The organism is Enterovibrio baiacu (genome assembly GCF_004120195.1).
In the GTDB taxonomy this organism is placed as follows: domain Bacteria; phylum Pseudomonadota; class Gammaproteobacteria; order Enterobacterales; family Vibrionaceae; genus Enterovibrio; species Enterovibrio baiacui.
The window spans coordinates 230,686-288,356 of sequence record NZ_SCHN01000006.1 but is presented as its reverse complement, the minus strand read 5'-3'; the positions used below and the strand labels follow the sequence as shown (position 1 = coordinate 288,356).

The 57,671-nt window shown below is 49.2% G+C and carries 49 protein-coding genes and 1 tRNA gene (2 of these 50 only partly in view); 25 read left to right on the top strand and 25 right to left on the bottom strand.

The genetic code is table 11. The features are described 5' to 3' along the window. A protein-coding gene (locus EQP46_RS03895; protein ID WP_129492391.1) for a diaminopropionate ammonia-lyase crosses the window boundary here: on the top strand, nucleotides 1–211 show its end. 980 nt of this gene lie to the left of the window's left edge; only the last 211 of its 1,191 coding nucleotides appear in the window; the start codon falls outside the window, past its left edge; the stop codon is at nucleotides 209–211. Between the two features lie 91 nt (nucleotides 212–302). Here the strand turns inward: EQP46_RS03895 and EQP46_RS03890 are convergent, their stop codons facing one another. After that, on the bottom strand, nucleotides 303–794 hold the full coding sequence (locus EQP46_RS03890; RefSeq protein WP_129492390.1) for an Lrp/AsnC family transcriptional regulator: 492 nt from the start codon (nucleotides 792–794) through the stop codon (nucleotides 303–305). 262 nt (nucleotides 795–1,056) lie between these two features. Here EQP46_RS03890 and EQP46_RS03885 point away from each other — a divergent pair, with 262 nt between their 5' ends. From EQP46_RS03885 to EQP46_RS03860, 6 genes are all read left to right on the top strand, one after another. After that, nucleotides 1,057–1,818: a maleate cis-trans isomerase family protein gene (locus EQP46_RS03885; RefSeq protein ID WP_129492389.1), complete on the top strand. Its 762-nt coding sequence runs from the start codon at nucleotides 1,057–1,059 to the stop codon at nucleotides 1,816–1,818. A 64-nt stretch (nucleotides 1,819–1,882) separates the two neighbouring features. After that, nucleotides 1,883–3,118 (top strand): M20 aminoacylase family protein, encoded by a 1,236-nt coding sequence (locus tag EQP46_RS03880; protein ID WP_192545476.1) that lies wholly within the window; start codon nucleotides 1,883–1,885, stop codon nucleotides 3,116–3,118. A gap of 161 nt (nucleotides 3,119–3,279) precedes the next feature. Next, nucleotides 3,280–4,323: a TRAP transporter substrate-binding protein gene (locus EQP46_RS03875; protein WP_129492387.1), complete on the top strand. Its 1,044-nt coding sequence runs from the start codon at nucleotides 3,280–3,282 to the stop codon at nucleotides 4,321–4,323. Between the two features lie 158 nt (nucleotides 4,324–4,481). Further along, nucleotides 4,482–5,021, top strand: a complete 540-nt coding sequence (locus EQP46_RS03870) for a TRAP transporter small permease (RefSeq protein WP_129492386.1) — start codon at nucleotides 4,482–4,484, stop codon at nucleotides 5,019–5,021. Then, nucleotides 5,021–6,364 carry a TRAP transporter large permease gene (locus EQP46_RS03865; protein ID WP_129492385.1) on the top strand — a complete coding sequence of 448 codons (1,344 nt, stop codon included), beginning with the start codon at nucleotides 5,021–5,023 and terminating at the stop codon, nucleotides 6,362–6,364. The genes EQP46_RS03870 and EQP46_RS03865 overlap by 1 nt, the downstream gene beginning before the upstream one ends. Nucleotides 6,365–6,401: 37 nt before the next feature. Beyond that, nucleotides 6,402–7,580, top strand: coding sequence for a M24 family metallopeptidase (locus EQP46_RS03860; RefSeq protein ID WP_129492384.1), 1,179 nt, complete (start codon nucleotides 6,402–6,404; stop codon nucleotides 7,578–7,580). Between the two features lie 166 nt (nucleotides 7,581–7,746). Here EQP46_RS03860 and EQP46_RS03855 read toward each other — a convergent pair whose 3' ends face one another. Beyond that, nucleotides 7,747–10,386, bottom strand: a complete 2,640-nt coding sequence (locus EQP46_RS03855) for a calcium-binding protein (protein WP_129492383.1) — start codon at nucleotides 10,384–10,386, stop codon at nucleotides 7,747–7,749. A 522-nt stretch (nucleotides 10,387–10,908) separates the two neighbouring features. Between EQP46_RS03855 and kch the strand changes: the two genes are divergently transcribed. Next, nucleotides 10,909–12,105: a voltage-gated potassium channel protein gene (kch, locus tag EQP46_RS03850; protein ID WP_129492565.1), complete on the top strand. Its 1,197-nt coding sequence runs from the start codon at nucleotides 10,909–10,911 to the stop codon at nucleotides 12,103–12,105. A 46-nt stretch (nucleotides 12,106–12,151) separates the two neighbouring features. On the opposite strand, the gene EQP46_RS03845 is transcribed toward kch, so the two are convergent. Together EQP46_RS03845 and EQP46_RS03840 are read right to left on the bottom strand one after the other, a co-directional pair. Beyond that, nucleotides 12,152–12,763 carry a response regulator transcription factor gene (locus tag EQP46_RS03845; protein WP_129492382.1) on the bottom strand — a complete coding sequence of 204 codons (612 nt, stop codon included), beginning with the start codon at nucleotides 12,761–12,763 and terminating at the stop codon, nucleotides 12,152–12,154. Further along, a complete protein-coding gene (locus tag EQP46_RS03840) occupies nucleotides 12,764–14,518 on the bottom strand; it encodes a sensor histidine kinase (protein WP_420841365.1) in 1,755 nt (584 codons plus the stop codon). 408 nt (nucleotides 14,519–14,926) lie between these two features. On the opposite strand from EQP46_RS03840, the gene EQP46_RS03835 reads away from it, so the two are divergent. The 8 genes from EQP46_RS03835 (at nucleotide 14,927) to EQP46_RS03800 (ending at nucleotide 23,590) form a co-directional block, all read left to right on the top strand. After that, nucleotides 14,927–15,913 (top strand): sulfurtransferase, encoded by a 987-nt coding sequence (locus tag EQP46_RS03835; protein WP_129492381.1) that lies wholly within the window; start codon nucleotides 14,927–14,929, stop codon nucleotides 15,911–15,913. A gap of 49 nt (nucleotides 15,914–15,962) precedes the next feature. Then, on the top strand, nucleotides 15,963–17,759 hold the full coding sequence (locus tag EQP46_RS03830; RefSeq protein WP_129492380.1) for an FAD-dependent oxidoreductase: 1,797 nt from the start codon (nucleotides 15,963–15,965) through the stop codon (nucleotides 17,757–17,759). After that, nucleotides 17,756–18,526, top strand: coding sequence for a heterodisulfide reductase-related iron-sulfur binding cluster (locus EQP46_RS03825; protein WP_129492379.1), 771 nt, complete (start codon nucleotides 17,756–17,758; stop codon nucleotides 18,524–18,526). The genes EQP46_RS03830 and EQP46_RS03825 overlap by 4 nt, the downstream gene beginning before the upstream one ends. 156 nt (nucleotides 18,527–18,682) lie before the next feature. Continuing rightward, on the top strand, nucleotides 18,683–19,360 hold the full coding sequence (locus EQP46_RS03820; RefSeq protein ID WP_129492378.1) for a TVP38/TMEM64 family protein: 678 nt from the start codon (nucleotides 18,683–18,685) through the stop codon (nucleotides 19,358–19,360). Between the two features lie 140 nt (nucleotides 19,361–19,500). Then, on the top strand, nucleotides 19,501–20,655 hold the full coding sequence (locus EQP46_RS03815) for an ABC transporter substrate-binding protein (protein WP_129492377.1): 1,155 nt from the start codon (nucleotides 19,501–19,503) through the stop codon (nucleotides 20,653–20,655). A gap of 5 nt (nucleotides 20,656–20,660) precedes the next feature. Beyond that, entirely contained in the window at nucleotides 20,661–22,367 is a 1,707-nt protein-coding gene (locus tag EQP46_RS03810; RefSeq protein ID WP_129492376.1) for an ABC transporter permease, read from the top strand. Further along, a complete protein-coding gene (locus EQP46_RS03805; RefSeq protein WP_129492375.1) occupies nucleotides 22,333–22,977 on the top strand; it encodes an ATP-binding cassette domain-containing protein in 645 nt (214 codons plus the stop codon). The genes EQP46_RS03810 and EQP46_RS03805 overlap by 35 nt, the downstream gene beginning before the upstream one ends. Then, nucleotides 22,970–23,590 (top strand): CDP-alcohol phosphatidyltransferase family protein, encoded by a 621-nt coding sequence (locus tag EQP46_RS03800; RefSeq protein ID WP_129492374.1) that lies wholly within the window; start codon nucleotides 22,970–22,972, stop codon nucleotides 23,588–23,590. Before EQP46_RS03805 ends, EQP46_RS03800 begins: the two co-directional genes overlap by 8 nt. 94 nt (nucleotides 23,591–23,684) lie before the next feature. Here the strand turns inward: EQP46_RS03800 and EQP46_RS03795 are convergent, their stop codons facing one another. The 10 genes from EQP46_RS03795 to EQP46_RS03750 all read right to left on the bottom strand — a co-directional run bounded on the left by EQP46_RS03795 (nucleotide 23,685) and on the right by EQP46_RS03750 (nucleotide 34,234). After that, nucleotides 23,685–24,692, bottom strand: a complete 1,008-nt coding sequence (locus EQP46_RS03795) for a substrate-binding domain-containing protein (RefSeq protein ID WP_129492373.1) — start codon at nucleotides 24,690–24,692, stop codon at nucleotides 23,685–23,687. A gap of 12 nt (nucleotides 24,693–24,704) precedes the next feature. Then, nucleotides 24,705–25,631 carry a ribokinase gene (gene rbsK / locus EQP46_RS03790; RefSeq protein ID WP_129492372.1) on the bottom strand — a complete coding sequence of 309 codons (927 nt, stop codon included), beginning with the start codon at nucleotides 25,629–25,631 and terminating at the stop codon, nucleotides 24,705–24,707. Nucleotides 25,632–25,943: 312 nt separating this feature from the next. Then, the gene (gene rbsB, locus EQP46_RS03785) at nucleotides 25,944–26,825 is read right to left on the bottom strand and encodes a ribose ABC transporter substrate-binding protein RbsB (protein WP_129492371.1); all 882 of its coding nucleotides are present in this window, start codon (nucleotides 26,823–26,825) and stop codon (nucleotides 25,944–25,946) included. Between the two features lie 110 nt (nucleotides 26,826–26,935). Then, the gene (rbsC, locus tag EQP46_RS03780; RefSeq protein ID WP_129492370.1) at nucleotides 26,936–27,922 is read right to left on the bottom strand and encodes a ribose ABC transporter permease; all 987 of its coding nucleotides are present in this window, start codon (nucleotides 27,920–27,922) and stop codon (nucleotides 26,936–26,938) included. After that, nucleotides 27,919–29,424, bottom strand: a complete 1,506-nt coding sequence (gene rbsA, locus EQP46_RS03775) for a ribose ABC transporter ATP-binding protein RbsA (RefSeq protein WP_129492369.1) — start codon at nucleotides 29,422–29,424, stop codon at nucleotides 27,919–27,921. Before rbsA ends, rbsC begins: the two co-directional genes overlap by 4 nt. 22 nt (nucleotides 29,425–29,446) lie before the next feature. Then, nucleotides 29,447–29,866: a D-ribose pyranase gene (gene rbsD, locus EQP46_RS03770; protein ID WP_129492368.1), complete on the bottom strand. Its 420-nt coding sequence runs from the start codon at nucleotides 29,864–29,866 to the stop codon at nucleotides 29,447–29,449. A gap of 331 nt (nucleotides 29,867–30,197) precedes the next feature. Further along, entirely contained in the window at nucleotides 30,198–31,820 is a 1,623-nt protein-coding gene (locus EQP46_RS03765; RefSeq protein WP_129492367.1) for a hypothetical protein, read from the bottom strand. 297 nt (nucleotides 31,821–32,117) lie between these two features. Continuing rightward, nucleotides 32,118–32,552: a flagellar protein FlgN gene (locus EQP46_RS03760; RefSeq protein ID WP_129492366.1), complete on the bottom strand. Its 435-nt coding sequence runs from the start codon at nucleotides 32,550–32,552 to the stop codon at nucleotides 32,118–32,120. 340 nt (nucleotides 32,553–32,892) lie between these two features. Next, complete coding sequence (locus EQP46_RS03755; RefSeq protein WP_129492365.1) at nucleotides 32,893–33,663, bottom strand: helix-turn-helix transcriptional regulator; 771 nt, start codon at nucleotides 33,661–33,663, stop codon at nucleotides 32,893–32,895. Between the two features lie 40 nt (nucleotides 33,664–33,703). After that, on the bottom strand, nucleotides 33,704–34,234 hold the full coding sequence (locus EQP46_RS03750; protein ID WP_129492563.1) for a YbhB/YbcL family Raf kinase inhibitor-like protein: 531 nt from the start codon (nucleotides 34,232–34,234) through the stop codon (nucleotides 33,704–33,706). 322 nt (nucleotides 34,235–34,556) lie between these two features. Here EQP46_RS03750 and EQP46_RS03745 point away from each other — a divergent pair, with 322 nt between their 5' ends. The 5 genes from EQP46_RS03745 to EQP46_RS03725 all read left to right on the top strand — a co-directional run bounded on the left by EQP46_RS03745 (nucleotide 34,557) and on the right by EQP46_RS03725 (nucleotide 39,302). Then, entirely contained in the window at nucleotides 34,557–34,964 is a 408-nt protein-coding gene (locus EQP46_RS03745; protein ID WP_129492364.1) for a GNAT family N-acetyltransferase, read from the top strand. Between the two features lie 26 nt (nucleotides 34,965–34,990). Beyond that, nucleotides 34,991–35,530 carry an isochorismatase family protein gene (locus EQP46_RS03740; protein ID WP_129492363.1) on the top strand — a complete coding sequence of 180 codons (540 nt, stop codon included), beginning with the start codon at nucleotides 34,991–34,993 and terminating at the stop codon, nucleotides 35,528–35,530. A gap of 170 nt (nucleotides 35,531–35,700) precedes the next feature. Further along, the gene (locus tag EQP46_RS03735; RefSeq protein WP_129492362.1) at nucleotides 35,701–36,180 is read left to right on the top strand and encodes an Sbal_3080 family lipoprotein; all 480 of its coding nucleotides are present in this window, start codon (nucleotides 35,701–35,703) and stop codon (nucleotides 36,178–36,180) included. Nucleotides 36,181–36,391: 211 nt separating this feature from the next. Continuing rightward, nucleotides 36,392–37,489 (top strand): redoxin domain-containing protein, encoded by a 1,098-nt coding sequence (locus EQP46_RS03730; protein WP_129492361.1) that lies wholly within the window; start codon nucleotides 36,392–36,394, stop codon nucleotides 37,487–37,489. Next, nucleotides 37,470–39,302, top strand: a complete 1,833-nt coding sequence (locus EQP46_RS03725) for a hypothetical protein (RefSeq protein WP_161972837.1) — start codon at nucleotides 37,470–37,472, stop codon at nucleotides 39,300–39,302. The genes EQP46_RS03730 and EQP46_RS03725 overlap by 20 nt, the downstream gene beginning before the upstream one ends. A gap of 31 nt (nucleotides 39,303–39,333) precedes the next feature. Here the strand turns inward: EQP46_RS03725 and corA are convergent, their stop codons facing one another. Both corA and EQP46_RS03715 read right to left on the bottom strand, forming a co-directional pair. Next, the gene (gene corA, locus EQP46_RS03720; protein ID WP_129492359.1) at nucleotides 39,334–40,290 is read right to left on the bottom strand and encodes a magnesium/cobalt transporter CorA; all 957 of its coding nucleotides are present in this window, start codon (nucleotides 40,288–40,290) and stop codon (nucleotides 39,334–39,336) included. Between the two features lie 240 nt (nucleotides 40,291–40,530). After that, the gene (locus EQP46_RS03715; protein WP_129492358.1) at nucleotides 40,531–41,301 is read right to left on the bottom strand and encodes a transporter substrate-binding domain-containing protein; all 771 of its coding nucleotides are present in this window, start codon (nucleotides 41,299–41,301) and stop codon (nucleotides 40,531–40,533) included. A 235-nt stretch (nucleotides 41,302–41,536) separates the two neighbouring features. Between EQP46_RS03715 and EQP46_RS03710 the strand changes: the two genes are divergently transcribed. Beyond that, nucleotides 41,537–42,424 carry a DMT family transporter gene (locus EQP46_RS03710; RefSeq protein ID WP_129492357.1) on the top strand — a complete coding sequence of 296 codons (888 nt, stop codon included), beginning with the start codon at nucleotides 41,537–41,539 and terminating at the stop codon, nucleotides 42,422–42,424. Here the strand turns inward: EQP46_RS03710 and EQP46_RS03705 are convergent. Next, complete coding sequence (locus tag EQP46_RS03705) at nucleotides 42,421–43,299, bottom strand: LysR substrate-binding domain-containing protein (RefSeq protein WP_129492356.1); 879 nt, start codon at nucleotides 43,297–43,299, stop codon at nucleotides 42,421–42,423. The two genes, EQP46_RS03710 and EQP46_RS03705, sit on opposite strands and share 4 nt — an antisense overlap. Nucleotides 43,300–43,475: 176 nt before the next feature. Between EQP46_RS03705 and nagE the strand changes: the two genes are divergently transcribed. Further along, complete coding sequence (gene nagE / locus EQP46_RS03700; protein ID WP_129492355.1) at nucleotides 43,476–44,933, top strand: N-acetylglucosamine-specific PTS transporter subunit IIBC; 1,458 nt, start codon at nucleotides 43,476–43,478, stop codon at nucleotides 44,931–44,933. 148 nt (nucleotides 44,934–45,081) lie between these two features. On the opposite strand, the gene EQP46_RS03695 is transcribed toward nagE, so the two are convergent. After that, nucleotides 45,082–45,990: a LysR family transcriptional regulator gene (locus tag EQP46_RS03695; protein ID WP_129492354.1), complete on the bottom strand. Its 909-nt coding sequence runs from the start codon at nucleotides 45,988–45,990 to the stop codon at nucleotides 45,082–45,084. A 110-nt stretch (nucleotides 45,991–46,100) separates the two neighbouring features. Between EQP46_RS03695 and EQP46_RS03690 the strand changes: the two genes are divergently transcribed. After that, nucleotides 46,101–46,427 (top strand): hypothetical protein, encoded by a 327-nt coding sequence (locus tag EQP46_RS03690; RefSeq protein ID WP_129492353.1) that lies wholly within the window; start codon nucleotides 46,101–46,103, stop codon nucleotides 46,425–46,427. 38 nt (nucleotides 46,428–46,465) lie between these two features. Here EQP46_RS03690 and EQP46_RS03685 read toward each other — a convergent pair. The 5 genes from EQP46_RS03685 to EQP46_RS03665 all read right to left on the bottom strand — a co-directional run bounded on the left by EQP46_RS03685 (nucleotide 46,466) and on the right by EQP46_RS03665 (nucleotide 54,187). Further along, nucleotides 46,466–46,540, bottom strand: a tRNA-Gly gene (locus EQP46_RS03685). Between the two features lie 115 nt (nucleotides 46,541–46,655). Next, entirely contained in the window at nucleotides 46,656–47,384 is a 729-nt protein-coding gene (btsR, locus tag EQP46_RS03680) for a two-component system response regulator BtsR (protein WP_129492352.1), read from the bottom strand. A 22-nt stretch (nucleotides 47,385–47,406) separates the two neighbouring features. Beyond that, a complete protein-coding gene (locus EQP46_RS03675) occupies nucleotides 47,407–49,074 on the bottom strand; it encodes a sensor histidine kinase (protein ID WP_129492351.1) in 1,668 nt (555 codons plus the stop codon). A 151-nt stretch (nucleotides 49,075–49,225) separates the two neighbouring features. Beyond that, on the bottom strand, nucleotides 49,226–50,710 hold the full coding sequence (locus tag EQP46_RS03670; protein WP_129492350.1) for a carbon starvation CstA family protein: 1,485 nt from the start codon (nucleotides 50,708–50,710) through the stop codon (nucleotides 49,226–49,228). Between the two features lie 273 nt (nucleotides 50,711–50,983). After that, nucleotides 50,984–54,187, bottom strand: coding sequence for a glycoside hydrolase family 3 protein (locus EQP46_RS03665; protein WP_129492562.1), 3,204 nt, complete (start codon nucleotides 54,185–54,187; stop codon nucleotides 50,984–50,986). A gap of 409 nt (nucleotides 54,188–54,596) precedes the next feature. On the opposite strand from EQP46_RS03665, the gene EQP46_RS03660 reads away from it, so the two are divergent. After that, entirely contained in the window at nucleotides 54,597–54,881 is a 285-nt protein-coding gene (locus EQP46_RS03660; RefSeq protein WP_017012928.1) for a Bor family protein, read from the top strand. Nucleotides 54,882–55,050: 169 nt separating this feature from the next. On the opposite strand, the gene manA is transcribed toward EQP46_RS03660, so the two are convergent. Beyond that, on the bottom strand, nucleotides 55,051–56,247 hold the full coding sequence (manA, locus tag EQP46_RS03655; RefSeq protein ID WP_129492349.1) for a mannose-6-phosphate isomerase, class I: 1,197 nt from the start codon (nucleotides 56,245–56,247) through the stop codon (nucleotides 55,051–55,053). Nucleotides 56,248–56,457: 210 nt separating this feature from the next. After that, a protein-coding gene (locus EQP46_RS03650; protein WP_129492348.1) for a PTS fructose transporter subunit IIABC crosses the window boundary here: on the bottom strand, nucleotides 56,458–57,671 show its 3' portion. Its footprint extends 697 nt past the window's final position; the window shows 1,214 of its 1,911 coding nt (coding positions 698–1,911); its start codon lies beyond the right edge, outside the window — the gene reads right to left on this strand; it ends in the stop codon at nucleotides 56,458–56,460.

The following is a 57,671-nucleotide window of genomic DNA, read 5'->3' as shown; positions in this document are numbered from 1 at the left end:
GCAAGCAATGAGATTGCTGGCAAAGGGCAGAGAAACCGAGGCAGCCATTGAGGCGGGTGAATCTGCGGTGCCGGGATACGCCGCCGCGATCATTGCGAACCGAAAGCCTGAATTGGCAACCCAGTTGGGTTTGGACAACACCAGCCGTGTGCTGGTACTTGGCACCGAAGGGGCAACGGACCCTGAGCTTTACCGGGAGCTTGTTGGCTAAGTATTGGCCATCAGCAGTGTGAGAGGCTGTTGTCACACAATAAGCGGCGTATTTTGCGCCGCTTTTTTTTGCTATCACGTTAGGTGGATATTCAATCTGCTTGTTCATCAATCGGCACGGACAGGCCGACTTTGACAGGGTCCATCACCACATTGGTTTGAAAGCTTTTTATGTTCGCGTTATCGAAGAAGGCTTCTCTGGTGAAGGTGTCGTATCCTGCCATGTCTGCCGCGGTCACAATCAGAATAAAATCCGAACTTCCCGTCACGTAATAGCATTGCTGCACGGAACGATTGGCTTTCATTTCCTTTTTAAAATTGTGCATCAAATCTACACGCTCTCTTTCCAGCGTGACTTGCACAACAAAGGTCATGGCATAACCCAAGGCTTTAGGGTCAACCACCGACACATCCGCTTGAATGATCTTTTGCTCTCGTAGGCGCTTTAAGCGGCGTTGTACTGCGGCGGGTGAAAGTCCCACTTGGTCGGCTATGTAGTCAGATGTTGCGCGATTCGACACTTGAACAATGTTAAGTATCTTTCGATCAAAGCTGTCTATCGCAGTGGTGGAAGAGTGCGCCATACCCGTTCGTCCTTTGAAAGTAGGTGTTAATTATGGAAGCGTTTTATGCCCGTTTTTGAGACGAAAAGTGGTTGCTAACCCCTTATTAACGCCTTTATTTCTTATTGGTACTAAAAAACCACTATAGCGCATAAAAAATGCGGATTTTCTTCATTCAATGACATCTTTATTAGGAAATTCTTCAAACTCTTCGGGAGATTATTGCACTTGTGAAGAAAATGTAACCAAAGCACTGGCGTGCAGATGAAAAGAAGTGGACGAGATGAAGGTTGAAACTTTAGTACCTGAGTATGCACTGGATCACCTTGCTCCTTTAGGGAGAATCGGCATCATCGCGCTCGCGACAGATTTTAATATTGAGCATGATCTCAATGCGATGTACCCCCGTGACGTTCGTGCTTTCACTAGCCGAGTGAGAAACGTTAACCCGCTCACGGTTGAAAACCTTCGCACGATGGCGCCAGGCATTAGTGCGGCGGCAGACGCGATTCTTCCTAATACTGATTTGGACGTCATCATCTATGCCTGCACGTCAGGCACGGTTGCCATTGGCAATGAACGTGTCACGGCGCTTGTGCATCAAACGCGCCCTGACGTTGCGGTTACTAACCCTGTGACTGCCGCATTGAATGCATTTGATGTCTTGGGGGCGAAAAAGTTATCCATATTGACGCCCTACACTGACGCCGTTAACCGCGAGATGGCTGCTCTATTTTCAGCGCAGGGGTATGAGGTGCTCAATATTGCCGGATTTGGCTTTGAAGATGACACTGCCATGACCTACATCTCGCCGGAAGACATTGCGCAGGCGGCCATTTCACGCTGCGACCCCGAGGCGGATTTACTCTTTATCTCATGCACCGCTTTACGTGCTACTTCGGTGTTAGCGCGTGTTGAAGCGGCACTCGAAAAGCCCGTGGTGAGCAGTAATCAAGCGTTGGTATGGGATTCATTGCGTTTACTGAAATACCCAAAGCCGATTGAAGGTTTTGGCGTGTTGCTTGAACAGCATCTCGCGCAATAGCGCATCTGTTTCTATTGTCTGAAATAAGGATGTTTTTTTAATGACGGCTAACGGAGCGCACACCATGTCATCGTCTTCTTCTGAATCACCTTCTTTGAGTACAGCGTCGCCTTTGTCGCGGCAGTTGATTGCGGACATGACCACATGGCGTCAGCACCTTCATCAATTTCCTGAGTGTGGGTTTGATGTGAACCTTACGGCGGATTTCATTGCTGAAAAACTCGAAAGCTTTGGCATTCAGGTTGAGCGAAATATCGGCAAAACTGGGCTGGTGGGTATCCTTCGCAGCGGTGACAGTAGTGACAGCGGTGAAAAAGCTGCGAGCATCGGTTTGCGTGCAGACATGGATGCACTGCACATTCATGAGCAAAACACCTTCGCACACTGCTCAAAACATGATGGAAAAATGCATGCCTGTGGGCATGACGGGCATTCTGCGATGTTACTTGGCGCAGCGTGTTATCTGGCACAACATCCACATTTCAATGGCACGGTGTATTTCATTTTTCAACCGGACGAAGAGCACGGTTGTGGTGCGCAAGCCATGATTGATGATGGCCTTTTTGAGCGTTTTTCGATTGATGAAGTCTACGGTATTCATAACTTCCCCGGTCTTGCGGAAGGTGAACTCATGGTGCGCCCGGGGTCACTCATGGCAAGTGAAAGCGGTTTTGAAATCACCATTAAAGGTATTGGCGGCCACGCTGCACTGCCGCATCAAGGCATCGACCCAATGGTTGTCGGTGCGCAAGTTATCCTCGGCCTGCAAACCATTGTGTCTCGAAACCTCAGTGCCATTAGCGACACCGCTGTGGTGTCGGCGACCGAATTTATTACGGATGGCACCGTCAATGTCATTCCCACCCAAGTGACCATCAAGGGCGATTGCCGATGCTTCACAGAAGCAACCTTGGCCCGCATTGAAGAAAGCATGGCGCGGATCGTGGCGGGCATTTGTCAGGCGGCAGGGGCGAGCCATTCGTTCACGTTTACCAATACGTTTTACCCCACAGTGAATGCCAAAGCGCAGACTGCATACGCCGTCGACGCGGCGCGCAAAGTCTTAGGCACTGACAAGGTGAATGCGGAGTGTGAGCCCCTGACCATCTCAGAGGATTTTTCTAGCATGTTACGCGTTAAACCTGGCTGCTATGTGTTGTTGGGCAATGGCGTGGACTCTGTTGGTGGCTGTGCACTGCATAACCCTGAGTATGATTTCAACGACCGTATCCTTCCCCTAGGTGCGCGTTATTGGATCCAACTGGTCAACGATCGTTTGAGTACTGCCATGGTCGATTGAATCAGTCCCATGCTGCGATAAAACGCAGCCATTAGCTAACCACCTACATCACGATGTCTTCAAGTGACATGTCTCCAAGTGGACGCTTCCACTTGGGTGCATCAGTGCGGCGAAAATTCGGTGAAGGTGACGCTTGGATAGCGAAAAGAAGGAAGTAAAGGATGAAGCGATTTGGCATAGCACTACTGAGTTTAGGCATGATATTCGGTGCCCACGCTGAAACATGGAAGTTTGCCTCAGAGGAAGACAAAACCGATGTGCAGGACATTTATGCACAGAAGTTTGCAGAGGTGATCAAGAAGGAATCGGACGGCGATATTCGTGTTCGTATTTATTACTACGGTCAACTGGGCACTGAAAATGACATCGTTGAGCTTGCAGCGAAAGGCACCATTCAGTTTGTGTCCGTCGGCTCGGGACACTTGGGTTCATACGTGCCAGAAGTGCAAGCGGTAAGCTTGCCTTACGTGTTGGGTACGGATGAAGAAGTGACGCACAAGGTACTGACAACCAGCCCGACAATTTACAACAAACTCGCACCGAAATTTGAGAGTGTGAACCTGAAACTGCTTTCCATGATGTCTGAAGGTGAAATGGTATGGGGCGCAAATAAAGCGGTGCGTTCGCCAGAAGATTTTGCTGACCAGAAGATCCGAACGTTCACGTCAACCATCCCTGTCGAAACCTACAAAACGTTTGGCGCCACACCAACACCTTTGTCATGGGGTGAGGTTTACGGCTCGCTGCAGCTAAAAACCATTGATGGCATGGTGAACCCGATTTACTTCATCTACAACGCCAAGTGGCATGAGGTGCAGGACTTTTTGATGTTCCCTGGTCAGCAACCTTATGTGAGCACCGTATCAACGAACAGCAAGTGGTTCAGCGGTTTGTCTGAAGAGAAACAAGCCATGATCCGAAAAGCGATCAAGGCAGCAGACAAAGCGGCGTACGACTACCAAATCCGCATTAACAGCGAAAACATGGAGAAGATCCTGAAAGAGCGCCCTGAAATGCAAGTGGTGGTGTTAACGGAAGAAGAGCGCAATCGCTTCAAAGCGTTGAGCGAAAACCTCCACGGCACCTACTACGATGTGGTCGCGAACGCGTATCCGGATGATCAAAAAGCGGCAGCACGTGAAGGCGCTCAAAACATCCTTCAAAGTCTACTGAGTGAAGTTGACGCGGCGTCAGGCGGGCAATAACCGCAGGCCTTTGTCTTCGTTAATGCGTCGGACATTCCAGTGTGGAGGTTCGCGCATTTACCTGTTAAGTCAATAACATCAAACGCGGTCGGCAATCGGCCAAACACAGCTTTTTGATAATGGCTGGAAGTATCGCCGATACGCGTGTAGGACGTGTTATGAAAAACTTGTTGAAGAAGATCAGCATCATGACGGAGAAGCTAGAACGCTTTCTGATCATGGCAGGCATTCTCGTGATGATGGTAAATTCGACGGCGAATGCCATTGGTCGCTATGCGTTTAACAAAAGCATCTTCTTCTCTGAAGAGCTAAATCAGTTCCTCATCGTTGGCGTCACCTTTGTTGGGTTTGCGTATGCGGTGCGAAAAGGACGAAATATTCGTATGACCGCGGTTTACGATTCGTTAAGTCTGCGCGTCAAGAAAGTCCTGACCACGGTGATTGCACTTACTACCTCACTGCTGTTGTTTTATCTCGCCTATTTGTCGGTGTTCTATGTGTTAGAGCTCAAGAACATCAATCGCCTAAGTCCGGCTTTACAGATGCCCGTTTATTACGTCTACGCGATTATTCCTGTTGGCTTTGCTATGGCGGGATTTCAGTACGCAATGAGTTTTGTGATGAACCTGCTCCACAAGGAAATCTATGTGTCGTTTGATGTCACGGAAGATAAAACTGACAAAGGGAGCGCATTGTAATGAGCGATGTAATGCAGTTTTTTGGTGACATTATTTCGGGTGAGCTCGATATTTACGTGATCACGTTTACCCTGGTTTCAGTGATGATTGTCCTGCTCTTTCTGAGCTTTCCCATGGTTGTGCCCCTTGCGGTTGGTGCATTGATTGGCTTGATTCATTTCTCACAAGTTGACCCTGAAGTGCTGATTCAGCAAATGGTCACGGGCATTTCACCTAATGCATTGATTGCGGTGCCCATGTTTATTTTGGCCGCAGACATCATGACACGCGGTCATACCGCCCATAATCTATTAGGTTTGATCCAAGCGTTTGTCGGGCACCTGCGCGGCGGTTTACCGATCACGACGTGTATCAGTTGCACCTTGTTTGGTTCGGTTTCTGGCTCCACGCAAGCAACCGTGGTGTCTGTGGGGCAGATCATGCGCCCTAAGCTGCTGCAAGCGGGGTATAAAGACAGCTTTGTGATGGCGCTAATTATCAATGCCAGTGACATTGCGTTTCTTATTCCGCCAAGCATTGGCTTGATTTTGTATGGCACGTTAGCCAATGCCAGTGTGGGTGAGCTGTTCATTGCAGGCATAGGCCCGGGCATCGTGTTAACGGGCTTCTTCGCGATTTATAGCTATCTCTACAGCGCCAAGCATGCAGATTCCATCAGCTTGGTGGAAGAAACCAATACGGCTGAAAAGATAGCTGCCATCAAAAAAGCCATTTTACCTTTGGGCTTTCCGGCGCTCATCATCGGTGGCATTTATTCGGGTATCGTGACGCCCACCGAAGCGGCATCTTTTGCGGTGCTTTACGCCATTATCGTCGAATGTGTTTTCTATCGAACCTTGGGTGTGAAAGACATCTGCGACGCGGCACTGAGCACAGGTTTGATCACTGCGGTGGTATTTGTGTTGGTGGGTGTAGGACAGGCGTTTTCTTGGTACATCTCGTTCGAACAAATCCCTCAAGAATTGCTCGCGCCGCTGGATTTAAGCAGTGCGTCGCCTGAGTACATTTTATTTGTTATCGCATTGGCGTTTTTCGTCGGCTGTATGTTTGTCGATTCGCTGGTCGTGCTGTTGATCCTGACGCCTATCTTTATGCCGATCGTCAATGCGGCGGGGCTGGATCCTATCCTTGTAGGAGTGTTGATCACTCTGCAAATGGCGATCGGTTCGGCGACGCCACCGTTTGGTTGTGACATTTTCACGGCAATCGCAATCTTTGAGCGTCCATATTTGGAGGTGATTCGCGGGACATTGCCGTTCTTTTTCATTCTTTTACTCATGTCAGCATTGTTGATTTTCTTCCCGAGTATCGCGTTGTTGCCAAGAGACATATTGTTCAGTTAGACCAAACTTAATGACGTATCAACAGAAGGATAGGGACATGCCAACAACGCCGTTAGTGGCGCCGCTGCGCGGCTTCGCATTGGTTGAATTTGAACATAGAACACTGCAATTGCAGAAACACATGCGTGAACAGCAAGTCGACGCCGTGTTCTTTACCACAGAACCCGAGTTTCGCTATTTTAGTGGCTTCAAATCCCAGTTTTGGGAGAGCCCAACGCGACCCTGGTTTTTGGTGGTGCCCGCAGAAGGGAAGCCGATTGCGGTTGTGCCAGAGATCGGCGTGTCGGGCTTCGATCAAACGTGGATTGATGATGTGAGAAGTTGGCCTTCGCCAAAGCCGGAAGATGACGGTGTCTCTTTGTTGGCGACAACCTTGGGCGAGGTCAGTAGTCGCTTTCGTCGCGTGGGCGCCATGTTAGGGCCTGAAACCCATCTCCGTATGCCTGCGCAGAACTTCGCTGCGTTGCAGCAGATTTTGATGCACCATGAACTTGTCGATGTGTCCACCTATATACGAGACATTCGCAGCGTTAAGTCTTTGGCTGAAATCGAGAAAATTCGTTTTGCGAGTGTTGTGGCTGCGTCGGGTTTTGAGTTCCTTCGTGGGCATCTTGCTGTTGGCATGACAGAACGTGAAGCCTGTAAAGCCATGCACCTAGAAATGCTGCGTTTGGGGGCTGACAGTTGCCCGTATTTGATCTCTGCGTCGGGGCAGAATGGGTATGACAACATCATCATGGGCCCGACGGATCGTGAACTGAATGACGGTGATGTATTGATCATCGACACGGGCGCTAACTTTGACGGCTATTTCTGCGACTTTGACCGGAACTTTGGCTTTGGAGAGATAAATCCTGAGACCCTCCGCGCATATGACACCGTCTATGCCGCCACAGAAGCAGGGCTAAACATTGCAGCGCCGGGACGCACCACGGGGGATGTGTGGCAAGCCATGTGGACAGAGCTCGAAAGGGGAGGCGCACTGAGCAACAACGTTGGCCGAATGGGGCATGGGCTGGGTATGCAGCTCACCGAGTGGCCGTCGCATGTGCCGAATGGCAATGTAGAACTGAAACCCGGTATGGTGCTGACGCTGGAGCCAGGAATGGCGTTTGCGCCCAACAAAATGATGGTGCATGAAGACAACATTGTGATCACCGAAACGGGCTGTGAGCTTTTGCATGACAGAACTTGGCAAAGTATGCCGATTATTTGAAGCATTACGCAGATAACGACGGGATTTTTGCTCGCCGCGCGAAACGTTCAGTGTGGGCCGAGCATGTCAAAACACGTTACCAGGGGTCTGAAAAGAAAAAAGCAACAGGTGCAAGCCTGTTGCTTTTTCTCTTTGAGCGTTTTTACAAAGTGTTTACTGACGAATATTAGTTCACGAAGAATGAATCTTTCTGTGTGTTGACATCGATGCCGTGCTCGGTGACATGCTCGGCATCTGTCCAGACAGTGATGTGCGCATTACTGTTGTAATCATGTGTGAATACATAGGCTTGAAGTGAGTCAACTTGTTCGCCAGTAAGTGCAAGTTGTTGAATCATTTCAGGAGAGATGTTCGCATTAATCTCACCATCTGCATCAAAGGTCCAATCGTCACCATTGAAATTCAATGTGTCGTCACCGTCGCCGAAGTAGGCAATAAAGCCATCCCAGTTGCCAAGATTCATGTCATCCGACTGGGCATAAATAGCGTTCTCGTTAATGGTCGCTGATTGGTCGCCTTCATCGCCGAGTATTGCTTCTACACCTGAAATGACATTGCCCGTCACGCCAGAAATGTCTTGATAGGCATCGCCCATAAAGTCAGCTTCTACATCACCTGATATTTCGAGTACGTCAAAGCCTGAGGCGCCATTGTAAACATTGGCATTGATGACACGGCCATTTGCGAGTTCGCGCGTTGCGCCAATGAAATCATCTTGATCAAAGATCAGTGTTTCAGTGCCATTGCCGCCAATGTATATGTCTGCGCCTGTTTGACCATCTAAAAGGTTTTGGTCGCCGTGGCCCGAGCTCAAAATATCGCTACCTGAGCCGCCCAATAAGGTGTTATTGCCAAAACTTCCGTACAGTAAATCGTTGCCTGCAGCGCCATCTAAGAGGTCATTACCTGCTTTACCGTGGAGAATGTCGTTACCGTCTTCTCCATACAGTGCGTCATCACCCTCTCCACCACGAATGTCATCATTGCCTTGACCGCCATGCAGTGTGTCGTTACCGCCACCGCCGAAGAGTCGGTCATTGCCTTGTTCACCTTCAAGGGTGTCATCGCCATTGTCGCCAAAAAGAAGGTCTGCTCCGTTGCCACCAAGCAAGGTGTCGTTGCCTGCACCGCCACGTAGTTCGTCATCGCCATCTACTCCCAGTAAGTTGTCATCACCCGCTTGGCCATAGAGCTTGTCGTCTTCCTCTCCGCCGTCGAGGTGGTCATTGCCGTGACCACCCATTAGTTCATCACTGCCAGACCCACCGTAGAGACGGTCATTACCATTTTCTCCGAACAGTTTATCGTTGTCTTGCTGACCGAGGAGTAGATCATCGCCCTCACCGCCGTATAGCGTATCGTTACCCGACCAGCCATGGAGTTCATCATTACCGTCCACACCAAGCAAGGTATCGTCGCCCCACTGACCATAGAGCTTATCGTCGTCTTCACCACCGTCGAGGTGATCGTTACCGTGACCACCCGTTAGCTCATCACTGCCAGACCCACCGTAGAGACGGTCATTGCCATTTTCCCCGAACAGTTCATCGTTGTCTTGTTGGCCAAGGAGAAGGTCATCGCCTTCGCCACCGTATAATGTATCGTTACCCGACCAGCCGTGGAGTTCATCATTACCGTCTACACCAAGCAAGGTATCGTTGCCCCACTGACCATAGAGCTTATCGTCGTCTTCACCACCGTCGAGGTGATCGTCACCGTGACCACCAACGAGCTCGTCGACGCCGGTTCCTCCGTAGAGGCGATCATTGCCATTGCCACCATTGAGGTAATCATCATCCTGTTGACCAAGCAAGAGATCATTGCCATCGCCACCTTGCAAGGTATCAGTACCTGTCCAGCCATGCAGTTCATCGTCGCCAGCATCACCATTTATGGTGTCATTCCCAGCTTGTCCATAAAGCTTGTCGTTTCCTTCTTCGCCTGACAATACGTCGTCACCATCGCCGCCTTTTACATTATCGGCGCCAGCATCACCATGGAGTTCATCGTTGCCACTACCACCTTTAATGATATCGGCGTCGTCGCCACCAAAAATGGTGTCATTACCATTCCCACCATTGATGGTATCGCTATCGGTCATCGGAATTTCTTGTTCAAAGGAAACAGAGGTTTCAATAATAAGGTCGTTCCAATCGTGACTGATAGGCGAAGATGCTGCGGTTGAATCTTCCCAATGAGAGACGCCGTCAATAATTCGCTCAGCCTCGAAATCCCAGCCATTTAGCGAGGGGTCTGAAAAGGACGGTCTGTCATTGGGTACCCAGCCTTTTTCGACGCGGTGGGGTTGTTGTACGAGAGCTGTGTTGTTTTCACGAAGGGTAATATCAACCTCGCCTTCGACGAAACCGGATGTGTAGCCGCCGAAAACAATAAAAAAGCCTAATTGCGAACCACCGAGCGTATCTATCTCAACATTCCATTGATTTACGTTTTCTGAGGCAGGTTGATTAGCAAGGTGCTTGTACGAATCATCAATAATAACTGCACTCATAAACTGTCCATTGTCGTCTAAGATGTAGTAGCCAAGGCTATTGTAAAACCCTGCACCTTCACTGAGCATCTTAAGATCGATTTCGACGGTATCTTGGTTGCTGATATCAAAGTTGTTGTTTTCATTTCGTTCAGCAAGAATCGTTTCAGTTCTGACGCCTGTCTGTCCACCATAAATGACATCATCGCCATCGCTACCTGAGAGTGTATCGTCACCCTCAAATCCATAAAGGGTGTCATTGGAGTTTGACCCAGTGAGATGGTCTACGTTTGATGTTCCATTAATAATTGGCATATTCAATCCATTGAATTGGTAATGATCTCAGATATTGAGTATCGGTCTTAGTAAGGACCCTTAAGGGACAATGTTCATAGCGATGTGGTTACTATAAGGGGTATTTTCTATGTATGTATTCATGCGTGAGTGAATACATACGCATTTAGTGCTTTTACTCGAAATGTTTTAATGATCTAGACTGGTAAAAGTATTGATTTGTTTATTAGCAAATAATGAATTAAACAATGTTCATATACTTAACTGTCTGAAAATGTGGGTGTAAAAAAGTCATGAGTTTGTTTTTTCGTCATGGCGAGAGGGGTGAAACCGCGAAAATATATTTGATATGGCCTTTTTAGTGACCGTAATTTAGACGCTTTGCTTACTCGAAATTCAGTATTCTTTCGTGATTTTTGCATAAAAATTCTGATAACTCTTTCTTTTACTGTCTTGCTTTGTGAGCAATAAGCGCATGACGACTTAGCTATACTCGCTAGATTCCTTTCTCATGAGTCGCCTTCTTTGACATTACGCCATCAAATTTTGAATCGCCTTTTGTCAAGCTGGCGATACCTCCGCCACTTTCTGGTTGCTGCGGCTGTTTTCTTTAATGGCCTACTTATTCTGCGCTCCGTATGGGGGCAGCCGATTAACCTTGTTGAACTGTTCAACATCAAGAGTTTCACCAATATCAATTGGGCCGATGCCGCGAATGGCCCGTGGCTGCTACTCGGTATATTCCTCATGTTCAATGCGATCGGTTTGCTTTACCGAGCCCGCATTGCTTGGGCTGTTAGCATTATTTTGTTGGCCATCGTATTTACCTTTACGTGGCATTTTTTTCCGCAATTGACTCGGCATTTGTACTGGAGCGGTGGCGCCATTTTGCTCTTGGTGGTGATGGGGAAGGATTTTAATCACTCCAGTGCTACTGCAGGGGGAATTGCGTCTTTTATCAGTTTTGCTGTGTTGTTGTTTTATGCCACTTATGGGGCGCTGTATTTCGGTGCAGGTTTTCAACCTGTCATCCATGATTTGATGACGGCGTTTTACTTCGCCATGGTCACCATGACCACCGTGGGTTATGGCGACATTGTTCCTCACAGTGAGCCCGCTCGTCTGTTTACCATTTCCGTCATCATTGCGGGTATTACCGTGTTTGCCACTTCTGTGACCACGGTGTTTGGGCCTGTGATCCGTGGTGGTTTGAATAAGCTTGTGAAAGGAGTTCAAAAACCCATGAATCGAAAGAACCATTTTATTGTTTGCGGCACATCAGTACTGGCAACCAGCACCATTGCTCAGTTGAAGAAGCGTGGGTTCGATGTGACGGTGCTGACCTCTGAGGATGAAGAGAAATTTCCGGCGATTGAACAGCGCATTGGTAGCAAGCTGGATATTCTCTCTGGTGACACAACAGACGACACCTTGCTGAAAGAAGCCGGCGCAGAACAATGCAAAGCCGTGCTCGCGCTAACGGCTGATGATGCAACGAATGCCTTTATTGTGCTGTCAGTGAAAGAATTGTCCGTAGACATCAAAACCGTGATTGCGGTAAATGATGCGAAAAACCTCAACAAAGTGAAGCAAGTGAAAGCAGATGTGCTCTTATCGCCACAACTGTTTGGCAGTGTGGTACTTGCAAGTGTGTTATCGGGTGAGCCGCTCAGTCATGATGATCTACTGAATATGCTGCTCACCTCTGGGGATGGGTTGTTTGATAAATCGGAAGGGTGATTGCGATACGCCTTAAACACAAAATCATCGAGAGCAAACGCCGGGATCAGAGCTTGTTTTGTTGTACCAAGGTGCTGAGTCGCAGCACTAAATCTGCGACATTGGTGGCTTCAAACTTCTTCATCATGTTGCCGCGATGTACTTCAATCGTGCGGAGCGAGACACACAGTGCTGTCGACATTTGCTGGTTGGTTTGGCCTTTCAACACCAACTTCAACACGTCTTTTTCGCGCTCTGTTAGGTTGTCGTATCGGTTTTCAATGGACACATCTTCTGCCCGCTTAAACGAGTAGGCGAGGGCTTTCTCGATGGCTTGAACCAAAGGCTCTCCATCGACAGGTTTTTGGAAGAAATCGACCGCGCCATCTTTAAGCGCATCGACCGCCATGGGCACATCGCCATGCCCTGTTAGGAAAATCACTGCCAATGGGCTGCGTGCTTCAATCAAAAACGCGTGCACATCTTGCCCGCGCATTTCTGGCATGCGGCTATCTAAAATCACGCAACCGGGTTGCGAAATATCAACGCCCTCTAAAAAGGCTTTGCCCGAATCAAATTCCTGCAGTTGCAAATCGAAGCTTTCCAGCATGAAAACAAGGGAGTCGCGAACGGGTTCTTCGTCATCAACGACATAAACTGGGCCGAATTGTGTGTGCATTTATTCCTGACTCCTTGTGACCGGAATGACCATGGTGACCTGACAGCCGCGCGGGCGGTTTGGTTGGATCATAAATTGACCGTGATGCGCCTCGATGACGTCGCGACAAATCGGCAAACCAAGGCCTAAGCCGTCGTTTTTAGTGGTGTAGAAGGCCTGCTGCACTTCTTCTTCGCTGGCTGCTAGGCCGATGCCGTTGTCTTCCACTTTGATGACAATTTCATTGGTGCCGTACAGCAATTCCACTTGCACCATTGGGATGACTTCCACATCCATCGACGCAATACACGCTTCCTTGGCATTTTTCAGCAGGTTCAACATGACTTGCTGCATGCCGATGACGTCAAATTCCCCCTTGAAGGGTTCGCCATCTACGCTCAATTGCAGGCCAATGTTTAGCGCTTGGAAATCGTATTCCACAAGCTGAATCGAATCGCTGATGAAATCGACGGGACGACACACAACCCGCTCGGTGGGCGTGCGTTTTATCAAGCCTCGAAGACGCTGAATGATGTCGCTCGCCGCGCCAACTTGTTGCTGAATCTTGCCCAATATTGGCGTGAGATCTTTCGGGTCCATCCCTTGTGCAAGGCGGCGTTGAACACCTTCGGAGTAGCTTTTGATTGAACTGAGTGGCTGGTTGATTTCATGCGCAATACTGCTACCAAGCTCGCCGACGATCATGGTGCGTTGTACGTGTTCGAGAACGGCATTTTTTTCTTTCAACGCGAAAAGAGTGCGTTCGAGTTCTTGCTTACTGCGTTTGAAATGGTATTCGACCCATAGGTGATAAACGTTCAGCAAAATCAAAATCAGCACGGTCGAGAAGGCAAGGAATTCGTTGCGGTCGAGCCATTTGTAAAAGCTCTCTTGCCATGTTTGCTGCAAGGGGTGCATGTCGAGGTGCTTGAAGACGTTATCTACATCCACCGGGCTCTCTGGCAGCGTCCAGCCAATGTTGTTTGCCGCTATTGCTGCAGGGGCATTTTCGGGCATCGTAAGCAGGGCTTGGGCCACTTTCTTGCCGATTTCATTGGTGGCGCGATCGGTTTTGGTGAAGGTCCAATTTGGATAGAGCGGGGTGCTGACGCCGCACACGGAGCCATCAGGATACTGCACATCCAACACGCGCACGCTGGAGGTGTCCACCAATCCTTCTTTGGCCATGTTTTCTAAGGTACACGCGGGGACAACAGCAACATCAATATTGTTGTCGAGCACGTCGTAAATCAGTTGGTCCGTTGGTGGCCCTGTGAATTTGATTTTCTTGTAGAAAGAGGCGTTGAAATAGTCGAGCTTTTCTAGCTCGTAGCGAAGCGCGATGAAACCACCAAACGCTTTTTCAGATACCGCTGCCACACGCGCTTGTTTAATGTCTTTTAGCGATGTGAAGTGGGAGTTTTCTCTCACGACGACCACTGACGCGATGGACCGACTGGTTTTCTTGCTGTACGCCGTTTCCTGAGTCGCTAACCAATTGAGTTGATGTTGGCGCGCAATCCTGGTGGCTTGGCCGGGGCTGGTCAGCAAGAAATCGAGTTGATTATGTTTAAATGCTTCATCGAGCTCATCGAAATCATACGGGTGTAGCTCAAACGTCACCCCCGGAATTTCTTTTTCAAGCCAGTCAAGGGTAGGCCGCCAAGAAGAGATGGCATGCGCGTCACCACGCAGCGCTAGCACACCCACATCGTAATGCTGAACGATGCGAGCCTGCGCTTTACAACTGCAAAGACAGCACACACTGACGAGCATCATCGCGAGCGCTTTAATGCAGAAAAACGGCGAGCTACGTAATAGATAGTTGTTCAATGAGAGGTCACTGTGATGGGAAGCTTTTCGCCGCGCATCTTACCCTAGATATCCATACTTTTGTTGTTGTTTTAGATCAAACTACTGACAATATTGTGGTTTACCACAATACCCCGCTGACAAAAAATTCCCCACACTGCGTGCCACAAGCCCAAAAAAGGCAGTGATGTGTTCATGATTCGCGCGACGCGCGCCCAGACACATCGACAGAATGTAGCAACATGATGTGTTCACCCGATCGGCACAAACAATAAAAAACAAAGCCCGTCCGACTGCGTCATGCCCGACAAACGATTTCATTCTGCTCACTGATGAGCGAATTAATTTATACATAATCTTGGGATAATCTCGATGAAAAAATCGACGGTAGCAGTGGGTGTTTTCGCGGCGCTGATGGCGGGGGGATACGTGGCGTATACCTCTATGTTCGGTGCGGAAGCGGTGCACGTGAGCAATCATGTTCTGCAAGAAAAGTTTGCGGAATATGCCAACCCAGAGGCGTTTGTATCAGCGCAAGAACTGAAACAAATGATGGAAAGCGACGAGAACCTCGTGGTGATCGGTGCGCTTAACCCAATGAAACCGGACGCGCCAATCGCTGGTTCTTTCACCATGTGGCGTAACGATTATTCTGCAGCGAAAGACGTGTATGGCTATGACGGCATGCGCAATTCTGTGGAAGACATGGAAGCGCTGTTGAGCAAGTTTGGCGCAACGCCAGAATCAACCATCGTGGTTTATGCGGCTAACGCTCACCACGACGCTGCTCGCCTGTTCTGGCAAATCCAAAACCTGGGTCATGACAACGTTCGTTACCTTGACGGCGGCTTGAACGCGTGGATCGGTGCGGGTCTGAAAACCGGCGACGCAAACCCAAGTGTTACGGCAACCTCTTATAAAGCGCCACGCCCAGAAGCCGAAACCAGCGGTTTGGCGACCATGGACATGGTGCTCAATGCACAAACAGCGAACGATTGGGTGATCCTTGATACCCGTGGCCAAGAAGAATTCGACGGCACAACCACAGTCGGTGGTGCATACGGCCCAGGTACGATCCCTGGCAGTGTTCACATCAACTGGACCAAAGCCCTCAATGAAGACAGCACGCTGAAATCAGCCGATGAGCTAGCTGCGCTTTACGGCGACATCATTAAAGGCAAGAAAGTCATTGCTTATTGCCAGTCTGGCGTTCGCTCTGCACACACCATGATGGTGCTTGAAGAAGTGCTGGGTGCAGAAGGCGTCTACAACTACGACGGCTCTTGGATTGAATACAGCTTTGCACACTACGAGCAGAATCGTGCTGACGTGAAAGTGCAAAGCGGCACCAAGAGTTAATCAACGCCACATACGTACGTAATTAACCAAGACTGGAATCATAAAAATAATGAGCAATGTAATTTTTAGTCAAAAGCTATACGACGCTGCGCAGAACGTGGTTGATGGCTGTATGGGTGATGCGGATCCTGCGTGTCAGACCGCGTGCCCAATGCACACTGATGTGAAGCAATATGTTCGCCTTGCAGGTGAAGGCAAATACCAAGAAGCGCTAGACACCATTCGCGGCAAACTGTTTTTGCCACAAACCTTGGGCCGCATTTGTGCGCACCCATGTGAAGCGGCGTGTCGTCGTAACACGGAATATGGTCAAGCGATCAGCGTGGCGGGCATCAAACGCTTCGTCGCTGAGAAGATGGACAACAAAGAAAACTGGGATTTGGCGATCCTCAATCCAACGGGCAAACACGTTGCCATCGTAGGCGCGGGCCCTGCGGGTGCACAAGCGGCGATCGAACTTCGTCGTAAAGGCCACGACGTGACCATCTATGAAAAGTTGGATGTGTACGGCGGCATGATGCGTGTGGGTATTCCAGAATACCGCTTGCCACGCAACGTGATTGATTTCGAATTTAGCTACCTAGAGATGCTGGGTATCACGACCAAGTTTGGCGTTGAAATCGGCAAAGACATCAGCTTTGAAGACCTTCGTAATACACACGATGCAGTGGTACTTGCACACGGTGCGCATGTCGGTTCAATCATTCCACTGCCGGGTCACAAGGCGGAAGGCGTGTTCTCTGCGGTTGAGTACCTGAAAGAAATCTCTGAAACCCGTGCGTTCCCGCGTGCTGGTAAGCGTGTGATGGTGATTGGCGGCGGCGACGTAGCGATGGACTGTGCACGTTCTTCATGGCGCATCGGTGCAGATGAAGTGCACCAGTGTTCGCTTGAAGCCATGGAAAACCTACCAGCAAGCCATGTTGAAATTGAAGAATCGTTGGAAGAAGGCGTGGCATTCAACGCAGGTTGGGGCCCAATCTCGATCGAAGAAAAAGACGGTAAAGTCTTCTCTATTACGCTGAAGCGCGTGATTTCAATTTTTGATGAGACGGGCAACTTTGCTCCAACGTATGCCGATGATACGCGCACGATCGAAGTGGATACCGTGGTATTCGCGACAGGTCAGGTGGTTGCAGACATTACTGGTGGCGCATTGGAAACGGGCCGTGGTGGCCGCTATGTGGTGGACAAGAACACCCTAGCGTCTTCTGTGAGCGGCGTTTACGTGGCGGGTGATGCGTGTGGCGGTAACATCGTTATCGAAGCCATGGCACTTGGCCGTAAAGCGGCGATGAGCATTGAGCGTCAATTCGCGGGTCGACCTTTGGAAGAAGGCCGCGATTTCCAAGAAGAATACAGCTACCCATCGCGCTTAGACATTCCTCTGCCAAAAGGCACTGTAGACGTGCCACGTCTGCACGGCGAACTGCGCGATGCGGAAGAGCGTAAGCGCGACTTTGCTCAGGTTGATTTTGGTTTCACGCAAGAGCAAGTGAAGCAAGAGTCAACGCGCTGCCTGCAGTGTACCTGCAAGCTGTGTATGAGCGAGTGCATCATGATGAACGACTTCGGCGACTGTCCGAAGACGCTGTTCGGTGATTTCGTCAATAAGAAAGAGATGGACCCATTGCTGGCTTACTCCTGTAACGCCTGTGATCAGTGCACCATCGTGTGTCCGAAAGATTACCCAATGAAGGAAATCTTCCTAGGTGCGCGCGTTGATTTCGTGAATGCGAACAATGGCGAATCACCAATGAAAGGCCACAAAGCGATCAACATGCACCAAAAACTGGGTTTCTCAAAACTCTTCACTATGGCTAAACGTGCGGTAACAACAAAATGAGTAATAAAGTATTCATGCCAGGATGCAGCCTGCCATCCTACTCGCCAGAAGGTGTCGCGGCGATCGCGAAACACTTGAAAAATGTATTCCCAGACATGGGTGCGGTTCAAAAATGTTGCGGTAAGCCAACCGCCGCGATTGGCCAAGCTGAGAAATTCAAAGAGCGTTATGGTCAACTACAAGCTGACTTTGACAAGCTAGAAGCCGAAGAAGTGATCGTGGCGTGCCAAAGCTGTTACGGCATGATCAAGAAATCGGGCGGCTCGCAAAAGCCATTGTCGCTTTGGAAACTGCTGCCAAAAATCGGTTTGCCACCTGAGCTTGTGGGCAAAGCAAAAGACAGTGACGTGGTGTTCACCATTCACGATTCTTGTTCAACCCGCTACGAAAGCGAGCTTCAAGACGGCATTCGCTGGATTTTGAATGAGCTGGGTTACAAAACTGCTGAACCAGAACACACCCGCGAAAACACGCGTTGCTGTGGTTTCGGCGGCATGGTGGTGCCTGCGAACCCGAATGTGGCTGAGCGTGTTGTTCAGCGCCGTGTTGATGAGTTTGAAACTGACCACGTTGTTGTTTACTGCGCCGCGTGCCGTGCATCCATGATGGGGGTGGGCACGAACGCTTGGCACATTCTTGATCTGATGTTTGGCCCGGTTGTGATGAAAGACACCGCGCCGCCAGTGAACGTGCTAGCAAGCCCTGCGAAAGCTTGGTTCAACCGCTACAAATCAAAGGCGGGTCTGATCAAGTGCATGTCGGTGTAACCGCGCAGTACCTGAATTAAAGGAATCGCCGAGTATGCGTTGCTTGTGAAAACGGGCGCAGTTGTCTCCTGCTTAATGCACTCGGCGACTTTCTTTACCCCGCACGTTTGGTGAAGGGGTATTGAAGAACATTGAACATTTTTCGAGAAGTAATTGATGAAATTTCTAAAAATTGGTGTGGCGATTCTTGCAGTAGCGCTGGCGCTATTTGTGGCAAAACAAACGGGTATTCTTGAGATCATTACCGACATCAAGAGCCTTCAAGCGTGGATCGCAAGCTTTGGCGCGATGGGTTACGTAGTGTTTGTTGCGGCGTTTGTTTTTGCGTGTGTGTTCTTGCTGCCTGGCAGTGCGTTCACCATTGTGGCTGGCATTGTGTTTGGCCCAATCAAAGGCGGCGTATTGGCATTGTTCTCTGCAACCCTTGGTGCGGTTGTTGCGTTCGTGGTTGCGCGCTTTTTGCTACGCAATACCATCATGAAAAAGTTTGGTGACAACCCAATCTTCAAGAAGATTGATGACGGTGTCGCGCAAAACGGTACCAGCTTCCTGATCCTGACTCGCCTTGTGCCTGTGTTCCCGTTCAGCCTACAAAACTACGCGTACGGCCTAACCAGTTTGAACCTTGGCACTTACGCTCTGGTGTCATTGATCACCATGGCACCGGGTGCTTTCATCTTCGCTTACATGGCGGGTGACATTGCCACTAACGGTGTGTCTGCAATGTTGCTGGTTAAGTTCGCCGGTGCGGGTCTTATTCTGTTTGGTATGTCTCTGATTCCGAAGTACATCGCGAAGAAAAAAGGCATCAACATGGCAGAGCTAGCGAAATAACTTGCGCTTGCGTCATAAGTGATTAGATTTATCGTCCCTTACCTTATGGTGGGGGACGTTTTTGCGTTTATAGCTGCTGAAAATAGCGGCGATGAGTGGTTAATCCGGCATCAAATAACGATAAGAATAAAAAGACTTTTATGAAAACTCTGTTCTCAGCGATGGCTTTGTTGATCGCGTCTTTCGCGGTGTTTGCGTCAGCGCCAGATCTCAGCGATTGGTCGCAGGTCGAAGTGAAGGCACAAGGCCAAGATGTGTACTTTCATGCATGGGGCGGCAATCAGGAAATTAACCGTTACATCCAATGGGCGGGGAAGGAACTGCAACGTCGTCACAACATCAATCTTCATCATGTAAAGGTGACGGACATTTCCGAAACCACCACGCGATTGATTGCTGAGAAAGCCGCGGGGAAAACCACTGGCGGTAGCGTTGATTTGGTATGGATCAACGGTGAGAACTTTAAATCACTCAAAGAAAATCAGTTATTGATGGGCAGCTTTGCACAGCAATTGCCGCATTGGTCGCTGGTGGATCAAAACCTGCCTGTGACTGTCGATTTCTCTGAACCGACAGACGGCATGGAAGCACCGTGGGGCTTGAGCCAACTGGTGTTTATTTATGACAAAGAAACCCTGAGCACGCCGCCGCGCACCTTTGGTGACATGCTGAATTACGCCAAACGCAATCCAAACCGTTTGAGCTACCCGCGTCCTCCTGAATTCCACGGCACCAGCTTCTTGAAGGCGCTGTTGATCGAGCTAACGAACGATTCGCCATGCCTGTCTGAGCCTGTTGATCGCATTGATTTCGACAAAGTGACCGCGCCGCTTTGGCATTACTTGGATGAGTTCCACAAAGTGGCTTGGCGTGGCGGTAAACAATTCCCTGCAGGCACGGCGGAAACCCTGCAATTGCTGGATGACGGTCAGATTGACTTAGCGATTACGTTCAACCCGAACGCGGTCTATGCCGCGCAATCAGCAGGGAACCTTGCAGAAACCACTGAAGCTTATGCGATGGAAATGGGGGCGTTGTCGAACATTCACTATTTGACCGTGCCTTGGAATGCGAACGCCAAAGAAGGGGCGCTCGTCGCCATCAATTTCTTGCTGAGTCCTCACGCGCAATCACGCAAAGGTGACCTGGATGTGTGGGGCGATCCGGCGGTGCTAAAAGACACACATTTGTCCGGTTCAGCCAAAGAGAACACCCCGTTTACAGCGGTCGCTGAGCCGCACCCAAGCTGGCAAAGCGCGCTCGAAAAAGCGTGGCTACAACGCTACGGAAGCTAAATCTCATGTTAAAAGCGCTCTATCTGATCATTGCGGTGTGCTGCTTCTTGCCTACGCTTCCCGGCTTGCTGGGCGTGTTGGTGTCGTCACTTGGCTATGTGCCGCCGTTGGGCATGCACAAGTTCGGGCTCGCAGGCTTTGCCATGGTTTTCGAGTGGGAGGGAGTGTGGCAGTCGATCTGCATGACAGTGTATTGCGCTATTGCCAGTAGTTATCTGGCGTGTTTGATTACCTTCGCTATTTTACAGGCCAGTTGGGGTACGCGCTTTTGGCGTCGTGTAGAGATCTCGTTATCTCCTTTGCTTGCGATGCCACACGTGGCGTTTGCCATTGGTTTTGCGTTTCTGTTCGCGCCAACGGGGATGGGGCCAAGGCTGTTAAGTCTTGTAGGGTATGACGCCAACGCCCAAACCGTGAGTGATTTGGCCTTACTGGTGAAAGATCCGTATGCATTGGGATTGATCCTGATGCTGGCGATGAAAGAAGTGCCTTTTTTACTGCTGATGAGCATTTCTGTGTTGCGCCAACTCAAGGTTGATCAGAGCGAGAAAGTCAGTGCTTCGTTGGGGTATAGCAAAGCACAAACCTGGTGGAAATGCGTTTTTCCACAATGGCTTGCCAAGCTGCGTTTTCCGATGTTGGCCGTGATGGCGTACAGCTTGTCGGTCGTCGATGTGGCGCTAATCATTGGCCCAACCAATCCGCCCACGTTTGCCGTGTTGGTGTGGCAGTGGTTCAACGACCCAGATCTTGCCTTGTTGCCAAGAGCGGCTGCAGGGGCGGTTGTGCTGTTTGTTATCGCGATCGTGATGATTGCGTTCGCAAGGCTGGTGGAGTGGGCGGTCACGAAAGGGTTCAGAGAATGGCAATTCTCAGGCCGAAGTGGTTGCTCACTGCCGGGTAAATCGGTGTTCTCCGCGATCTTGTTTATCAGTGTGGTCATGGTGCCATTGATGGTGATTTGGAGCATTGCCCAACGCTGGCGATTCCCCGATTTACTGCCGAGCCGTTATAGCCTCCGATTCTGGGAATATGAGTGGGATTCGATCCTTGGTACGGTTTCTCAAAGTCTGTTCATCGCCTTAATCACAGCATCGGTGGCCTTGTGCTTTGCGCTGGTTGCCCATGAATATCGCTTGCGCTACAAGCTTCAAGTGCCGGGGTATGTCATCGCGATTCCTATGCTTATCCCGCAGCTTTCTGTGTTGTTTGGTATGCAGGTTGCTACCTTGTACCTCAGCAGTGATGCACACTTTTTCTGGGTGTGTTGGGCGCATGTTTTCTTCGCATTCCCGTACGTGTATTTGTCGTTAGATGGCCCGTGGCGCAGCTATGACGAAGGCTTAACCCGCGTCGCGTTGAGTTTGGGAAAATCACCGCTCCACGTTTGGTTTCAAATCAAAATGCCGATATTGCTGCCTGCCATTGTGTTTGCGTGGGCAATCGGGATCAGCGTGAGCTTGGCGCAATATCTGCCGACCTTGGTGTTAGGGGCGGGGCGCATTAGCACCATCACGACCGAAGCGGTGGCGCTGTCGAGCGGGTATGACCGCCGCGTGACAGCGATATACGCGATTTGGCAAGCCTTGCTGCCGTTAGTTTTCTTCTCTTTTGCGATTTTAGTGAGCCGTTTACAGAGCCGCTATCGCCGTTTATCCATGAAAGGTCTGCTTCCGAATGAGTCTTTGTATCGAAAACCTCGCCATCCGTAAGTCGACGGGCGAGGTGCTGTTTTCTTCCCTGAACATGCGTGTTGAAAAAGGGGAGATCTTGACGCTAATGGGGCCAAGTGGCTGCGGGAAATCGACGTTACTTGACGTGATTGCAGGGCATCTCTCGGATGAGTTTTCTTATTCCGGCAACGTCGCATTAGATGGGCAGTATTTGGATGGTACACCTGCACATAAGCGTGATGTCGGCATTCTTTTCCAAGAAGATTTGTTGTTTCCTCATCTTTGCGTGTGGGAAAACTTGGCGTTTGCTTTGCCTGACGCGATTAAAGGGGCGGAGCGCAAACATCGCGCCATGCAGGCGCTGAAGAATATCTCGTTGACCAAACTTGCGGATTCTTACCCTGATCAAATTTCAGGAGGGCAACGAGCGCGCATTAGCCTGACACGCATGCTGTTGGCGAAGCCCAAAGTGGCTTTGCTCGACGAACCGTTCTGCAAGTTGGATAAAGGCCTTCGAATGCAGTTTCGCGATTGGGTGGTGGAGCAATTGAAAGACGCCAACATCCCTGCGCTGATGGTGACGCACGATGTGGAAGACATTCCTGAAGGCAGCAGATTGCTGACGCCATGGGAGCCTGCTCATGCTTGATGCAATGGCCATTAACGTCGTGCGCTGGCCGCTGACGCAAACCGCAAAGCTGGTCGATAAACTTGGTGTCACCGCCAATCAAACCACACTGGCGGGTTTCGTCCTTGGGTGTTTTGCATTGCCTGCCTTGGCGTTTGAGCAATACACCTTGGCGCTGGTTTGTATTCTGCTTAACCGTGTGTGTGACGGCATGGATGGCGCACTGGCGCGTATTCAAGGCATCACAGATGCCGGTGGCTACCTCGATATCAGCTTAGACTTTTTGTTCTATTCGCTGATCCCGTTTGGGTTTGTGTTGGCAAACCCCGAACAAAACGCCGTTGCGGGGGCGTTTCTGATTTTCTCCTTCATTGGCTCTGGCAGTAGCTTTCTGGCTTTTGCTGTTATGGCGAGTAAGCGCGATATCGCAGACCCCGTGTATCGAAACAAATCGCTCTACTACATGACAGGGTTGACCGAAGGCACAGAAACCATCGCCTGTTTCGTGTTGTTGTGTCTGTTCCCAACGCACTTCGTGCTGATTGCCAGTGTGTTCGGTGCCATGTGTTGGTTCACCACCGGCTCGCGTATTTACTCGGGGTTTCATACCTTGGCGGACAAAACTGCCGCGTAGCATTCGCTGTGACCTGAATGTAAAAACGCCCGCGATGTGAATCGCGGGCGTTTTTGTATCAGTAGTTATTGCGTTTCGAGCGAGGAACGCGTGATTAGGACTTGGGTTTCACTGTTTTACGTTCCACCACGCTAGGCTCTAATTCCACGACTTTCTTTTCACCATCGTTATCACCAATACGCGCAATCAAGGCATCGACCGCGGCTTTTCCGAGTCGGTATTTCGGTTGGTGAACCGTGGTAAGTGACGGGGTCATGAATTTGGCAATGTGGATGTCATCATAGCCAATGATCGACAAATCATCCGGCACCTTGATGCCTTGTTCGTGGGCGCTGTTAAGCACACCCATCGCCATCATGTCGTTACAGACAAAGATGGCACTCGGTTGATGCGCTTGTTGCTGCATCTGTGCAAAGGCGTGTGCGCCGCCTTCACATTCGAAATCTGACTCAATGATCCATTCTGGTTTGAGCGGCAACTTGGCTTCGTTCATGGCTTGTTTGAAGCCTTCAAAACGTGTCTGAGCTTGGCTTTTCACCAACGGCCCTGTGATACAGCCAATCTCGGTGTGGCCGTTATCAATAAGGTGTTTGGTGGCGAGGTAACCGCCGTGCAGCGAGTTGTCTTGGATTTTGTCGCACGCAAATGAGGTTGGGCCCCAATCCATGATCACCACAGGCAGATTCCCCATACGATCGTAGATTTCGTCTTGTTCACCTTCGAGTGTTGAACACATCAATATCAGCCCATCGACACGTTTTTGCATCAGGGTTTCAATCGAGGTTTTCATGCGGGTCGCATCGCCTTCTGTGTTGCAAAGAATCAGGTTATAGCCAAGGTGGTAGCAACTGCGCTCTACGCCTTTGACCACTTCACCAAAAAAGGGGTTGGTAGAGGTGGTAACAAGCATGCCGATGGTATTAGTGCGGTTGATCTTAAGACTGCGAGCAAGGGCGGAAGGGGCGTAATAGTGCAGCTCTTTGGCTGCACCGTTTACACGTTCTGCAATTTCATCGCTAACGAACCGGGTTTTGTTGATCACATGGCTAACGGTGGACGTAGACACCCCCGCAAGCTTTGCAATGTCTTTCATTGTCGCCATGTGATGCTCCGATTACTGCTGGTCAGCCAAAAAGGTATCAACCTCTGTGCGGCTTGGAATAGACGTTTGCGCACCAAAGCGTGTCACTGAAATGGCAGCAGCAGCGTGGGCAAACTTAATCGCTGATTCTAAAGGCATTGCTTCCAATAGACCAGTGACGAGTGCGCCATTAAAGGTATCTCCTGCTGCCGTCGTGTCAGTCGCTTCCACGCGGAAACCGGGAATAATTTGCCCTTTCTCTTCGTTATTCTGACTTACCCACACGCCTTTCGCGCCGAGCGTGATCATCACGGTTTCAATGCCTTTTGCATGCATCACAGCCGCGGCATTTTGGGCGCTTGCTTCGTCGGTTACGGCAATGCCCGTCAGCACTTCGGCTTCTGTTTCATTTGGGGTGATCATGTCCACGCGCGCCAGCAGTTCATCGGATAACGGGCGGGCAGGAGCAGGGTTTAGGATCACCTTGGTGTTGTTCTCTTTAGCAACCAATGCTGCGCGCTCAATGCCGTCCATCGGGGTTTCAAGCTGCATAAGTAAGTAGGTTGCTTGGCGAATCGCTTCAAGATCTGGTTCGATGGCGTCTGCGGTTAACTTGGCGTTGGCTTCGGCGGAAATACAAATGCTGTTCTCGCCGCTATCTGCCACTTGAATCATGGCAATACCGGTCGGCGTGCCAGCCTCGATTTTTATCCCACCAACGGCAATGCCGTCTTGTTTGAAGCTCTCACGAATGTTGATGCCAAACGCATCGTCACCCACGCAGGCAATAAAGCCGATGTCTGCGCCTAAACGCGCTGCTGCAACCGCTTGGTTTGCACCTTTGCCACCAGGGATGACTTGGTAATTACGTCCATGCAAGGTTTCACCCGGACGCGGGAAAGAAGGCACCTGAAGGACATGGTCAGCGTTAACACTGCCTAATACGACTAACTGATTCATTGTTTGTTCTCCGACGCTCAAGCGCCTATTCGTTATTCTTCGTCACGCGGCAGCAATGTGTTTGCTGCGGTGACGTAATCCGATAAAAAAGAGCATTGGGCTTTGCTGGATGAAGCGCTCACCCCTTTTTCGTCCTCGCCTTGAAAGTGGAGGAATTCAAAAGCACAGTGCTGTTTTCTCTCTTGTTTCTCGCTTTTTGTCCTCCCCACTTTTCAAGGGGGGAGTTAGAGGGGGGGGCTCTGGCTCTTAGCGAGAATCAAACATTCCCTTCATTTTCGACGTGGAGGGAATGTTCGAATATCGCGTCAGCGATTATTCCTGTGTAATCACCTTCAATGGCACAGGGATAGATTTACGCACGGTTTCGCCCTTCAGCATTTTGTCCGCCACTTCCACACCGATTGCGCCAATCATGTCTGGTTGCTGTGCGATGGTTGCGCCTAGCTTACCGCGTTTTACCGCTGCAATGCCGTCGTCTGTGCCATCAAAACCCACAATCAGCACGTCTTTGCCTGATGCTTGCACAGCGCGAAGGGCACCGAGTGCCATCTCATCGTTTTGTGCGAACACTGCTTGCACATCAGGGTTTGCCGCCAGCATGTTTTCCATTACGTTCAGACCTTTAGTGCGGTCGAAATCCGCCGGTTGGCTTGCGAGCAGTTCCATGTTGCTGTTGTTGACGGTGTTCATGAAGCCTTCACCACGCTCACGCGCAGCAGAGGTGCCTGCAATGCCTTCAAGCTGAATGACTTTCGCTTTTGCGCCCACTTTTTCCATGATGTAACGGCCGGCCATTTCGCCGCCTGCCACGTTATCGGAAGCAATGTGGCTCACCACTTCGCCGCGTGCTGCACCGCGGTCAAGCGTCAGAACGGGAATGCCAGAACGGTTGGCGATGCGAATGGCGTTCGAGACCGCGGCAGAATCTGTTGGGTTAATCAGGATTGCTTTCACGCCGCGAACCGTTAGATCTTCCACGTTTGACAGTTCTTTGCTTGGGTCATTTTGAGAATCAAGCACGATCAGGTCGTAACCCAGTTCTTGTGCTTTGGCTTCTGCGCCGTCTTTCATGGTCACGAAGAAAGGGTTATTCAGGGTAGATAACACAATCGCCATGGTGTCTTGCGCGTGAGCTGCCATGGAAGCGGTAGATGAAAGTAGGGCGGCAGAGATAAGCATTGAGAGTTTTTTCATGTCACTTTCCTTTAGTTTTTGTTTGCGCGTCTTGTCGCGGGGACGGCAAGCGCGCTTTCTACACGTTTTTGGATTGTTTTTCGTCTTGCAATGAAAATGGGTTTTTCGGTTTACTTGTTTTTGTTATCCACCATGACAGCCAGCAAAATCACGACGGCTTTGGCAATCATTTGGTAGTAAGAGGACACATCCAGCAGGTTCAGGGCGTTGTTCAAGAAGCCGATGATCAGCGCACCAATCAAGGTACCCATGATGCGGCCTTTACCGCCCATCAAGCTGGTGCCGCCCAGCACGACCGCGGCGATAGCATCAAGCTCGTAGCCCATGCCTGCGGTTGGCTGTGCAGAAGAAAGACGAGAAGTCACGATGATGCCCGCCAGTGCAGCCAGCAGACCACAGATGGCGTACGCGCCGATTTTGACTTTGTCGACGTCGATGCCTGAAAGACGCGTTGCAGATTCGTTGCCACCCAGCGCGTAGATGTAGCGGCCGAAACGGGTGTGGTTAAGCAAGTACCACACCGCCGCGAACACAATCACCATCAACCAGACAGGAACAGGAATGCCCAGCGCGTAACCTGTACCGAACCATGCAAACGCATCTGCGGTGTCAGTAAAGCCTGTTGAGATAGGGCGACCTTCGGTGTACACCATGGTCACACCGCGCAGCAAGGTCATGGTAACCAGCGTGGCGATGAAGGCTTGCACCTTGCCTTTGGCGATGATGATGCCGCTGATCGCGCCCAATACAGCACCTGCAAAGAGGGCGGTTGGCACGGCAATCAGCACAGGCACTTCCATCGCGATCAAGCTGGCAGCAAAGGCACCACACAAGGCAAGCACAGAGCCGACGCTCAGATCGATGCCTGCGGTGAGGATGACCAGCGTCATGCCGACGGCAATGATGGCGTTAATCGAGGTTTGACGCAGGATGTTGAGAATGTTGTCGACGGTAAAAAAGTTCGGACTTAAAAACGACACAACAACAATCAGAAACAGTAAGGCAATCAGAGATTTTTGTTCAATCAACCACGCTTTGCTAAACAGCTTTTTGCTGTCGGCTTGTGTGTTTGGTTGGGCGACTGGGTTGCTACTCATGCTGCATCCTTCTTAACGTATTTACCTACAGCGCAGGCTAGTAATGTTTCTTGGTCGGCGTCTTTGGCGATGAATTCGCCAGTAATGCGCCCTTGGTGCATGACCATAATGCGGTCGCTCATGCCGAGCACTTCTGGCATATCCGAAGAGACAAGGATGATGCTCATGCCATCGGCCTTAAATCGGTTAATCAGTTGGTAGATTTCTTTCTTCGCGCCCACGTCCACGCCGCGTGTTGGTTCATCAAGGATCAACACGTGTGGTTTGGTCATCAGCCCTTTGGCGATGGCGACTTTTTGCTGGTTGCCCCCGGAGAGGTTGCCAATCAATTGTTCACGGGTCGGGGTTTTGATGTTGAATAATTTGATGAAGTCATCGACGGCAATGACTTCGTCACTGTGACGGATTTGCCCGCCGTTGCTCAGTTTGTCGAGGGTACACAGCGACATGTTTTCTTTGACGGAAAGGCCGAGGATTAAACCGTCGCCTTTGCGGTCTTCTGAGATGTACGCAATGCCGTTGGCAAGGCCATCGCGCGGGCTGATTGGGTTTATGATTTTGCCGTTGAGTTTGATGTCGCCGCTGTGCAGCGGTTGTGCGCCATAAATGGCTTTCATCAACTCAGTGCGGCCTGCACCCATCAAGCCCGATACGCCAAGAATTTCGCCGCGTTTGAGCGTGAAGCTCACGTCGTTGATCCCAACGCCAGAGACATTAATGACTTCTAAACTGGTTTCACCATGGGTGGCTTCGATGCGTGGATACTGTTCATCGAGCTTTCTGCCCACCATCATTTCGATGAGTTGATCTTCGTCGATGTCTGCCACTTGGCATTCGCCAATGAAGCGGCCGTCGCGCAATACCGTGACGTCGTCACAAATGGTGAAGATTTCTTTTAATCGGTGGGAGATATAAACAATCCCGCAGCCTTGGTCGCGAAGCTCATTGATCACGCTAAACAGCGATTCGGTTTCGGTGTCCGTTAGCGCATCGGTCGGTTCGTCCATGATGATGACATTGGAATCGAACGACAGCGCCTTGGCGATTTCTACCATTTGCTGCTCACCCAGCGATAAATCACCGAGCAAGGTTTTCGCGCTGTGCTTCACGTTCAATCGGGCAAGGAGCTTATCCGCTTCGGCATACATCTTGTCCCATTCAACACGACCAAATTTGCTGGTGAATTCGCGGCCAAGAAAAATGTTCTCGGCAATGGTCAATTGAGGGATCAAGTTCAGCTCTTGGTGGATGATGCTGATACCCGCGAGCTGAGAATCGCGTGGGCCTTTAAATGCCACGGACTGACCTTGGTAATGAATGCTGCCGCCATCCAACGCATGGATGCCCGTCAGTGCTTTCATCAGCGTGGATTTGCCTGCGCCATTCTCGCCCATCAATGCCATAACGCGACCGGGATAGACATTTAAACTCGCCTTATCCAAGGCTTTCACGCCGGGGAAGGCTTTTTCTATCTCGTTCAGCTGCAAGATTGCTTGAGTCATATTTCGTCCTCAGAACGTTGGATTAAAACACCACACCCGTTTGGAAAATCACATTGGCGTAAGGGGTGCATTCGCCAGTGCGGATCACGGCGCGACTGTTGTTGGTGCGCTGTTTAAATGCTTCATGGGAAACGTATTGGATGGAGAAGGTTTTACCGCAGCGTTGTTCTTCCTGCTTGAGTGCTTCGAGCAAGGCTTGGTGGCATTCAGGGCTGATGGTGGCGAACTCTTCGGCCATGATAATGCCTTCAATCTGTGAGTCGGTCAGGTAAACACGCACGGTGTCTAGGAAGCTCGGAACGCCATGGGTAAGTGCCAAATCAATGCGCTGAACATGTTCGGGGATCGGTAAGCCAGCATCGCAAATGGTCACTTCATCGGTATGACCAAGAGTGCCTGTGAGGTAGGCAATGTCGGCGTTCAGTAGGGTACTTTTTTTCATGTATTAACCTTGTTATGTCGGTTATTCGTGATGACGTGTCGTCTTTTTTCTTGGTTAAAGACATCAAGGCACAGCGTCATGTAGGTGTCATCGAAACGTTTCGCCAACGATAATCGAAACGTTTCGATGGATCTTGTTTCGTGTTTCTGGTTGTGATTTTGATCGGCTATTTGGGGCGATTTTGCGCGCTGAATTTGAGCTAATTCACTAACTGCTCATTCGCGAAAGGAGAAAATCTGCGGGGAAGTGAGCATGTTTTATGTGGCAGGGTGGCGAAAAAAGAAAAGAGGCCAGGTGGCCTCTTCCTGTTATCGCAAGATGTTGCTCTTTATTAACGACAAGCAACACACACGCGGCGGTTGTTATAGTTGTCTTGATAATACTGACCATAACCGAGCGTATAGGTTCTGCCGCTAGGTGTTCTAACTGTCGCGCTCAATTGCGTATTGAACTGCATGACAGTATTCACACTTGGCCCAGAAAGATACACCGTGGTGTTATACGTTTGTCCATATGTGCTCTTTTGTGAACCGATAGGTGAACCGTTCGCATAAAACTGAACCGTTAGGTTCGGTGGCACAGCAAATGCGTAAATACCAGTTACCCAGTTGCCACCGTGGCCATGCCATGCCACACCTTGATTTTTGATGTAGGTAGCAAGGTCAGTTTCGGTAGTATCTGTGATGGTTGTAGTCGCTGAGTGTTGGTCACTCTTGTTGTTCTCTGTCCATGCCGAAAACACAAAGTTCTCAGCGTTTTCGAAATCCGCAGTTTTCAATGTTGTGACAGTCACTTCGATGGCCGTCGCGTCTTCTGGAATTGAGACGCTAGCTCCATCGCTGGTCAGTGTGGCTGTCGTATCACCGTCAACACCTACGTAATTGATGGCCACGCTGGCATTGACGTCTGAACCGATTGTTGCCGTTCCATTTGTCAGTGCTAGCAATACATCAGTGTCTTTGGGTAGGGCTTTATCGAATGTCACTGTGTATGTGACGGATTGTCCTTCGTTAACCGTGCTTGCTGATGCGGACACATCGGTAACATCGGCATCTAAATCGCTGTTAAATAGGGTTTCTTCGTAACACTTATAGGCTTCTTGCGTATTTGTTGCTAAGGCGCTGATACGCGCAGGGTACAAGCCTACGGACACTTTTTCGCCTGTTGATGGCTTATAACGCCATAACCATGTGCTGTTCAGATTGCCGTTTACATTTTGGTTTTTCGCTGCGATAAGGATTTGACCATTTTGATCGTGCGTTGCCGCTGTCACGAAATCAGTGTAGTGAAAGGCTTTAACGGTGAGTGCAGCTGTCGAAGGGTCAACCACATAGGTACGTGTGTTGGTCACAAACAGTAGCTCATTGTCATGGAAAATGAAATCACCCCAGTTTGTGAAACCACCTACAACGACACCCGAAGGGAAAGCGCCAACTTCTTCGAGCGCTAAGGTGTTCACATCCAATTTGTAAAGTTTGAGGCGATCCGATGCATACAGTTCGCCTGTCGCTGGGTTGAACGCCATTCGGAACAGTTCTTTCGCGAGTTGACCAGCTAGAACATGTTGTTCAGTTGCGTGATCATAGTAGGCAAGCTGAATGGCCTCCACTTGGGATGCATGAAGATCTAAACTTTTCTGTTCTGCATCTGTCGTTGAGTTTTCGTAGTCTGTAACGTGGTAGCGCGTTGGAATAGGCGAACTCACGTAATAAGTGCGGTTTGTTGCTTCGTCGTATGACATCGCCGCAGCACTAAACAGTGCGCGAGAAACGAGAGGAGAGCGCTCGCCATTATAAGCCGTTGTGACTTTCTTATCGTCCTGGATATCAAGGAACATCCCCACGTGACCACGGCCAGCATTCATAGAATACACATTACCATAGCAGGTCGCAGCAGCTTGCCCTGCTACAGATAAGCCTAATGCCAGTGCCAGGCCTTGTAGTTTGTAATTCATTCGAATCTCCATGCATTAATTCACATTAAATGCCCCTCCGTGTTTGAATTTTTATAGTTGTAGCGGAAGGTGCGCGTGAATTTTCCCCTTTAAAGATGTGGTATTTCGTCTTAATTGGGAGACTTGTTAAACATAAAACAAATGCACTGTTTTACATATTGGAACCTGCTCATTTGATGCTTTAGAAATGATACTTACGTTTTTTTTTCAGGATGCTGGTGACGCAGTGATTACGGGGCGAGGAGGATTTTGGGGGGAAGCAATAAAAAAGCCCGTGGTTGCCACGGGCTTTCAAAATTAGAGGGAGCTGGCTTGTTGCGGTGTGTCTGTTTGTGTCATTTGGCGCGCAAGTTCGTGGAAGGTGGCAGACTCGTGTCCGTCGTTTGCACTGTACGCTTGGCACTCCAGAATGAGCTGGTGAAGGCTCGTCCACTGAAGGTTTGCTTGTGCTGCGATCTTTTCTGGCAGTTCGCGCATCAGTTGTGAAACGCCTTCTTCATTGGCAGGTAAACCTAACGAGATTAAGCACTCCATGCGTTCTTTTGAGGTGCGGCGTAGTTGTTGAAGAAGTGGCGCTTGTAGGCGGATGTTCGCTTCAATCGCTTTGCTGTCGCGCTCGGTATAAAGGCTTTGTTGTTGCTTTAACAGAGACAGCAGTTTGTTGTAGGCCTTAATGTCGTTACTCATTGAACGAAGAAAATATTGAATGCGTTGAGGTGCGGCTGATTCCATGGTTGTTCCTTATGCTCAGTGCCTGTTTATCTCATTTAACGTCATACACATTGAAGAACGTCAGCGAAGTGAGGCTTGAGACGTTGCGCAGCAAAACAGTCTTGCTTGCGAGTAGTGGTGCGAATCCATCGCGTTGAAAGGCGTCCAATATATTGCTGGTGTTTCATACAGCTAAGTATATACCCAAACAACGTAAAGAGGCAGGATTCAGCAAGCGTCTTCAGGTTGCTCTGGTACAGACCCTGAGTTGTACTCGAACTGTTGCTATCAATTCGAGGGGAAAAAACCAGAAATGCCAACTTGCATCAATAAATCATGGGATTAAGGGCAGCAGCCCTTCTTAGAGTGTTTTGAGATACTGGCGAGGTGTGAGGCCGAACTCTTGTTTGAATCGGCTCGCGAATCGCGCTTCAGATTGGTAGCCGCACGTGAGTGCGACATCCAATTGCGAGCGGGAAGATTGCATCAAGCTCAAGGCGTAATTCATTCTCACATGCGTGAGCACTTGGCGGAACGAGGTATTTTCCGCATTCAGTTTGCGCACCATGGTCGCGCGACTCATGGAGAAATGATTGGCGACGGTTTCAATATGATGCGCTTCGCCAGGGTTGATACTGAGATAACTCGCCAAGCGCTCTCGCACGCTTTTCCCTTCCCCTGGAAACAATAAATGCAGTGCGCCAACGTGTTTGAGTTCAGCATAAAAACCCAAAAGGAATTGCCGTTGTGTGTCCTGTGAGAGGGCTTTTTCTGACATGTCGAACAAGGTGTTAAAGCAATAATTCAGTTGCGGTGTCACCTGTACCCGCAGTTCGGCATGAGGTGCTTTATCAGCAGAGGCCTGAATCCATTCGGCGGGAGGCGCTTCATGAAACGTCATGGTGCGCGAAAAGAATTGAGATTGGTCTGGCTCGTTTACAAACGTCAGGTAATGACTGGCTGGCACAACCAACCAGTCAGACGGTGTATAACGGTGGGGTGCATCGTGCCACCACAATTGTTTGTGACCGCGATGTACCCAAACAATGGTCGGTGCATGAATCAGCACATTCCGAAGGGGCTGGCTTTGCGTGCCACGAAATTGGCCAGTCTGCACCAAGAGTCTTGTCATACGTTTCCGTCTCGTTACCTGTTTTCGTTCTTATGTCGATTTACTCAGTGACAAACGTTGCGGTAAGCGTGGCTTTGTCGAGAGCCGAACTATTTAGCATGTAGCCGATGAGCGCGTTTGATGGTTTTTCTGGCAAACCTAGGGTTTCAGAAGGTAACGCCCACACCGTGAATTGGTAGCGGTGCATGCCATGACCTTTGGGTGGACACGCGCCGCCAAAGCCTGTTGCGCCGTAATCGTTCCCCATTTCTTTCGCGCCTTTAATGTCACCTGATGCACCGCGTTTTACGCTGTGTGTGGACGCAGGAATATCCAATGCGACCCAGTGCCACCAACCGCTGCCTGTTGGCGCATCAGGGTCAAACGCGGTGATCGCAAAGCTTTTGGTGCCTTCTGGCGCATCGCTCCAGCTTAGCTGTGGAGAAAGGTTGTCTCCTGTGCAGCCAAAACCGTTATAGGCAAACGTATTCGCCATACGCGAGCCTTCTTGAATATCTTGGCTGGTGAGTGTCATGGCGGAACTTGCAAAAGACGTTGCTGCAAGCAGTGCGACCAAGAGTTTTGTTTTCATCATGCTTCTCCTCAGTAAGTGAACGAGAGTCAGTGTATGAAGAAGTCATGCGCCAAAATGAACATTGAGGCTCAATATTTGAATTGTAATGGCTTGTTTGAGCTTTAGTGTTATTTATCGAGAGGCTGAACGAAAGTGAACGTTGGTGAACGCGGTTTTTCCCATTCGGTTTTTCGTTAAGTCCTCGGCAAATTCGACATGAGAGCGCGACAAACCGCGTGGAAACGCGCACTTAATTCAGCGTTTCTGGTATGGTTTTTTTAAGCTTCGAGCATCTTCAGGTTGTTTGGGTATATACGGCGTTGCAAGCAGAAGGAAAAGGATGACCAGCAATAGCGAAAGGTTTTCGATCAGCAATGAAAAAAGCAATGTGGATGTGATGCGTTTAAAGACGTTGCTCGCCGGCTCTTACTGGGCACATGACCGTGATACAGACACCATTGAGCGGTCCATCGAGCACTCTGAATGTTTCTCTTTGTTTGATCGCGAGAACCTTGTGGGCTTCGCGCGTGTCGTAACGGATTACAGTACATTTGCGTATGTGGCAGATGTCATTATTGACCCCGATTATCGTGGGCAAGGATTGGGGAAATGGTTGGTGGAGACAGTGGTGAATGATACGCGCTGGAAAGGGCAATTAGTGATGCTCGCGACAGATGATGCACACACGCTGTATGAAAAGTATGGCTTTTCAACCAGCCAAAAACTCATGGGTATTAATTGTCGGTAACAGAACAACGAAGGAAGGGCGGCAACATGCTAGACCGTGAAAACACAGGCCTGATTGTGGTGGATGTGCAAGGTAAACTCGCGCAATTGGTGCATGACAGTGATACGTTGATCGCTAACACTATGAAGCTGGTGAAAGGTGCTCAGGCCTTGGGTCTACCGATTGTTTCGGTTGAGCAAAACCCTGAACGACTCGGTTCGACGGTCGATGAGCTTCAAGCGCTGTTAGCGGGTAACCCCGCCATTCCTAAGTTCACCTTTGACGCCTGCAAAGCCCCTGCTTTTCTTGAAGCGATAAAACACGCCAATGTGACCACTTGGCTCATTTGCGGCATTGAAGCGCACATCTGCGTTTACCAAACCGCTCAACATCTTCACCAACTCGGCTGCACGGTCGAACTGGTTCAAGATTGTGTTTCTTCCCGCGCCCCAGAAAATACGCACCTCGCTATCTCAAGGCTTTCCTCGGAAGGCATCGGTATCACTGGCCTCGAAATGTGCCTTTACGAGCTGGTGGAAGATTGCCGAGCTGATGGATTCAAAACAGTGCTTGGGTTGGTGAAGTGATCAATTAACACAAAGTAGCCTAATCCTAAATAAACCCAAACTCTAAAAGCTTCTATCTTATTGATCAAGAATAACTATTTTCGATTTTAAGTTGCGAATTTTATCAGTGAAAAACTATATAATTCTGCTCGATAAATCTTGAAATTCGATATTTATAGGAAGTATTAGTAGTGAAAAGAGTTCTTTTTTCAATTGTATTGTCAGTGTTTTTAGTTGGGTGTGGTTCGCCAAGATATTTAGGTACAGCAATTCCGGATGTAAGCGAAAAGCCTGAAGTCGTAATAGTACAAGATGCAGAAACCCGACCTGGGTTCTTAGATACAATGGAAAACTGGCTTGACAGGCATAATTACACTTACAGTGTTGTACCTGACAAGTCTAAGCATGATCTTTCCAAATTGACATTGGAATACGAAGGTCATTGGGGGTGGGACTTGGCCCTATATCTGAAGAATGCAGAGATCAATGCGTTCAAAGATGGTCAGAGAGTTGGCGAAGTTACTTTCAAAGTTCCATATACTGCAAATCCAAGTAAGTTTGGTGTTGCTGAAACAAGAATCAATTACATGATGGATGCTTTGTTTGGGAAGATGACGCCTGAAGAAGCTACCAAAGCCGCTAACTCATCTAAATCTAGCGCAACAAAGTAAGCCCTAAATAGGAGCCGAACGTTGTTCGGCTTTCGAGTCTATATTCCTCAATGCACTCCACTCTCAAGCCTCAGACAGATCTTATCCTCCTCTTTGAATAAAGTACGCAGATACACATGCTAGCGCGTTGCACCAAGGTTTCTTCTTAAACACCTGAAAGGCAAGGAAGCGCGGCGTCATTTGCTCTGATTCGTACCTAGGTTTATGCGTTATGAATATTAAAAAGCCGAGGCTTGGTGAGCCCGCACCATGGTTTGAGTGCCGCTCCCCGCAAAGCCCTAAATTCAAATTTCATACGGTCGCAGGGCGTTACATTGTGCTGCACTTTTTCGGTTCTTTGACGCAGGATATTTGCCGAAAAACCGTGGATGCCTTCTTTCAATTTGAAGATACTTTCGATGCGTTTTCGTGTTCGTTTTTTGGTGTGACAACTGATCCCAGCGACGGCTCGGAACCGCACTTTGATGGTCGCGCTTTAGGCGTGCACCTGTTTCAAGATTTCAATAAGCAGGTGAGTGCAAAATACGGTGCGGTGAATGCGCAAGGTACGCCTTTACCACAAACATATGTATTGGATGAGCGCCTTCGTATTGTTGCCAACATTGCTGTGTCTCCGTCGCAGTTTGGTGAGACGCACGTCGCGAAGGTACTTTCGGTAGTCTCGAATTTACCGACCCTGAAGCCTAGCGCCATCGCTGATATTCCAGCACCTGTGCTTATTGTTCCTCGCGTTTTTGAACCGGCTTTTTGCCGAGAACTGATCAAATTTTATGACGAAAGGGGCGGTCAAGAGTCTGGCTATATGCAGGAAATTGGCGGCAAAACCGTTTATGTTGAGAACCACAAACATAAGCGCCGAAGTGATGAGGTGATCGACGATCAAGCCTTGCGTGAAGCCTGCATGATGCGAATGAAGTTTCGCCTGTTACCTGAAATTCAAAAAGCCTTTCAATTCAATACCACGAGAATCGAACGCTACATTGTTGCTTGCTATGACAGTGCAACCTCTGGGCATTTTCGCGCCCATCGTGACAACACAACTAAAGGCACAGCACATCGACGCTTTGCGGTTTCAATAAACCTCAATACGGATGAATACGAAGGCGGAGAGCTCAGCTTTCCTGAATTTGGCCGTCAACGCTATGTTGTGCCCGCAGGCGGCGCATGTGTGTTTTCTTGCTCGCTACTTCACGAAGCAAAGATGGTCACCAAAGGCTCTCGCTACGCGTTTCTCCCGTTCTTGTATGATGACGCCGCCGCAGCTATTCGCGAAGAGAACAGGCAATTTATTGAAACAAACGATGCGTGAGTTTTCCTTCCTAGGAGGTTGGATCTTGTTCTTGGTGAGCAAAAATGTATTTTCTCGGGGCATGAAGCTCTGTTTTTCGACGCTTGCTTCTTTCGGACTTTCTTTGGTTTACGCGGTAAATGTCTTTGCCAGCAGCAATGCATTTATCGATGATTTTAGTCTTATCGAACCAAGCGTGAGCGAGGTAATCTCACACAATAAAACCGTGGTTTACGAGACGGATTTCAACATTCCTCTTCAGCTTTCAGATGCCGAATCGTATGCAAAACAACACGGATTAGCGTTGGCAATAACGTCGTTTGAGCAAAAAAGAGGCGGTGGTGGGTCTGGCTGTGGGCACTCTCCAGTATGCATCATCGTTCTACCGTTCGTTTTGTTTAACGCCATGTCTTCTTACACCATTGATGTGGCTACATTTTCAAAAGACGATCTGTTTTTGTTTAGCACCGAATATGATCAACGTAGTGGTTTATTATTGGACGTGACCTTTGATGAATCGCTGAATGCCAGTGTATCCATTGACTCCAGCCAACTTATAAATCGTGTGTTTGTTCAGTCAGCCTCTCGTGATGACAACGCAAACATTGTGGAAGCGTTGTATACGGCGTTGCCAACACTTCCTGATGATAGTCCGTTTCATTTATTCGTTTCTGAAGTTGTTCACTTCGCTCAGTGGCAAAACCCTGATTGGGAGTCCGAGCAATTAGAACGCGCAAACGTGGCATTAAAAAACGGTAAAAACTATTCGGAAAATCAAACGACAGCATTAGTCAGTCTTGTGTGTCAGGTCGTTGCTTCCAAGAGTGGAGAGTCGCCGAGTGCTGTGCTGTCTTATACCTCGGCAATCGAATCGACAGAAAATAGCCAGAGTGTGCTGGATTGTGTGAAGGACGATGAAGCTTATACGGTTGAACAGCAAGCAGAAATAGATAGATTGGCCAATAGGCAGCTTTCTGCGTTTTGTCATGATGCCGATAGTTTTGAAGTTACGGATTGGCATGAAAATATAGAACGCTTTTATCGTGATTACTCACCTATGATGAAAAGCGCGGCGATGCGTTGTTCTGCTCCACCGTTCAACATCTATCAACGTTGGTATGAAGACCAAAAGGTGTCTCAGGTTGATTATGAATATCTCGCGAAGAACCACGCTAAGAAGAGCCGGACATTGCGTGATAGCATGACAGTGGCTGACCCTAACGTGCTTGCCGCGAGATTAAATCTGGCCTCGGAATCTCGATATGCTGCTGCAGATATTCTGAGTGAAATTGAAAAGCATCAACCCGCAATAAGCGAGCAAACCGCACGCCAACTTAGTCACTTATATTGGTTGGATCTCTATAGCATAAGCTCTTTTCCTTTCTTACCCGATACCGATCGAGACATTGAGAAACAGGCGCGCATTTTACGAATTCTTTCCAGCACATCGGCTGAAATGAAAAGGCACATTTCAATCGAGTTTTCAGCCCATTTAGATGATGAAGCGTTGTTTGATTCTTATGCCAAGGCAGCATTTCGTGTTCTATTTTCGAATGAAATACCTGACGAGCTAATGCGCCTCCTGGTTGAAAAAACGCCGAGTGTTGAAGACGTTTCGTCAGTGCAATCACAGTATCAAGTCTCGACAAATGTTGATGACAATGGTGAGCCTGAACACTCGGATTTGATCTGGCTGGCTCTGTACCTAAATCCAACGTTGGGTCATTCGGTTGAGGACAGTTATCCGGCAGCATTGGCTGAACATAACGCCAATAAATCCGACTGGTTAGACGGTGGGCGATCATTGCTTAATCAAGTTGAGGGCTTGTTTTAGCTGTCTGTCTCCACCGTCGATCTCATTAGGATTACAACCACCCCTTCCGCTTGAAATACAGCAACGGTGCGATGCCTGATGCCACCATTAAGCACAGGGCAAAAGGGTATCCATAGTGCCACGACAGCAGCGGCATGTTTTCAAAGTTCATGCCGTAGATACTGGCGATAACCGTGGGTGGAAGAAAGACGACAGCGGCGATCGAGAAGATTTTGATGATCTGGTTTTGTTCGATGTTGATGAAGCCTTGCGTGGAGTCCATCAAGAAGTTGATTTTGTCGAACAAGAAAGTGGTGTGAGAGAGCAGGGCGTCAATGTCGCGCACGATTTCGTTCAGATCTTCTCTGTGTTCACTGCGAGATTGAAGGTGGCGCAGCAAGAATGAAATGGCGCGCTGCGTATCCATCAAGCACAACCGAACCTTGCCGTTGCTATCCTCTTGGCGAGCCAATTGGCTGATGCATTCTTCAAGATCGGAATCGTCATCTTCTAACACGGCATGACTGATTTTCTCTAGCTCACGATGCAAATCTTCCAACATATCTGCATGGTTTTCGACCTTCTGTTCCAAGATCGTTAGCAATAGCGTTTCGATATCTTTGCAACGAATCTGACCTCGGCGCGCCCTCAGTCTCAATAAACGAAAATCGGCAATATCCCCGTCGCGGATCGTGATGAGTCGTTTGCTTTGTAAGATGCAGGCAACCGACACAGTGTTGTGTTTGCCTTCGCTTTTCGCGAGGAACAAAGAGTGAACATGAAGGCCACGTTTGTCGAGGAAGAAACGTGCAGAGGATTCGATTTCATCAACATCGTCAGATTCGGGCAATTCAATGCTGAGAAGTGAGCTAATAACGTCTCTTTCGTGCTCGCTGGGAGCGTGGGCGTCAATCCAGGCTGCTTTTTCGACGAGCAGATTCATGTCGTCGTAATCATAGGCATGTATTTCAGTGATGAGCCCAGCATCAATGGTAAAAAAACGCAGCATGTCGCCTCCCTCGTTTGGATTGGATCGGCTTGGTCTGGCGTGAAGTGGCTTTCAATCGAGAAGTGCTCACTAACAGTGTGGTAGTGAATATAGAAAACCTTCAAGTCACCGGGTGGCTTATTGTCGAATATTTGAAGAAGTAGTGTGAAAGTGGGTTAAGAAGGAATCATCCTCCCCTTGAGGCAGGGGAGGATGTGCGCTTTGTATAGCTTTGCACAGCTTTGTGCAGTTAGTGCGAACTTACTTGAGAGAGTTCTTCTGCATGAGTTCTTCAGCAACACCTTTAAGCACCATTTCATCCATGACGAAATTCACGGTGTTCAGTAAACGCTGTTCGCCTTTTGGAATGAGATAACCGAATTGACTGCGGGTGAAGGGTTCGTCACAACGTGCCGCTTCTAAACGCGCGTCAGTCACTTCATAGAACATCCCTTCTGGCGTTTCAGTCACCATGACATCAACATCACCGGCAGCCACGGCTTTCGGTACATCAAGGTTGTTTTCGTAGCGGGTAAACGTTGCATTAGGCAGGTTTTTATCTGCGAACTTTTCATTGGTGCCGCCAATGTTTACGCCAACGCGAACCGAGGCTTTGTTCACTTCTTCCAGTGAATTGAATTTTTCAACGTTACCTTTTGCCACCAAGAAGCATTTGCCAAACACCATATAGCCTTGCGTTTGCTCTGCTGCCAATTGGCGAGACATACGGCGTGTAATACCGCCCATGGCGATGTCGTATTTGTCTTCTTGAAGGTTGCTCACCAAGCCTTTCCATGTGGTTTGAACCAACTCAAGTTTCACGCCAAGCTGGTCGGCAAGGTGCTGTGCCACATCAATGTCATAACCTGAAAACGTGTTACCGTCGTAAAATGAAAACGGTTTGTAATCACCCGTGGTACCTACTCGGATAACGCCTGCTTCTTGAATATCTTCCAACTGATCTGCGTTCGCAATGCCTGAAAGGCCTAATCCACTTAGACCCATCGTGGCGATAAGGAGTGCTTTTTTCATTGTTCGTCCCTTTTGTTTTCGCACAAGTTTGCTTGTACTTGCATCCAATTTTCATCGTATCAGTATGGTTGAGCGAAAAGGGTCAAACTATTGAGAAGAGGTTTAGATCGTAAGCTGGCACTTTCAGCTCAAACGACGCGTGTTTTTGGATCTTTTCACCGACTGTGATGTTCAATTTCCTTTTCCAGTGGAATAATAGCGGCCGCTTTTCCTTCCCTATTTGATGTGGTGTGTGATGTTGTCTGAAAGACGTGCGTCTTTTGTTTTGCTGATTGTGACCGTGCTGGCTGCGTGGGGATGGATCTTCTCTAAGGAGGCGATACAGGGTTTGCCTCCGTTTGGTTTTATTGGTCTTCGCTTTTTGTTTGCGTCTATCTGCTTGCTGCCGTTTTGTATTGGCAGTTTGAAGCGCGTTGATAGGGGCGACTTAGTGCGTGCATCGGGCGTTGGCAGTTTATTGTCTGGGGCCTTGCTGTTCTGGATCTTCGCCATGTCAGTGAGCACATCGCTGGGGGAAGGGGCATTCATCATGAGCCTTTCCATGCTGATCGTGCCTTTGGTCGCGTGGGGACTCTTTAAACAAACACCGCCGCGAATTTTCTGGGTATCCATGCCGATCGCGGTTGCTGGTTTGGCGCTTTTGTCGTTGGGTGGTGTGGGTTGGCAACTGTCGCCCAGTCAGATTTGGTTCCTGCTGGCTGCTGTTTTTTTAGCTATCCACTTTAACGTGAACAGCCGCTACGCGAAGCGGATCCCGACCTTGGTGCTCACCTGTGTTCAGCTGTTTACGACGGGCGTGATTGCTTCATTGGTGTCGCTGTGTGTCGAAACCTGGCCTGACGTAATACCTCCTGCGATTTGGGGTTGGTTCACATTGAGTGTGGTGGTGGCGACGAGTTTGCGCTATTTGCTGCAAACCTTTGGGCAAAAAGGCGCGAATGCGGCAAATGCGGCCATCATCATGATCTTAGAGCCTGTCTGGACTGTAGTGCTGAGCGTGGTGTGGTATCACGAAGCCATGCCTGCTCATAAGATAGCGGGCTGTTCAATGATTCTGCTGTCTTTGCTTATCTACCGCGGTAGTCAGCCACTCAGGCATTACCTTCGCCGCAAGCTCAATTAAGCAAGCTGACTGTCTACCCATTGGAGAAACGTTCGGACTTTTGGGCGGTTTTCTGTGCCTTGTGGACACAAAATGCTATGGCATCTTTGTGTCTCCATGGCGGGATAGGGCGCAACAAGCTCGCCGGATTCTAGGGCATCCTTCACGAAACGATAGCGACCCATGGCAACACCTAATCCATTTCGAGCGCAGGTGACCGCCATGTCTTGGTGGCTGAGTGTCATGAATTGATTGTGGGTATCTATGGCGACCTTGTGTTGTTTTGCCCACCGTTTCCAAGCTGTCGATTTTTTTGCATAGAGAAAATTGACGCGCTGCAAAGAAGCTAACCCATCTTCAAAGAGACGGTGGTTTTTAGCATAACCCGGCGTGCAAACCGGTATGTATTTTTCACCAAACATCCGTTTGCTGTGCATGTTTGGTCTTTCATGGTCTCCAAAGTAGATTGCGATGTCGATGGCATGCACATCAAAATCGAGCTCGACATCATTCGTAATGATATTGAGGTTGAACTTGGGATACTTCGCTTTGAAGTCGGCTAATCGAGGAATCAGCCATTCGTTGGCAATGCCCGGCGATGTGGCAAGGGTGAGTTCGCCAGACAGTTCAGTTGTTCGAATGTTATCAATTTCGCTGAAGATAGAATTCAGTGATTTAGACAAGGTTGCTTGAAACTTCTCACCTTCCTCTGTGAGCGCCAACTTGCGTGTTCGCCTGACAAACAGGTTAAACCCCAATTCTTTTTCCAACACTTTTATCCTGTGACTGACCGCGCCTTGAGTGAGGTGGAGCTCTGTTGCCGTCTCAGTAAAACTCAGTGTTCTTGCGGCTGAACTGAAGGTATGCAAATTCCGCAGAAGAGATTGATGATTCATAAGATGTCATGCATTAAAAATTTTAATTCATAGTGTGCTTTAACTGGTTTGTTTGCAATAAAAATTAATGTGTAAATACACCCAATGTCTTTGCATTTCTGCGTTTACGGAGCAAAACCCACGGTAGAGACAAACAATTTTTTATCACTTTTCTTGATAACATTTTTGGGGGCTACATGAATATCCTTGGATACATGCAAAAAGTCGGTAAAGCATTGATGGTGCCCGTCGCCACCTTGCCTGCTGCGGCGATCTTGATGGGGGTCGGCTACTGGTTAGATCCTGTTGGCTGGGGCTCTGAAAGTATCATTGCGGCCTTTTTGATCAAATCTGGTGGTGCGATTATTGACAACATGGCGGTGTTATTTGCCATTGGTGTCTCATTTGGATTGAGCCGCGACAAAAATGGCGCAGCGGCGTTGGCCGGATTCATTTGTTTTACGGTGGTGACCACCTTACTGTCACCTGCGACAGTGAGTCAGTTACTGAGTGTGGCAGCAGATGAAGTGCCAGCCGCGTTCGGCAAAATAAACAACCAGTTCATCGGTATTTTGGTCGGTATCATTTCTGCGGAAATCTACAACCGCTTCCATACTGTCGAGCTACCTAAAGCCTTGGCCTTTTTCAGCGGCAAGCGATTGGTACCTATCTTGACGTCGATTGCCGGCATTTTTATGTCGTTCATTCTGCTCTACGTTTGGCCTGTGGTATACGACGCACTGATCGTGTTTGGTAACCAGCTGTTGGCATTAGATGCGGTTGGCGCAGGGTTATTTGGCTTCTTTAACCGACTCACATTAACCATTGGCATGCACCACGCGCTTTATCCGGTGTTTTGGTTTGATGTTGTTGGCATCAACGACATTCCGAACTTCCTCGGTGGCGCGCAATCTATCGCAAATGGTACGGCGATTCCGGGCAAAACGGGCATGTATCAGGCGGGCTTCTTTCCCATCATGATGTTTGGCCTTCCAGCTGCTGCTTTGGCGATGTACCACTGTGCCGATGCGGAAAACAAAAACGCGACGTTCTCTATCATGCTGGCTGCGGCAATGGCTTCTTTCTTCACGGGCATCACAGAGCCGCTTGAGTTTAGCTTTATGTTCTTGGCACCAGCACTTTACTTTATTCATGCCGTGCTCACGGGTGTGTCTCTTTACATTGCTGCGAGCATGGAATGGATGGCAGGCTTTGGTTTCTCTGCGGGTTTCGTTGATTTCATCCTATCAAGCCAAAACCCGCTGGCGACGCAATGGTACATGTTGATTGTTCAGGGTGTGTTCTTCTTTGTGGTCTACTACTTCGCTTTCCGCTTCGCGATTGTGAAGTTCAACCTAAGCACACCAGGGCGTAACGAAAAATCAGAAGGGAGCGCGAGCGCACAAGACATTGGCCCGCTGACGCTTGATTACATTGAAGCGATTGGTGGAGCAGACAACATTGTTGAAGTGGATAACTGTGTGACGCGACTAAGACTGACGGTTAAAGACTCTGCCATGGCAGATGCCGACAAACTGAAAAAGCTCGGTGCAGCAGGCGTCATTCCTATTGGTAAAGCGGGTTTGCAAGTGGTTGTTGGCTTGGGCAAGGTCGATAAAGTTGCGGAGCAAATGAAAAGCGTACTCGCGAAGTAAGTAATGAACTAAAGCGGAGTAAGTTCAATGAGATTTAACGGGCAGTAACTGCTGTCTATCCTTCCCCCTAGAAGCGCTGTTTCGCAATGAATGCGATGCGGCGCTTCATCCTTTTACTGCGAGATATTGCTCCTTTTACTGCGAGTCGTTAGGTCTCTGCATATTGCGTCTTTAAGAAATCAAGCATTACGCGGCACTTTCGCGGCAAGTAAGCTTGTTTTCGATAGTAGGCAAACAAGCGAAAGGGGCGGCTTATACCCGCGTCAGGCAGCACAGGAATCAGTACTTTTTCATGCACTTCGTTTTGAATGATTAAGCGCGGTATATAGACGATGCCTTGATGTTGAATGGCGGCTTGAATCAATACCTCTGTGCTGTCAGAGCGTATTGCAGAGGTGATTTTGACGGACGCTCCCTGTTCGAATGTCCATTCGCTTCCCATTTTTCCTTCAGTACTCTGCTTTCCATTTCCTACGCCGTAAGTGAGGCATTGATGCTGTTCAAGATCAGCAATGCGACGGGGTGTGCCGTGAGTTTCAAGGTATGACGGAGATGCAAACAGGCCGTTCTGAAACGTCATTAATGGCACCCCAACAAACATTGCTGCATCGAGCTGTTCGACTTCTCTTGCGATAGAAATATCAGCGCCTTGCACCGGAATCTCGTCATAGTTTGTATTGGTCAGGTTGAGTGAGATGTCTGGAAACTGTCGTCTGAATGTGTCGAGTTGCGGCATAAGCACTCGGCTAAGCACAAGACTGGGTGAAGCCAGAGAAAGAACGCCCGCGGGTTGCGTTTTTCGGTGTTTCGTTTCGGCGAGCAGCTCTTCCCAGTCGGTACCGATTTGGCAGAAGGTTTGATAAAAACGTGCACCATCTTCTGTGACGGCCACATTCCGTGTTGTGCGAGCCAATAGCTGCACCCCCAAGCTCGCTTCGAGCTCTGCAATCTGCTTACTCACCACGGAAGGCGTGATATTCATGACCTTTGCGGCAGATGCCATAGAACCTTGTTCGACGACATGTTTAAACAAAAGGGCATGTTTGAAATTGGTCATGACGGCATTCGTTCATTTTTGGAAACTGATACTTCTAATATTTGGTGATTATCTTGATATGGGCAATAGCTAGAGTGTCTCGATATTCATCAACGAGGGAAAAGAAGCCAATGAATTTGACGGACTATGTGGTTGAAACCGTTACGTGGCAGGCCAAGCAGGGCGTGAGTACGGAAGACATGTCAGCAGCCATTGATGACATGCTGGTGGATCTGAAAACACTACCAGGTTTTCTGCACGAGACGCTTTGCCAAGCCAGCAATGGGGATTGGATGCAGCTCTATTATTGGGAAACGGAACACGACGCACATCAATCGAATACCTTGATGGCAGATAAAGCATCGTTTGTGCAGTTGTTGGCGTTGATTGCCCCGGATTCTGTTGCGATAAACGTGTATGCGCCTGTGCAGGCATCTTCTGGGGTTGTGTTTACTTAACGGGAAACGAGAAGGGTAGATCGCGGGGGAGAAAAGCGTGGAGCGTGCAGCGGGAATCGAACCCGCATCATCAGCTTGGAAGGCTGAGGTAATAGCCATTATACGATGCACGCGCTTGGGATTAATGTAGATCGGCGGGATGTTCCCTGCAAGATATTGCTTTTTGATCAATGCATTAATGTGAAGGTGAAGGGTAAATGGTCAGGCTTTGAACAATCATTGGCGCTGTTAAGCGCCAATGCCGATCAGTTCTTTGACGTTTTTCAGATAGCGACGACTGATTGGGACAGTATGTTTGCTGAGCGTGACGATTTCCGCCAATCCGTTGTCGAGCAGTTTAATTTCGCTGATATGGTGGATGCTCACCAAATACTGGCGGTGGCAACGCACCAAGGTGGTTTTGTCTTCCAGTGTTTTCAACGTCAGTTGCGTACTGGCAGATTGTCGATCGGAGCGCACATGCACGCCGCTAAGGTCACTGTATACGCATTCCACCTGTTCGATGGGAATAAGAAGGATGCGGTGGTGGCCTACACAAGGGATATGTATGAGCTGCTCGGGAGCAATGGCGGCGTAGTGCGGTTTCGGCGCGATCTTCTCGCTTTGCTTATTGAGGCGCTGCAAGGTTTTCTGCAGGCGTTTGGGTTCAACCGGCTTGAGCAAATAATCGAAGGCATTGTCTTCAAAGGCCTGAATGGCGTATTGATCGTAAGCGGTCACAAACACCACCTGCGGCATGGTGTCTGGATCTAACATGCTCAAAAGTTCGATGCCGGTGACTTGTGGCATTTGAATATCAAGAAAGACCACGTCGGGCCTTAATTCATTGATTTTCTTTAGTCCAACAATGGCATTGGACGCATCACCAATAACCTCAATCAGCCCGCTTTCTAACAACTGTTCTGCCAGTTCCTCACGAGCAAACTGCTCATCGTCAATTACCAGCGCTGTTAACATTGCCTTATGCACCTTTACGCATTCATGAAGCGGGGATAATAAACGTCATTCTCGTAAAGGTGTTTGGCTCACTCGTGATTTTTAGCGATGCGTCACGCCCAAATTGATGCGAGAGGCGTTTTGATACGATATCCAATCCCAAACCCACATGTTCTTCATCAGGCGCGTGGTAACACCCTGCATTGTCTTCAACGGTGATGGCGGTGTTTCCGTTGATGGTTTCGCTATAGATTCGCACTGTGCCCCCTTCAAGCAAGGTGGATATACCGTGTTTAATGGCATTTTCAACCAAAGGCTGCAAGGTGAAGCTCGGCAGTGTTGTCTCAAGCAGGGCGCTGTCAATTTCGACGCTGACTGAGAGCCTGTCAGTGAAACGGGCTTTTTCAATGCTCAGATAAGCATCGACGTGGGCGAGCTCTTCGCGAAGCGTCACGGTATTGATGTTTTGTTTTAAGTTGCTCCTGAAAAATTGCGACAGGTTCTGAATCAATTCACGGGCCTTGTCGGGGTCACGACGAATGATTGCGCTGATGGTGTTCAATGCATTGAACAGAAAATGCGGGTTGACTTGTGCTTGCAGCAGCTTGATTTCTGATTGGGTCAGTAGGGACTTTTGTTCAAGGTAACCACTAAACAGAATTTGGCTAGACAGCAATTGCGCAATGCCTTCAGCCATCGACATGTTGATGGTCGAGAAGAGCTTGTGTTTTCGTTCGTACAGCTTGATGGTGCCGACTACCTCATCGCCCGTGCGAAGCGGGATAATCAGCGCTGAGCCGAGCTTGCAGTCGGAGGACAAGCTGCATTGATATGGGCGTTCAGCACCATCAAGGTAAATGATGCTGTTTTTTGCCATGGCATCGAGCGTGCTCTGAGAGGAGATGGGTGTGTTCGGTTTATGGTGATTATCTCCAATGCCGACGAAGGCGAGTATTTTGTTTTTATCGGTGATTGCGACTGCGCCTACCTTGGTTTCTTCGTAAATAATGCGGGCGATTTTCTCGGCATTGTCGCTGTTAAAACCACTGTGCAGAATGCCAACACAACGATCGGCAATCGTTAATGCTCGACGGGAAAAGGTGGCGGAATATTTCTCGAAGATGGTTTTTCTGTCTTGCAAGATGCTCATGAACAAGGCCGCGCCAAAGGCGTTTGCAATGATCATGGGGGCGGCAATGGCTGAAACCAGATTGTAAGCTTGGTCAAAGGGCTTAGCGACGATCAAGAGAATGAGCATTTGCACCGCCTCTGCCACAAAGGTAATGCCGAACACCACAAAGGGGTTAAACAACTGTGCGCCACGGTTTCGTTTGATCAAGTACACATGCAAAAAGCCACCAATCAATCCTTCTGCGGTGGTGGAGATTGCGCAGGCGACATCGGTGAACCCGCCCAAGGTATAGCGATGAATGCCGCCCGTTAACCCCACCAGAAACCCGACAACAGGCCCACCAAACAAGCCACCCATGACAGCACCAATGGCGCGGGTGTTGGCAATGGCATCGTCAATTTGCAGGCCAAAGTAGGTGCCGAGAATACAAAAACCGGAAAACAACACGTAACAAATGAGTTTGTTGCTCAAGCGGGAAGAGATGTTCAGCAGGGGAAGAATGATGGGTGTTTTACTGAGCATATAGGCCAACACGAGGTATACACACATTTGCTGAAGGAGCGAGATAATCAATTCCATGTTGCGCCTTTAATGGGCAATGCCCACGCTATTCGAAGAGAGTCATGGTAGAAAGTAGGGGCATTTTAACGTTCAAAAATCTATAAACAACAAGAGCCTGCCGAAGCAGACTCTTAATGTTGCACTTTCTAGGGTCTACCGACCTTGGTGTCTACGCCGTTTTGGTTTCGACCTGTGGTTTTTCATCATCAGGGAGTGCGTCTTCACCTTTCCCTTTTGATGTTTTAATCACGTAGCCCGTCACAGTGAGTGCGAACAGAATACCTGCGACGGTGGAAACGTTCATAGGTAAACCAAAACCAAGTGTGCTGCTGTTCAAGATGAAGGTGACACACACGGTTGTCATGAACATCGCTGGGATCGTGGTGACCCAGTGAAGTTTGTTATGACGGAGCAGATACGCGGAGGCGGTCCACAACATCATGACGGCGGTCGCTTGGTTAGCAAAACCGAAGTAGCGCCAAATGATACCGAAGTCGACTTGGGTAAGAACGCCACCGATAACGAACAGCGGCAGTGCCATCAACAAGCGGTTACGTAAGGTCTTTTGTTCCATGTTGAAGTACTCAGCAAGAATCAAGCGGCTAGAGCGGAACGCCGTGTCACCAGAGGTGATAGGCAGGATCACCACACCGAGGAAGGCAATCACGCCACCAAACACACCGAGCAATCCGAAGGACGCGCCGTAAACCACGTTACCAGGGCCGCCATTAGCAACGGCATCTTGCAGGCCTTCTAATGTGCCGAAGAAGGAGAGGGCAATCGCACACCAAATCAGCGCGATAATGCCTTCGCCGATCATAGCGCCATAAAACACGAAGCGGCCATTCTTTTCGTTTTCCATGCAACGTGCCATCAGTGGCGACTGGGTCGCATGGAAACCAGAGATGGCACCACAGGCGATGGTGATGAACAGTGCTGGCCATAATGGCATGTCATTCGGGTTCATGTTGGTGAACATGTCGCTGAATGCAAAGCCACCCATGACGGTATGTTCGCTTGATAGGCCAATGGCTGTCATCAAGCCCACAGACATGAAAATCAAGAGTGCGCCAAAGAATGGGTAGAAGCGCCCAATAATTTTGTCGACAGGCACAATGGTCGCGAGGATGTAGTAAGCAAAAATCACCACCACCATAAAGGTCATGCTGATATCAAAACTGGTTTGTTCGTTCACCAGTGTGGTGATCATGCCGGCAGGCGCAGAGACAAACACCACGCCAACGAGCAGCAAAAGCACAATGGCAAAGATGTTCATAAAGTGTTTTGCGCCATTGCCAAGATATCGGCCTGTGATCGTAGGAACGGATGCGCCGCCATTGCGGATCGATAACATGCCGGAGAAGTAATCGTGAACCGCACCCGCGAAGATGCAACCAACCACAATCCATAACATGGCTGCTGGGCCGTACAAGGCCCCCATGATTGGGCCGAAAATAGGACCCACACCGGCAATGTTCAGTAGCTGAACCAAATACACTTTCTTGGTCGACATGGGCACAAAGTCCACGCCGTCAGTTTTAGTGTGTGCAGGTGTCGGGCGATTTTCATTGATGCCAAAAATCTTCTCAATGAACGCCCCGTAGAGGAAGTAGCCGCCAATCAGAGCAGCGACACAGGTAAGAAACCACAGCATTGCAATCGTCCTTATTGAATGAAATCACAGCGCGACTATATGGAGAAGGCGGGGTGTTGGCGCGGACAAACTCAGTGAGTGGACGAATAGCGTGTTAAGCGGCAAAAAGAGGCGACAAAAATATTGTGCCAACCTGACATGTTTAGTGACTGAGTGTTCGAAGCAACCCGCAATGGGGGCCAGAAAAGAAAAAGCCCGCCAAAGGCAATTGGCGGGCTTTCAGGCTGCATTCACGACTGTGATTCACTCACAAGGTGATCACCCGTGCGTGCGTTATTTCTCCAACTGAATGTTTCTCACGCGGTAACTGATACCTGCTTGAGAGGCATTCCATTCACCCAAGGTTGCGAATGGCTTGTTCACTTTGGTGATGTCCAACGCGCCTGTGTTTAGGTCAGACACAGGAATGGATACCTGATGCCACATACCCGTTGAAAGGCCGCCAAGGAAATAGTCATCACCTGTACCTTTGGTGGATTCCATCTTCACAACAATGTCGGTGCTTGGGTTTTCACCCGGGTTCGCAATCTCGCCATAGCTGTCGATGTAAATCTCAAAGTTCAATGTACCGCTGTCGGTAAATTGGGTGAGGTTCTGCGTGGTACCTTCAAGCGTGACAATGCCTTTATAGTGCTCAGGGCTGTTTGCATCATAGGTCACGGTGAACTCACGGCTCGCGTCAGATGCATCAGGTTCTGTGATGGTGACATGACCACTGATGTTCGTCCAATCATCGGTACGAACTTGCCATGAACCCAATGCAGGATCCCACGTGTTCCAAACGTCAACCACATCGTCCGTCAATGGCGGTAGGCTAGGTTCAGTAAACACGCTACATGCAATGGCATCATCGGCTGGGTCAACACTGTTCGGAACGAAACGCACTTCACCCAAATTGAACTCAACGGCATCATCGGTATAGATGAGGAACGGCGTGTTCAAGATAGAGAATGCCATGCCTTGGTCTGCGAAACACTGCAGTGGGATCTTAATGGTTGTCCACTTGGTTTCGTTTGCGCCAGACGGTGCTGGTAAGACTTTATTGATGGCAACTTGACCCAAGCAAGGCCATTCACAGTGCATCGCCAATACCATGCTTTCTGGTGCCGCAGACTTCATGTCGATATCAAACTGCAGCGTTGCGTCAGCATTGAGGTAAGCCTGTTTGTCCGTTACGGCTTGATCCAGCGTTTGCATGTAGACCTGCGCTGGCGAGTCACCGTTGAATTTCACATTGATGGCATCTTGCTGGTGGAGGTAATCCATCGGCGTGGTGGTCACAGAACCAATGGTGGTTGGTGTGCCGTTCGACACGCTCTCACCGACCCATCCGTTTGCGGAACCTGCGATGCGAGGAATAAATTCACCCTCAGCACTACGGCCATAAACTTCTAGGTTAGTCGTCGCGATGCCGTTGTCTGGCGCATCTTGGCCACAACCGTAGTCACGTGGATCAAGTTCTAGGTTGTTCAGATCGGCATCTACTCCCATCAAGTCGCTTTTCTTCGCGTTGTAAGAAAGGCCATAGCCATAGGGGAACAGAGGTGCATGCTCGCCTTCGATGTCTTGTTCCATCTCTGGCGTGACATAGTCTTTTAGGTTTGGCGCTTTACGGTTGATGGTGGTGGAACATTTCATGCCAGGCCAAGAGTATGACAAACGGCCTCGGAAGTTTTTACCTTCTTCGCGGAACAATACATCGGTAATACCGCCCGCTTCGGTGCCCGGTAACCAAGCTGCCACGAATGCATCTGAGTTGTTGATCTCTTCATTGACGTAAAGCGGACGCCCAGAGAAGAACACAGTCACAACAGTGAGGCCACGATCTTTGAGTGATTTAATCAGTTCGAGATCGGCGGCATACGTCGACTTGAGTGATGCATATTCAAGGGTTTTGGTCGCGTTGATGTCACCGAACATTTCTGCGTATGGGTCTTCACCTATCACGACAACTGCAATGGCATCTTCTGGCGCTGCATCAACATCGGTAAAGACATTGTCAGTGCCTACTTGATCGCGCATTGCCATCAGCATGGTTGTTGCACCCGGGAAATCACGCTCTAAGGTATTTTCCGTACCTTGCCATGTGAGTGACCAACCCCCTGTTTGCTTTTGAATGTCATTCGCTGCGCTACCAAGGACAAGGTAGTGTTTGTCAGAGGAAAGCGGCAGTGCTTCGTTTTCATTCTTTAACAACACCAAGGATTGGCTGGTTGCCTTACGCGCCAGCTTGCGGTGTTTGTCTGAACCAAGAATATCTTGCTGGCCCGCGAGTTGACGTTGTGATGGTTGCGGTTTTTTCCAAAGGTTTGCACGCATTTTCACGCGAAGAATACGCGTGACTGCATCATCAATACGTGACATTGGAATGGTGCCATCATTCACTTGGTCGATGACATTTTGATAGAACACGGTCCAGTCTTTACGCGCTGTAACCATGAACACATCGTTACCCGCTAGCACGGCCTGTGGACAGTTCGATGCGGTACAGCCATTGATTTCACCATGACCGTTCCAGTCAGTGACAACAATGCCGTCAAACCCCATTTTTTCTTTCAGTACATCGGTCACGAGGTACTTACTGCCGTGGAGTTTCTTGTTGTATTCGTCGGTATTCATCACATCGTAGTTTTCATCATTGTGCCACGAGTTAAATGATGTCATGACCACTTGCGCGCCTGCGTCTAGGCCCGAGAAGTAACCCGTCGCGTGAATGTTGCGTAGGTATTCTTCGGAGTAGTGGTTTTCGCCGCGGTCGACACCTTTATTGGTACCGCCATCACCGACCCAGTGCTTCACGTTAGAGATAACATGACGCTGGCTTTTTAGGCCTTTAGTGCCACCTTGCAAGCCTTCAACCATTTGGCCTGCGTATTGATAGATGATTTCGGGATCTTCTGAGTAGCCTTCATAAACTCGACCCCAGCGGTAATCGCGAGGCGACGCAACGGTAGGCGCGAATGTCCAATCCAAACCTGTTGCGGAGATTTCACGAGCTGTGGCTTTACCGATTTGCTTAATGAGTTTGGGGTTGTTGGCGGCACCTAGGCCGATATTATGAGGGAAAACCGTGGCGCGAAATACGTTGTTGTGGCCGTGTACTGCATCTGTCGCCCACATAAAGGGAATACGAAAACCACGATCGGCATAGGCTTCTTCAACGGCGAGATAATATTTGTCGGCCTCTTCCGCCCAGTCTAATGCAGTGGCGTATTTGTTTTCGTCAGGCCAAGAACCACCGCCATTCAATAGCGAGCCTAATTTGTATTGTTTTGCCTCTTCTGGCGTAACGCCACGAAGATCGGGTTGAATCATTTGTCCGACTTTTTCTTCCAGCGTCATCTGCGCCAAAATATCCGCGACCTTGGCTTCAATGTCGGGATCTTTTGGTACAGCGCTCTTTATTTCCGGCCAATCCGGAAAGTAGGGCACTTTCGATTCTTCCATACAGCCCGCAAGTAACACGAGCGACGCCATTCCTGACACAACTAACTTTCCTTTGAGCATACTGCCCCCTTTGAGGGTTATTTCTTTTTAAGATTGGTCACTCACCACAAGCATATGAACTAGAAAGCGCTTTCTTCGTCAGAGTGTTTGTGTCCCTCGAGCGGAAGATTGACGTGAATGTTCTCGACAACATTTAGCCAAAATTCTGGACAATCTTAGGGGCTGTTTTGGTGGTTTCAATAAGTACACATAAGGCAATCTTATCTTATTTAGTGTTCGATACACTTTCTTATTATAGAGAGCTCGCCGTAAAAACCCGGGTCAAAAAAATATGCTTTTCTTATCACTAATACCAAGTAAGTAGACAGTTTTTTCTACACTTTAGGGGCGATTATGAAAAACAAGGCTCAACCGGTTGATAACGATAAGGATAAAACACATGAAGAAAACAGCAGTTTTGGTCGTTGGCGCGCTAATGCTTTCTGGGTGTGCACAACAAACATTTGTGGTGAATGACAAACAGGGAAACTTAGAAGAAGAAACCATGCAGAGCTTTTTCGTTTCAGGTATTGGTCAAAAGAAAACCATTGATGCTGCCAGTGTTTGTGGTGGTGCAGAAAATGTCGCAAAGGTGGAAGTGCAACAGACGTTCCTTGATGGCTTCTTAGGGTTTGTAACCTTCGGCATTTACACCCCGCGTGATGCGCGCGTGTATTGTCGCTAACTCTGCGGTTGGATGTGCAAGCGTCTGAGTGGTTGATGGTTTGAAAAGGCTTCGAACAGGTACAGGCCTGTAAGTTGACGCTTGTTTCAAACGTCACACATCGTCGATAAAGAAAAAGCCTGACAACGAATACGTGGTCAGGCTTTTGTCTTATTTACCGATGATTACGTTAGTTATACGCACGCGCAAACTTGCCGTTGGATGATGCAAAGTATTCACCGACGTATGCAGGAATAAAGACAGATTCGCCTTTCTCCAGTGTCACGCTGTTTCCTTCCGCATCTTCTACGATCAGTGTTGCATCAACGGCCAGCAAAATCTCAGCGCTGTTGGTGTGCAGCGATTCTTTTGCTGTTGCGTTGTAAACACTGAATTTGAAGTCAGGCACAGGAATAGGGTAATGCTCAGCATTGCCGACTTTTTCTGGTGCCAAACGGATAACGTCTTTTGCCATTGGTACACAACGTGTACACGCAGTTAGCTCTTGCACGTCCATGTGTTTAGGTGTGAGTCCTGCGCGCAGTACATTGTCGGAGTTCGCCATGATCTCAAGGCCTGTGCCTTTGATGTATGCATGGGGGGTACATGCATCCAAGAACATGGCTTCGCCTGGTACCAATGTCAGCGTATTGAGGATAAGCGGCGAGAATAGGCCGATATCACCCGGGTATTGCTCAGATAACGTCAGCAGCAATGCAAACAATTCATCTGATTGGTTCTCTGTCGCAAATGCCAAGAGTTCAGCAACTGCTGTGTCTTTGTCTTCGCCTTCAAGAGAGAGCAGTGCTTCAAAGAATGCACTTAGCCCTTGCTCGTTTTGGTTTGCATCAAGGTTGGCAACCAGTGTGGAAAGCACATCAATATTGAGCTGGTGGAAGAAGGCAAGAATTTCAGAATAATCACGGAAACCATTCATCGCGGTGTATGGCGTCAGTGCGTAAACCAGTTCTGGTTTGTGGTTTGGATCTTTATAGTTACGAAAGCCCGCAGACAGAGGGATACCGGCTGCTTCTTCTTTCGCATAGCCTGCTTCTGCTTGCGCTTTGCTAGGGTGTACTTGCACTGAAAGTGCATTGGCTGCACACAGTACCTTGAACAAGTACGGCAGTTCGCCGAACGTTTCTTGTGTCTGTTGACCAATCACATTGGCCATGTCGCTGCCGATAAAATCAGAAAGCAGGGTTTGCTCACCGTTTACGTCAATTTTTGAACAACCATTTGGGTGTGCGCCCATCCAGATCTCAGCCTGTGGCTTGTTGTCCGGGTTTGGCATGTCGAAAAGCTCACCCAATGCGGTGCGGCTTCCCCAAGCATAGTCTTGGATAACGTTGGTCAGCGGGAAAAAATGTTGGGTTGTCGAGGTCATAATGTTCTTCAATTTTTGCGCCAATTGGCGTGCTCTATTCTGAGTAAGTCAGCGCGACGCTTTATCAAAATTCCGTGCTGACCGAAGCTAGCAAAGTGTACCAGATGTTGTTTTCGTTGAATGGGCACAAAGGCGAATAATCGCTCCCATGTGCTCTAAAAACATTGCTGTTCTATTCACGCTGGGAGCGATATTGGTCTGTCTTTTAACTTATGCCGCTGCGGTTTCTGATGCTGCCACTTTTGATTGGCGCATTTTCTTCAGTGATACCGCAACCAGTGCTGTCACAATCGCACCTGCCGCCATACATGCCAGTGCTAGTACAGGTTTGTTCATCGCACCTAGCAGTGCAACCACAGGGCCACCGTGAGCGACGCTGTTGGTGATGCCGAATGAGAAGGCCATAACAGCCGCAACCATTGAACCGATTACGTTCGCAGGAATCACAGACATTGGGTCTTGTGCTGCAAATGGAATCGCACCTTCAGAGATACCGACTAGGCCCATTGCACCTGACGCTTTACCTGCTTCGATTTCCGATTCTTCGAAGATGTTGAACTTGCGACCGATAACCGTTGCCAGTGACATACCCAGTGGAGCAACAGGGATGGCACACGCCATTGCACCCATGAATTGCGTTTGGCCGCTTGCGATCATGCCAACAGAGAACAGGAAGGCCACTTTGTTGAATGGACCACCCATGTCGAAGCCAGCCATGCCACCAAGCACAATACCCAGAAGGATAACGTTACCCGTGCTCATGTTGGTTAGCATGGTGTTCAAGCCTTCCATCAATCCTGCAATCGGCGCGCCGATAACGAAGATGAACAAACCCGCAATGAACAAGCTACCCGTGATTGGCGCGATCATGATTGGCACGAGCGGTTGAATGAACTTATGGTAGTTGCGTGTCGCAATCCATTTTACAAAGTAACCGACCAACAGACCTGCAACGATAGCACCGATGAAACCCGTACCCGCATCCGCGCCGTAGAATGAGCCGTTGTTGGCAATCCAACCACCGATAAGACCCGGCGCCAGACCCGGACGGTCTGCAATCGCGTAAGCAATGTAACCAGAAAGAATTGGGATCATCAGGGTGAAGGCAACCACACCCACATCCAGCACTTTGTTCCACAGGCTACCAGGAGGAATCGCCATGCCCGCTTCTGATGGTTGACCACCAATCGCCAGTGCCAATGCAATCAATAGACCGCCTGTTACAACGAACGGGATCATGTGTGATACGCCGTTCATGAGGTAGCGGTACAGATCTGAACGAGCTTGTGATGATTTGCTTTCAGTGCTCTCGCTTGACCCTTCGTCAGAAGACGCCGCGTACGCTGGCGCGTCAAGTGCTTGTGAAATCAGGCCTTTCGCATCTTTGATAGGCGCTTTTACGCCGGTTTTGATCAAGCGTTTAC

What these genes read in the sequence shown, in the direction of transcription:
- corA (WP_129492359.1), bottom strand. Translation starts at nt 40,290, where the DNA reads ATGCTGCGTTTTTTTACCATTGATGCTGGGCTCATCACTGAAATACAT.
- rbsC (WP_129492370.1), bottom strand. Translation starts at nt 27,922, where the DNA reads ATGAGTAGCAACCCAGTCGCCCAACCAAACACACAAGCCGACAGCAAA.
- EQP46_RS03835 (WP_129492381.1), top strand. Translation starts at nt 14,927, where the DNA reads ATGAAAAAATCGACGGTAGCAGTGGGTGTTTTCGCGGCGCTGATGGCG.
- rbsB (WP_129492371.1), bottom strand. Translation starts at nt 26,825, where the DNA reads ATGAAAAAACTCTCAATGCTTATCTCTGCCGCCCTACTTTCATCTACC.
- EQP46_RS03675 (WP_129492351.1), bottom strand. Translation starts at nt 49,074, where the DNA reads ATGGAATTGATTATCTCGCTCCTTCAGCAAATGTGTGTATACCTCGTG.
- EQP46_RS03860 (WP_129492384.1), top strand. Translation starts at nt 6,402, where the DNA reads ATGCCAACAACGCCGTTAGTGGCGCCGCTGCGCGGCTTCGCATTGGTT.
- rbsK (WP_129492372.1), bottom strand. Translation starts at nt 25,631, where the DNA reads ATGAATCAGTTAGTCGTATTAGGCAGTGTTAACGCTGACCATGTCCTT.
- EQP46_RS03865 (WP_129492385.1), top strand. Translation starts at nt 5,021, where the DNA reads ATGAGCGATGTAATGCAGTTTTTTGGTGACATTATTTCGGGTGAGCTC.
- EQP46_RS03695 (WP_129492354.1), bottom strand. Translation starts at nt 45,990, where the DNA reads ATGACCAATTTCAAACATGCCCTTTTGTTTAAACATGTCGTCGAACAA.
- EQP46_RS03890 (WP_129492390.1), bottom strand. Translation starts at nt 794, where the DNA reads ATGGCGCACTCTTCCACCACTGCGATAGACAGCTTTGATCGAAAGATA.
- rbsA (WP_129492369.1), bottom strand. Translation starts at nt 29,424, where the DNA reads ATGACTCAAGCAATCTTGCAGCTGAACGAGATAGAAAAAGCCTTCCCC.
- manA (WP_129492349.1), bottom strand. Translation starts at nt 56,247, where the DNA reads ATGACCTCGACAACCCAACATTTTTTCCCGCTGACCAACGTTATCCAA.
- EQP46_RS03795 (WP_129492373.1), bottom strand. Translation starts at nt 24,692, where the DNA reads ATGGCGACAATGAAAGACATTGCAAAGCTTGCGGGGGTGTCTACGTCC.
- EQP46_RS03760 (WP_129492366.1), bottom strand. Translation starts at nt 32,552, where the DNA reads ATGGAATCAGCCGCACCTCAACGCATTCAATATTTTCTTCGTTCAATG.
- EQP46_RS03705 (WP_129492356.1), bottom strand. Translation starts at nt 43,299, where the DNA reads ATGAATCATCAATCTCTTCTGCGGAATTTGCATACCTTCAGTTCAGCC.
- EQP46_RS03855 (WP_129492383.1), bottom strand. Translation starts at nt 10,386, where the DNA reads ATGCCAATTATTAATGGAACATCAAACGTAGACCATCTCACTGGGTCA.
- EQP46_RS03745 (WP_129492364.1), top strand. Translation starts at nt 34,557, where the DNA reads ATGACCAGCAATAGCGAAAGGTTTTCGATCAGCAATGAAAAAAGCAAT.
- EQP46_RS03825 (WP_129492379.1), top strand. Translation starts at nt 17,756, where the DNA reads ATGAGTAATAAAGTATTCATGCCAGGATGCAGCCTGCCATCCTACTCG.
- EQP46_RS03670 (WP_129492350.1), bottom strand. Translation starts at nt 50,710, where the DNA reads ATGCTGTGGTTTCTTACCTGTGTCGCTGCTCTGATTGGCGGCTACTTC.
- EQP46_RS03730 (WP_129492361.1), top strand. Translation starts at nt 36,392, where the DNA reads ATGAATATTAAAAAGCCGAGGCTTGGTGAGCCCGCACCATGGTTTGAG.
- EQP46_RS03840 (WP_420841365.1), bottom strand. Translation starts at nt 14,518, where the DNA reads ATGCTCGTCAGTGTGTGCTGTCTTTGCAGTTGTAAAGCGCAGGCTCGC.
- btsR (WP_129492352.1), bottom strand. Translation starts at nt 47,384, where the DNA reads ATGTTAACAGCGCTGGTAATTGACGATGAGCAGTTTGCTCGTGAGGAA.
- rbsD (WP_129492368.1), bottom strand. Translation starts at nt 29,866, where the DNA reads ATGAAAAAAAGTACCCTACTGAACGCCGACATTGCCTACCTCACAGGC.
- EQP46_RS03750 (WP_129492563.1), bottom strand. Translation starts at nt 34,234, where the DNA reads ATGAAAACAAAACTCTTGGTCGCACTGCTTGCAGCAACGTCTTTTGCA.
- EQP46_RS03715 (WP_129492358.1), bottom strand. Translation starts at nt 41,301, where the DNA reads ATGAAAAAAGCACTCCTTATCGCCACGATGGGTCTAAGTGGATTAGGC.
- EQP46_RS03710 (WP_129492357.1), top strand. Translation starts at nt 41,537, where the DNA reads ATGTTGTCTGAAAGACGTGCGTCTTTTGTTTTGCTGATTGTGACCGTG.
- EQP46_RS03810 (WP_129492376.1), top strand. Translation starts at nt 20,661, where the DNA reads ATGTTAAAAGCGCTCTATCTGATCATTGCGGTGTGCTGCTTCTTGCCT.
- EQP46_RS03765 (WP_129492367.1), bottom strand. Translation starts at nt 31,820, where the DNA reads ATGAATTACAAACTACAAGGCCTGGCACTGGCATTAGGCTTATCTGTA.
- EQP46_RS03885 (WP_129492389.1), top strand. Translation starts at nt 1,057, where the DNA reads ATGAAGGTTGAAACTTTAGTACCTGAGTATGCACTGGATCACCTTGCT.
- nagE (WP_129492355.1), top strand. Translation starts at nt 43,476, where the DNA reads ATGAATATCCTTGGATACATGCAAAAAGTCGGTAAAGCATTGATGGTG.
- EQP46_RS03870 (WP_129492386.1), top strand. Translation starts at nt 4,482, where the DNA reads ATGAAAAACTTGTTGAAGAAGATCAGCATCATGACGGAGAAGCTAGAA.
- EQP46_RS03805 (WP_129492375.1), top strand. Translation starts at nt 22,333, where the DNA reads ATGAGTCTTTGTATCGAAAACCTCGCCATCCGTAAGTCGACGGGCGAG.
- EQP46_RS03660 (WP_017012928.1), top strand. Translation starts at nt 54,597, where the DNA reads ATGAAGAAAACAGCAGTTTTGGTCGTTGGCGCGCTAATGCTTTCTGGG.
- EQP46_RS03820 (WP_129492378.1), top strand. Translation starts at nt 18,683, where the DNA reads ATGAAATTTCTAAAAATTGGTGTGGCGATTCTTGCAGTAGCGCTGGCG.
- EQP46_RS03815 (WP_129492377.1), top strand. Translation starts at nt 19,501, where the DNA reads ATGAAAACTCTGTTCTCAGCGATGGCTTTGTTGATCGCGTCTTTCGCG.
- EQP46_RS03755 (WP_129492365.1), bottom strand. Translation starts at nt 33,663, where the DNA reads ATGACAAGACTCTTGGTGCAGACTGGCCAATTTCGTGGCACGCAAAGC.
- EQP46_RS03740 (WP_129492363.1), top strand. Translation starts at nt 34,991, where the DNA reads ATGCTAGACCGTGAAAACACAGGCCTGATTGTGGTGGATGTGCAAGGT.
- EQP46_RS03665 (WP_129492562.1), bottom strand. Translation starts at nt 54,187, where the DNA reads ATGGCGTCGCTCGTGTTACTTGCGGGCTGTATGGAAGAATCGAAAGTG.
- EQP46_RS03880 (WP_192545476.1), top strand. Translation starts at nt 1,883, where the DNA reads ATGTCATCGTCTTCTTCTGAATCACCTTCTTTGAGTACAGCGTCGCCT.
- EQP46_RS03830 (WP_129492380.1), top strand. Translation starts at nt 15,963, where the DNA reads ATGAGCAATGTAATTTTTAGTCAAAAGCTATACGACGCTGCGCAGAAC.
- EQP46_RS03800 (WP_129492374.1), top strand. Translation starts at nt 22,970, where the DNA reads ATGCTTGATGCAATGGCCATTAACGTCGTGCGCTGGCCGCTGACGCAA.
- EQP46_RS03875 (WP_129492387.1), top strand. Translation starts at nt 3,280, where the DNA reads ATGAAGCGATTTGGCATAGCACTACTGAGTTTAGGCATGATATTCGGT.
- EQP46_RS03690 (WP_129492353.1), top strand. Translation starts at nt 46,101, where the DNA reads ATGAATTTGACGGACTATGTGGTTGAAACCGTTACGTGGCAGGCCAAG.
- EQP46_RS03845 (WP_129492382.1), bottom strand. Translation starts at nt 12,763, where the DNA reads ATGCACACACAATTCGGCCCAGTTTATGTCGTTGATGACGAAGAACCC.